A 42,358-nucleotide genomic window follows, 5' to 3' on the forward strand; every position below is an offset into this window, starting at 1 on the left:
CCGCCAGCCGCGTTGGGACGTCGAGGTTCCACAGCCGTACGGTCCCGTCGGTACTGCTGCTGGCCACCGTCCGGCCGTCGGGGGCGAAGGCGACGCCCCACACCGCGTTCGTATGGCCCGTCAGCGTGGCCGCCGCCCGGCGCGCGGCCACGTCCCACAGCCGCACCGTACGGTCGTTGCCGCTGCTGGCCAGCGTGCGGCCGTCGGGGGAGAAGGAGATGCCCCGGGCGGAGCCGGTGTGACCCGACAGCGCCGCCACGAGGACGCGGCGCCGGAGGTCCCACAGACGTACGGTCCCGTCGTTGCCGCTGCTCGCCAGTGCCAGCCCGTCCGGGCCGAAGTCCACTCCCCGTACGGCACCCGTATGGCCCCTCAGCGTGCCCAGCGGGCGGCGCGCGGCCACGTCCCACAGCCGTACGGTCAGATCATCACCGGCGCTCGCCAGGGTGTGCCCGTCCGGGCTGAACACGACATCGTTGACGAAGTCCGTGTGCCCGGTGAGCGTGGCCAGCGCGCGGCGCCCGGCGACGTCCCAGAGGCGGACCGTGCCGTCCGAGCCGGCCGAGGCCAGTGTCCGCCCGTCCGGGGAGAAGGCCACCGCGAAGACGGTGCCGCTCTGACCGGTGAGCGCGGCCTGCGGGCCGCCCGCGGACGTGTCCCAGAGGCGGACCGTGCCGTCTGAGCCGGCGGAGGCCAGTGTCCGCCCGTCCGGGGAGAAGGCCACCGCGAACACGGTCTCGCCGTGCCCCGAGAAGGTGGCCAGGACCCGGCGCCCCGCCACGTCCCACAGCCGCACCGCGTGATCGGCCTCCGCGGTCGCCAGGAGTTTTCCGTCCGGGCTGTAGGCGGCCTGCCAGACCTCGGTGAACGGACGCGGCGTCAGCACCGGACCGCGCAGGTCCCAGAGCACGACGGACTGGTCGAAGCCGGCGGTGGCCAGCACCGCGCCGTCGGAGTCGACGGCCACCCCGAGCACGTAGTCGGTGTGCCCGGCGAGCATGGCCGTCAGCCGGCCGCTGCGCACGTCCCACAACCGGGTGGCGCCCTCGCCGCCCGCGCTGACGACGGTCGTGCCGTCGGGCGTGTAGGCGACCGCGTTGACGTCGTCGCTGTGCCCGGTGAGCGTCGCGGTCGTCCGGCGTCCGGCCACGTCCCACAGGCGCAGGGTCCGGTCCATGCCCCCGGTGGCGACCGTCCGCCCGTCCGGGGCGAAGGCCGCCCCCAGCACCTCGTCGGTGTGTCCGGTGAGCACGGCCAGCGGACGGGCCTCCACCGCATCCCACAGCCGTACGGTCCGGTCGGCGCCGGCCGAGACCAGCGTCCGGCCGTCCGGGGCGTAGGCCAGGGCGTTGATCCTCCCGGTGTGGCCGGTGAGCGACGCGACGGCCCGGCGCTCCCCGCCGGTCTCCCACAGCCGGACCGTGCCGTCGGCGTCCGCCGAGGCCAGCGTCCGCCCGTCGGGAGCGAAGGCCACCGCCCGGGCGCCCGTCGTGCTCTCCCCGAGGACCGCCGCCTTCCGGTGGCCGGCGGTGTCCCACAGCTGTGCGGGCCCGTTCGTGGAGGTCGCCGCCAGAGTGCGGCCGTCGGGGCTGAAGGCGACCGAGCGGACCCGCCCCGGCAGGGTGAAGGTCGCGGTGGTCCGTCGGTCGCGCACCCGCCGCAGCCGCACCGTCCCGTCGGAGCTGGCCGTCGCCAGCGACTCGCTGCGCGGCGCGAAGGCCACCGCGTTGACCGGCCCGCCGTGCCCGCCGAGCCGGGCGATGAAGGGCCGTGACTGGGTGCTCAGGAGGGCCCCGCGCGCCTCGCTCGTCGCCTTGATGCGGTACGCCTCCCCGGCGAGCAGCATCGAGACCTCCGGCTGACCGGCCGCCAGGGACGTGGACTGCAGGGCGAGGGCCCGTGAGCGGGCGGCGCGTTCCTGGCCGAGCGCGTCCGCCCGCTGCTGGTAGGCCAGCCCTCCGGCGGTCAGGGCGACGACCAGCAGGCAGACCAGCGTGGCCAGCATCCGCTGCCTCAACCGGGCCTGGCGCCGGGCCTGCCTTGCACGGCTGTCCTCGCCGGCCTGGCCGGCCCGTAGGAAGGCCTCTTCCAGCGGCGCGAGCCGGCTCCGGCCGTCGAGTTCGTCGGCCCACGAGCGGACGGTCTCCAGCCGGGTCCCCCGGTAGAGGAGGGACGGATCACGGCCCTCGCGCTCCCATTCGGCGGCCGCTTGGGCCAGTTGCTGGTGGATCAGCAGTCCGGCCCGGTCTGCGTGGATCCACCCTCGCAGCCGCGGCCAGGCATGGAGGAGCGCCTCGTGGGTGATCTCCACGGTGTCGCTGCCCATGGTGATCAGCCGGGCCCGTACGAAGGCGTCGAGCGCGGCCACGGCCCGGTCCGCGTCGACCAGCTGCTCCATCAGGGCGGTCCGGCTCATCCGGCGCCGCGTGGCCCCCGTACCGTCGGCGACGTGGACCAGCCGCACCAGTACCCGGCGGATCGTCTTCTGCTCGGCCGGGTACAGGCGGGCGAACACGTCCTCGGCCGTACGTGCGATCGCCCCCTGGATGCCGCCGGAGTGCTCGTATCCGGCGACGGTCAGGGTGGACCCCTCGCGCCGTTGCCAGGTGGCCATCAGCGCGTGGGAGACCAGCGGCAGCGCACCGGACGGGGTGTGGCCGGGGAGGCCCGCCGGGCCGGCCGTCCCCGGGTCCTCCCGCAGCCCGGCGTCCCGCAGGAGCAGCGGGACCAGACCCGGTTCGAGGGTGACTCCGGCGAGCTCGGCGGGACGCGTGATCGATTCCCGCAGCTCCGCCACGGACATCGGGGGCAGCACGAACAGGCCCCCGGTGAAGACCGGGGCGAGTTCGGGAAGGTCCAGGCAGCTGCCGGAGAAGTCGGCCCGTACGCCGAGCACCACGACGGCGGGATCGAGTCCGGTCTTTGCCGGACAGGAGGTGGCCAGGGCCGAGAGGACCCGTACAAAGGCGCGTCGCTCGTCCTCCTCCGAACAGAGGGTGAACAGCTCCTCGAACTGATCGACGATCAGCACCGGGCGGACGGGCGGGGGCCGCCGGTCGCGCGGTCCCGCCGGAGTGTGGTCCGACAGTCGCCGGACGGCTTCGAGCAGGGCCTGCGGGCGCTCGCGCAACTCCCGTACGGTGATGCCCGGATCGCTTCCGAGAACCTTCGCGGTGCAGTCCAGCAGCTCTTCCAGCGGATGCGCGGTGGGAGTGAAGCCGACCACCGGCCATGCGTCGGCGCCCGGCATCGGGAAGCCGCCGCTGCGCCGCAGGGCCGGCCGGAGACCGGCGTTGAGCAGGGACGACTTGCCCGCGCCGGAGGGGGCGACCAGCATCAGCGGTCCGTTCCCGATCCGTTCGAAGACCCGCTCGACGAGCGCCGCCGTCGCATGCTCCCGGCCGAAGAACCACCGTGCGTCCCGCGGGGTGAAGGCCGGCAGGCCGCGGTAGGGGCATGAGCCCTCCGACTGCGCCCCGGGGGCGACGGAACCGGTACCGGCGCCGGCCCCCGGGGGGTCCGCCTCCCGGACCAGCCGCAGCAGTTCGCCGTCCGCCTGCAGCACCTCGTCGCAGCGGCGTGCTACGTCGACGGTCACGGGCTTCGCACCGGTCTCGATCTTGCTGAGGTAGCCCTTGCTGTAGTGAGTGCGGCGCGCCAGATCGGCCAGCGACAGGCCGCGTCGCACCCGCGTGTGCCGCAGCTGAGCGGAGAAGGAGACGGCTTCGTCGCCGGACGAATCGTGCTGGTGAGCGGTGTTCCGTCCGCGGTCCGGATCCCCCAAGACAACCCCCATGGCAAAGCGCGCCCAGGCTGTGAGATGGCAGTGCCCAGGCTACAGCGGGGGTGGGACGGGCGATGGGGTCTTTCGTCCGGTATGACGAAAAGACGAACTTCCGGAACCGCCGCCGGGCGGGTCCGGAAGCCGTCCCGAACGGGGAGGTGGCTACGGCCGGTTCAGGCGGATCGAGTTGATCGGCGTGAGGTCGGCGTAGACACCGGTGTGCGCGGCGATGGCGCCGCCGCAGCCGGCGCCGTTGGAGCCGGTGCACAGGTTCGCGGTCGCGCCGCCGGTCTGGTTGTTGAGGACCCAGTGGTTCCCGTGCTGGTTGACGAGGTTGTGCGCCCCGTACCTGTAGTAGATGTGACTCGGCTTGACGGCGGGGTTCTGATTCTGGGGGTAGATGCAGACCGCGCCGTCCGGGCAACCGGCCCAGGCGTCGGCCGGCTGGGCCCCTGCCGGGCCGCTGAGTGCGATCAGGGCGGCGGCCGCAGTGGCGAGTGCGGCGGCGCCGCGGGTCATCTTGCGCATGGTGTCCACCTTGTGGGTCTTGCTGGGTGCTGACGACTTCAGCCTGTCCACGGAGCGCACCGCGGTCGACGGGTTTCCCGTTGCCCGTCTGACGGGCGGTCGGGAAACGGCCCGTGACCAGCGCCGTCAGGGGGCGGTGGTCAACAGTCGTGGGAGGACTGTTGATCATTCGCTCCACCTCAGGTGATGCCTTCAGATCGAAGGGGTATGGAGGATCGCACCTGTTGAACATCTGTTAATGTGCCCGCTCCTGGATGTTCGTCCACCAATCCGTCTCCCCTTGAGCGCTGCGCGTTCGAGGGTGTTGCGAGGTGTCTTGTACGTGTACAGCACTCCGTTCTCCCCCGCCGAGGCCCGGGCGGCGCGAGCCCGCATGGGCTTGACCACGGCCCAGGTGGCCCACTCGATGGCGGCCTGTGGCACACCCGTCCACCCCGAGCTGATCACGGCGTGGGAGCAGGGCTCCCACGTGCCGTCGGACCGGCAACTCTTCGCACTGGCCGATGTGTTGTGGTGCGATGCCAAGACCCTGATGGGTACTCGGCCGCAGACCGTCGCGGAGTACCGACTGGCCCGCCAGCTCAGCGTGGAGCGGCTGGCCGCCCGCATAGGCATGGACGTGTCCGAGTACCGTGCGGCCGAGGCGGCGCGGCAATGGCACGGCGACACCTGGCAGACCAGGGCGCTGGTGGAGGCGCTGGGGCTGTCCTTGCGCCGGCTCGTCGAGATCCTGGGCCGGGCCGACGAGTTGGCCGGTCATCTGCGCGCGGCCGTCGACGGCCGGTGGAAGGCGCACATCGAACCGGTGGCGGAGCTCGTCATCGCCGACGCGACGAGTGTGGGCGATGCGCTGCGCACCATGCACGCGGAGTTCTCGGCCTTCTCGGAGCGGTACATGGGACACCTGGTCGCGCTGAACGACGATGCCCGGCTCAAGGAGATCGCAGCCGAGCGTGCCGCGTACCTGCGCCGCCTCGTCGACCACTTCTGGGAGTTGATCGGTGAAGCGGGCGAAACCGGTGAAACGCCGCCGTCCTCCCGGGGAGGCCGCTGAGCCGGCGCGCCCCACCGGCCGGGGCCGGGAAGAACGCGGGGCGTCCTTCCCGGCCGACGGCCGCGACCGGGTACGGCGGCCGGTTCCAGCGAGGCGGTTCAGCGGGGCGGTTCAGCGGGGCGGTGCAGTGGGGTGGTTCAGTGGGCGGCCGCGCCGAGCCTCGGATCCGCCGAGCCGCCGTCCCCGGTGTCGCCCATGTCGCCGACGTCGTCCCAGTCGATCTCCATCGTGGTGCGGCTCGTGAAGACGTTGAAGAGCAGGTTCAGCGTGATGGCCGTGAGGGCGCCCAGCGTGATCCCGCTGTCGAGCACCGCCCGGACGTCGTCCGGCAGCCGGTCGAAGAACGGCCCGACCGTGGCCGGCAGCAGCGCGGCGCCCAGACTGACCCCCAGGATCAGGGCGTTGCGCTCCTCGCGCAGATCGGCCTTCCCCAGGATCTGGATGCCGACCGCCGCGACCATGCCGAACATGGAGAGCGCCGCCCCGCCGAGCACCGGGTGCGGGATCGCGGCGACCAGGCTGCCGGCCTTCGGCAGCAGCCCAAGGATGATCATGAACACCCCGGCCGCGACGACCACGTACCGGCTCATGACCTTGGACATGCGCACCAGGCCGATGTTCTCCGCGAAGGCCACGTACGGGAACGAGTTGAGGATGCCGCCGAGCACGGTGGCCGCGCCGTCGGCGCGCAGCGCCCGTGCGACCGTGTCGGTGTCGACCCTCTTGCGGGTGATCTCCCCGATGGCGTAGACGTCCCCGGTGGTCTCCACCATGGTGATCAACATGACGACGAGCATGGCGATCACCGGAAGCAGCTCGAATCGCGGCATGCCGTAGTGGAACGGCGTGGTGACCCCGAACCAGGCGGTGTCCCCCACCGCGCCGAAGTCGGCATCGCCGAAGAGCCATGCGACGGCCGTGCCGACGGCGAGCCCGAGCAGGACGGCGAGGCTGCTGAGGAAGGGCTTGCCGATCCGGACCACGGCCAGGATGAACAGCAGCGTGCCGAGCGCGTAGGCGAGGTTCTTCGGATCGCCGTAGGCGGGACTGCCGATCAGATGCGCCCCGCCGGCCGCGTCGTGGAGGGCCACGGGGATCAGGGTGATGCCGATGATCGTCAGGATCGTGCCGATGACGACCGGCGGGAAGTACTTCACCAGCTTGCTGAAGACGGGGGCGAACAGGAAGGTGGCTATGCCCGCTGTGATCACGGCCCCGTAGACGACGAGCAGTCCGGCGGTACCGCCGCCCGCCCCCATGCCGATGGCGATCATCGGCGAGACGGCCGTGAAGGTGACGCCCTGGACCAGGGGGAGTCGGGCGCCGACCTTCCAGACGCCGAGAGCCTGGATGATCGAGGCGATGCCGCAGGTCAGGAGGTCCGCGTTGATGAGGTGGACGAGCTCTTCCGGGGAGAGCCCCAGGGCGTTTCCGAGGAGGACGGGAACGATGACGGCCGCCGCGTAGAAGGCCAGGACGTGCTGGAAACCGTAAAGGGCGAGCCGGGGGAGCGGGAGCAGCTCGTCGACAGGATGCGCCTGCTGTCGGGATGGCTGCCGGACGGACTGTCGTGCGGACTGTCGGGGGACGCGTCGCGTCATCTCTGCCTTGCCTTCGCGAGGTAGGTGAATGAGAGAAGACCGCCGCCCTCCAGTCCCGGGTGACAGGACGAGGGCAGGCCGGAGGTACCGGGCGGACGTCGGGCGGTGTTGCCACACCACGTCGCTCTGCGCTGCGATATGTGCCCTGGATTGGCAGGACTTCCTTCGATCGACGCATCGGACCCGTTCTTGTTCATGGGATCCGAAGGAGGACTCGATCGAGGGCGCTCACCATAGCCAACAGCGGTGTTTCCTCGCGAGTAACCGGAGCGGGCGTGGTGCTGCGCGGTCGCGGGGAGCGCGGCCGGGCGCCGTCAGGGGTAGCGGGCCCGGATGACCACGAGCTCCTCCCACTGCTCGTCGTCGTGGGCCAGCCCCTGGTGCTCCAGCCAGGCCCGCCGTGAGCGCAGGACCGGCCCCCACGGTACGGAGACCCGCGCCCTCACCTGCGCCGTCAGCCCGGCCCGGGCCAGCCGGTCCACCGTGGTCCCGGCTCCGCACATCCCGGAGTGCACCATCAGCAGGACACCGCCGCGGCGCAGCAGGGCGGGGGCGTTCGCGCAGATCCGGTCGATGACGGCCCGCCCGTCGGGGCCGGCGTCCCACGCCCGCTCCGCTCCGCGCGACGGCAGTTCCGCGCACGGCGAGGGTACGTAGGGAGGGTTGGCCAGAATCATGTCGTAGCGCCGCCCCCGGCCGCGGGCGGCGAAGTCTCCGTGGAGCACCCGCAGCGGCAGGCGCAGCCGCAGTGCGTTGAGGCGGGCGGAGACCACCGCGGGCCAGGAGACGTCCACCGCCGTGACCCGCGCTCCCGTGAGGGCTGCGTGCAGCGCGAGCGCGCCCGTCCCGGTGCCTATCTCCAGTACGTCGACACCCGGTCCCAGATGCTCCTGGGAGAGTGCCTCGGCGAGGAGGCGGGTGTCGGCCTGCGGGGAGTACACCCCGGGCAGCGCGATCAGTCTCTCGGGAGTGATTCCCGAGGTCAGGGCAGTGGACGGCACCAGACATACCTCCCGAACCGGCCGCACTCCGCAGGGCGGTGCACGGTTTTTGATCGACAAGGGGCGGCTGCCCCGAACAGCGGACTCCAACCCCGCCGCGTCAGCGGTATTCGTAGGATCGGACGATGTCCGGGTCAGGTCTCCAGCCGGCTGTTGGGCCCGTCCTGGCCGTCGGCCTGGTCGTCGTTGAACCAGTAATCGCCGGCGGCGAGGTAGCGGAAGGTGTGGGTGGCTTCGCGGGGGAGCGTGACGGACACGGCGCGCGTCCCGTCGGCTCTCGCCCGCAGGGGATGGGTGTCGGGGTGCCAGTCGTTGAAGTCGCCGACGACGCTGACCGGCCCGGCCGGGGCCTCGGCGGGGAGGATGAAGGTGACCTCGGTGTGGTCGTGGTCCTGTCTGCGCTCCAGCACGATGGACTCCGGCGTCGTCGGGAGAGGTGTGGACGCCCATCGTGCCTGCCGGCCGGAGAGAGCGCAGCGCGGTCGGTCCGTTGTGAGGAAGCGGGGTCCACCACTCGGGTGTACCTCGCGGTCTACACCTCAGGCCGACGGGGTCCGGGGCGAGACCACGGTGAAGAGCGCCCCCGCGGGGTCTCTGAGGGAGACCCGACGGCTGACCGTCGAGCTCTCGACGGGGGAGGCGGTCCTGCCGCCCAGCCGGGTGGCGGCTTCCACGGCCGCCTCCAGATCCGGGACCTGGAAGTGGACGTGCCAGCGCGGTCGGATCTGCGGGTCGGGAGCCGCTTCGACGGCGCCGCCGCTGATGCGCGCCACGGTGTCGTGGCCGTGGCGCAGTACGACGTGGTCCTCCTCGTACGAGACCTCGCAGCAGCCCGGCCGCCCGGAGGCCCAGTCGAGGACCTGCCCGTAGAAGATGGCCGCGGCGAAGGCGTCGCGCGTACGGAGCTCCACCAATGCGGGAGCCTCCCCCCGGCCGACCGACCAGTCGGGGATGACCTCGCCCTGCCAGAATCCGAAGACCGCCCCGTCGAGGTCGGCGGCGAGGGCGGCGCGGCCCGTGCCGAAGGCGAGCGGGCCGACCGCCATGGTGGCTCCGCGCTCGCGGATCCGGGCGGCGGTCACGTCCGCGTCGTCGACGGCGAAGTACGGGGTCCACGCCACCGGCACCGAGAGGCTCCGGGCCAGTGCGCCGATGCCCGCGACCGGTGCTCCGTCGCGCAGGGCGACGGTGAAACCCTCTCCGAGCCGGGTGCTGCGAAACTCCCAGCCCATCACGGCTCCGTAGAACCGCTGGGCGGAAGACAGGTCCTGGGTCATCAGACTGACCCAGCACGGCGCCCCGAACACCTCATGACTTGACGTCGACACAGCTGCCAACCTCATCTGCCGCTCACCTCGGACGGGACCGGATCACCGTATCCGCTGTGCCGCGATGCCTGCCGGATGGCGCAACACCGCGTGTCGGGCCGCGCGTGAACCTGCTCGGTGCGGCTCTTGAGCGCATGCTCTGCTCATGCGTCCGATCGTCGTACCGCTGTTGCTGGGCACGCTGTGCCTGTCCGCGTCGGGATGCGCCACGGTCGATGAACGGGCCACGGCGGCCAGGGCCGTCGCCACGGGGTTCCACGCCGCGCTCCTGGCCGCCGACAGCGGGCGGGCCTGTGCGGCTCTGGCGCCCGGTACCCGGGAGGAGCTGGAGCAGGACGGTCCGTGCACGGAGGCCCTGAACGCCCTGGACCTCACACCCGCCGCCGGCGGGGCGCAGCGGGTGGACGTCTACGGTGCGCAGGCTCGGGTCGTGCTCGAGCGGGACAGCGTCTTCCTCGCGTCTTTCCCCGACGGCTGGAAGGTCACGGCCGCGGGCTGCGCCGCCCGGCCCGGGCGCCCTTACCGGTGTGAGCTGAAGGGGGACTGAGATGCGCTCCCTGTTCGTCCTGTGCCTGGCCGTGGTGTTCGGCGGTCTGGTCTACGGCCTCACGGTGGGGCTGATGCACCGGTGAGCGGGCCCGCGCGGTACCTGCGTGAGAACGGGCTGACCCTGGCCTTCGGCACGGCCTTCCTGCTCAGCCTCGCGGGCCAGGCGCTCGCCGGGCACGCCGAGTTCAACAGTCTTCTGACCGCCCAGAGCCTGCGTCCGCTCTCGCTCCCGGAGTACCTCTTCACGTCCGACTTCCTGGTGGACGTCACCGAGAACTGGCAGTCGGAATTCCTCCAGTTCTTCCTGTACGTCATCGGCACGGTGTGGCTGCTGCAACGCGGTTCACCGGAGTCCAAGGAACTCGGCAAGGCCGGCACCGAGTCGGACGAGGAGCAGAAGGTCGGTGCCCACGCGACACCGGACTCGCCGCGGTGGGCGTCCGCGGGCGGACCGCGCCAGGCCCTCTACTCCTCTTCCCTCGGCACCGTGATGGGTCTGATCTTCCTGTCGTCATGGCTGGTCCAGTCCGTCACCGGCCGGGTGGCCTTCAACGAGGAGCAACTGCGGCAGTTGCAGGAACCGGTCGGCTGGGGCACGTACGTCAGCTCGGCCGAGTTCTGGAACCGCACCCTGCAGAACTGGCAGTCGGAGCTGCTGGCCGTGGCCTCGATGGCGATCCTCTCCGTCTATCTCCGTCAGCGCGGGTCCCCGGAGTCGAAGCCGGTGGGCGCGGCGCACTCCTCGACGGGTGTCGAAGGCTGAGGCTGCCGGGCGGTCCGGTCGGGCGGGGCTCAGGCCGGGGAAGCGATCCCGATCGGGTCGACATCCTCGGCGCTGTGGCGGGCGTTTCAGTGCCCGTGGTGGGGGTGATGCCGGGAGTCCGGTGTGCCGTGTCCGGCGGACGCCAGGGGGTCCGTTCTCGCCGCCGCGTGATCCCGCGCGTCCGGCTGCGTCGGCCCGTTGGCCAGGAGCGTCAGCAGATCGGTCACCTCGCGGTCGGCCTCGGCCGGGTGGCGGAACCTCGCGTGCTGGGCGATGTCGTACCGGTTGCGGCGTCCCGTGCGGGAGCGTGTGAGGTAACCCGCCTCCTCGAGGTCGGCCACGATGCTCTGGACCGACCGCTCGGTCAGCCCGCAGATGGCGGCGACATCCCGCAGACGGATACCGGGATCGCGCGCGATCGTGATCAGGACGCGGGCGTGGTTGGTCAGGAACGTCCACAGCGATCGACTCGATGGGTTATGGCCCATTTGGTCATTATCAGGGGAATTATTTACGCTGCACAAGTCAGGAAATGCATTTCGCGTAACCCTTGACGTGTGATGTCCGGCGGGGTCAGCATCAAGAGACACTTGGTTTGGCCAAGGGAGCGCGTCATGTCCCCCATCCCGGACCTCACCCCTGACAAGCCCGCGGGCCGCGCGGCCCCAGAACCGCAAACAGCGCAGGACGACACCAGGATGCGGACCAGCGTCAGCCAGGCGCCCGGCTGCCCCACGAAGGTCGTCGTGGCCGGGGAGATCGACTTCAACACCTCGGCCGAGGCTTTCCAGGTCATGGCCTCCGCCCTGAGCGCCTACCGCCGGGGCCTGGAAGTCGACCTCTCGCAGGTCACGTTCTGCGACTGTTCGGGCCTCAACGCCCTGCTGCGGGCCCGCCTCCTCGCCTTGAAGGGCGCACGTTCCTTCCGCATCACCGACGCGAGCCCCCCGGTCGAGCGGCTGCTGACGCTCACGGGGACCCGCACCCTGCTGACCGGGGGTGGGCCCGCCGACGCGGGCCCGCGCACCTGTGCGCTCTGCGGCGAACCGGCGTCGGCCGATCGCGGCGCGGTCGTCCCCGACTCCTCCTACATCGACTCCCGCGATCACCGACGGGACGGGAAACGGCCCGTGGCCGCCTGCTCCGAAGACCACCTGCGCCAACTCCTCTCCCACTACGGCGGACGTCCCTTCACCGAGGCGGAACTGTGGGCCGGAAGGGTCGCCCGCACGATCAACATCGAGACCCTCGCGGCCGAATCAGGCCTGGACGAGAAGCAACTCGCGGCCGCCGCCCTATGGCGCCGCCACGGCCACATCGCACCCCCCGAGGACGACCTCCGGGCCCCCTGACCCACCGCCCCCGTCGGCCCGTGCCTCCCCAGCAGCGGGCCTTCCCTCGCACCCGAGCGACCAATGCACGCACGCCCGGAGGGGGCGCCACGGACCCGCTGCCCGCCCCGCTCAGCGCGCGCGCCGCGGGACCACCGCCACCACCGACCGGCTCCGGAAGGACGACCCCCGGCAGGGCCCGCCGCGACCACGAACCGCACGGCTGCCCGCGGCCGCCTCGCCGCCATGGACTGACAGCCCCACCGCGACCGGAAGGCAGCCGAGTGAAACTGGACTTCCTCGCCCCCGTGTACGCACACCCCGGCCCCGTCGCCTCGGTCTACCTCGACACCTCCCGCGACGTCGAAGACCCGGACCGGGCCGTCGAGCTGCGCTGGCGCCACCTGCGGGAGAGCCTGCTCGCCCATGACGCGGACGAGGCCACCGTCGGCGCCGTCGAGGAGGTGCTCGGCGCCGGCCGGCAGATCGCGGGCCCCCATGGACAGGCGGTCTTCGCCGCCCGCGGGCAGCTGGTCCTGGCCGAGTGCCTGCCCGAACCGCCGTCGCGCGATGCCGCGCGCTTCGGCTCGGTGCCCGACGCCCTGCCGCTCGCGCTCCGGCACGCCCCTGACATCGCGTACGCCGCCATCGCGATGCATCGCGCACACCCGGCGGAGGGGAGCGGCACCGGGGACGAGCTGGAGGTCGCCTTCGACACCGGGCGGTGGCCGATGAGCCGGGTCGCCGCCGTTCACCGCCCCGACCGCAGGATCCCGGTGGACGGCTGGCCGAGGCAGGCCGAGGAACTCGTCGACGAGCTGACCCGGTTCGACGAGGCCTCCGCCCTGGAGGCGATCGTGCTGGCCGGCGACCCGTGGGCCGCCAACACCATCACCAGACTCGCCCCGAAGCGGCTGCGCGATCGTCTCTTGAAGATCAAGAGCGACGGCCCGCGGCACCGCGAGAGCGGCCGGGCCCTCTTGGAGGAGGAGCTGGCGGAACTCTTCGCCGGCCGGCGCTCCGACGCCGACCGGCAGCAACTCGACGCGTTCCACGCCCAGCGCGCCCGCGAGCCGCACGAGGTCGAAGGCATCACGGCCGCCGTCGCCGCTCTCCAGCAGGGCCGGGCGCAGGCCCTCATCCTCAGCCGTCCCCGGCTGTCCGACCCGAACCTGTGGGTCGGTACGGCGCCGACGCACCTCGCGCTGTCCGGGGCGGAGCTGAACAGCTTCGGCGTGGACTACTACTGGGAGGAGCAGGCGGGCAACGCCCTGATCCGGGCCGCGGCCGCGACGCAGGCGGAGCTGATCGTGGTCCACCGGGAGGAACTGCCGCTGGACGACGGCGTGGCCGTACTGCTGCGCTACACCAGCACCTGACCCCGTACCGCGGCCCGGGACCGTGAGGGCGGCACGGGTGAACGCACCCCGCCCGGGTAGGGGCGGGACGACTCACGTCGAGCCGGCCGCACCGCGCCGTCGGCGGTGGGCACCGAGAGGAGGCGGCTGTGCAAGACCACGGACTCTCCCGACGCGAGCAGGCGATCCTGGCCGACATCGAACGGGAACTGCGCTGCGACCGGCTGCTGGACCGCAGGATGCGCACCATGCGCCCCCATGACGGGCGCAGCACCGGTCTCCCGCACGGACACCGCCTGGCCGCCGTCACCTGGGCGGCGGCATGCCTCTCCATGGTCCTGCTCATCGCGGCGCTGTCGCGGCCCGGTTCCGGCCTCGTCGGCGCCTTCGCCCTGTCGTGGACGGCCACACTGACCTGTCTGCTGCTGCTGGTCTGCCGATGGTGCCGCACAGGGGCCGCGGCCACGGAACACCGGGACGACGGAGACGGACGGTAGGCGCCGGGCAGTGCGCGCGGCGTCGGAAGGAGGCGAGCAGGTGGAAGGCACGAGCGCCCCATTCGGGCAGACCGCGCAGGAGAAGACCTATCTGGTCACCCAGGCGGTATGGAACGGCCGGTGGCAGCTGTGCGCCGCCCTGCTGACGGTGTGGATCCTCGTGCGAGAGATGCGGAGACGGTGATGAGGGCATCGAAGGTCGTCTACAAACCCGTCGGTCTGGCGCTGGGCTCCCTGAGCGGCGTCGTGGCCGGGATGCTGTTCAAGCAGCTCTGGAAGAAGCTGCGGCACGAGGACGACGCGCCGAACGCCACCGACGAGGACCGCAGCTGGCGCGAGATCCTCATCGCCGCGGCGCTGCAGGGCGCCGTCTTCGCCGCCGTCAAAGCCGTCGTCGACCGCGGCGGAGCCGCCGCCACCAAGCGCCTCACCGGTGTCTGGCCCGGGTGAGAACGCAGCGGCGGTCCCGAAGCCGCGCCGGTCCGGCCGGCGTACGCGTGTCGCGGCGCCGAAGCCCAAGGGCGAGGGTCATGGACGCGCCCCACCGCACCTCCGTCTGGCGGGCGGCTGGAGGCAGTTGAGGCGAGAGGTACGCCAACTGTTCGGGAATGTGGCCATTTTGGCTGTGACTATGCTCAAGCCCTAAGTGATTGAGGCGTTTTATCGATCACTCATGGGCAGAGTGGGGCGGCCGATAAACACCCCCACGTGACCGCAGGACCGGAGAACCGATGGACAGCAACCTCGTCATCCAGCCCCCCACTGGTGGCCAGGCGTTCGATGAGAGCCAAGTGTCTCTCTACTACAGCCGCAAGACCGCGGACATCATCCACAAGTACGGGCCGGGACCCCGCGTCCACTTCCACATGGGACTCTTCGCCCCCGGCGCGGCACCGAACACCACGGTTTCCCAGCGCGTGCTCAAGCGCCGCATCATCGAGTCCCAGGAGGCGATAGTCGACCACGCCGCCCGGACCTGGGGCGCGTACGCCACCCCGCCCGCCCGGCTCCTCGACATCGGCTGCGGGGTCGGCGGCGGCTCGCTCTACTGGGCGCAGGAGCACGGCGCGGTGGTCACGGGTCTCACGGTCGCGGGCGAACACGTGCCGGTCATCCGGGACTTCGCCCGTCAGGCGGGGGTCGGCGACCGCGTGACCCCGCTGGTCGCCGATGTCCACGACTTCACCACCGAACAGAGATACGACGCCGCCTACGCCAACGAGAGCTCCGGCTACATGGACCGCGAGCGGCTCTTCCAGGTGGTCGCCAAGGCGCTTAAGCCGGGAGGCTGGTTCGGGATCCAGGAGCACTTCATCCGCCGTCCCGAGTGGACCGAGTTCATCGACGGCTACTACAAGACGCGCCTGGGCACCCTCACCGAGTACATCACCGCGGCCGAGGCCGCCGGCTTCGAGCTGGAGCAGGACGAGGACGTGACCGACCGGGTCGCCGAGTTCTGGGTGCAGTCCATGGCCTGGAACACGGCCGAGCTGGACCGGGTCGAGAGCTCCGGAGCCCCGTCCGCCTGGTCGCGCGAACGGCTCCAGGAGTCCACCATCACGCACGGCAAGCTGTTCCGGATCTGGCGCGACCACGCGCTGGAGACCCGGCTGCTGCTCTTCCGGCTGGGCGGGGGCAACTGACGATGCCACCCGTCTACGCAGAGGGCGCCGCACCCTCCCGCATCGGCTGGCGGCTGCCACCGGTCTACTGTCCGTTCGAGCCGAACCTGATCCACCCCAAGGCAGCCGAACTGGCACAGCGGGCCATCGCCTGGATCGACCGGTACGACCTCTACCCGGACGCCACCGAGCGCGCCTGGGGACTGGCCACCCACAGCGCCGACTTCACCAGCCGCATCATCCCGTACGGCGATGTGGAGGCGATGCTGCTGTTCACCGAGTGGAACTACTGGGCCTTCGCCACCGACGACGCGCAGGCCACGGGACCCGCCGCGCACCGCACGGCGCACTTCGCCGACCACAGCGCCCGGCTCATCCGTGCCGTCGAGGCACCCGGCTCGGGCCTGCTGCCGGCGACCCCGCACACGGCCGCGCTCGAGGATCTGGTGACCCGCACCCGGGCGATGCTGACGCCCTTCCAGCTGCGCCGGTTCACCGAGGGCATGCGGGACTGGATGTTCGGCGAGGGCTGGCAGACCTCCAACGCCGAGCGCGGGGTGATGCCGAGCCTCAACGATTGGGCCGCCATGCGCGTCTCCGTCAACGGCACCCGGTTCACGCTGACATGGTGCGACGTGGCGAACGACATCGCCCTGCCGGCCGATGTGCTGTACTCGGCGCCCGTACAGGCCCTGACCGACGCCGCCGGTTACGTGGTGAGCTGCGACAACGACCTGTTCTCCTACAACAAGGACGACGATCAGGAGCCCTGGGAGCCGAACCTGATCAACGTCCTCGCCCGGCAGAACGGCTGTACTCCCGTGGAGGCCCTGCCCGCCGCGGCCGCCGTGCGGGACCGCGCGCTCACGCTCTTCATCCGCCTGAGCGAGCGGCTCGCGCGGGACGCCGACGAGGAGCTCGGCCGGTATCTCGTCTCGCTGGAGCACTGGATCGCCGGCGACATCGCCTACCACAACCTGGCGCCGCGCTACGCCAGCCCGCGCAACCGCAATGAACTCCCGGTGGAGGGCGCGTCGTACGACATCACCTGGCGGGACACCCCCAGTGATCCGAGCGTCGAGCCGCTCCCCATACCGGCGATCGCCTGGTGGTGGGAGCAGCTCGACGACTGAATCACGCCCGGCTCAGAGGTGGCGGCCCGCGCCGAACAGCCGGCGCCACAACGACGGCCGCGCCGTCCGCCCCTCGCCCGCCGGCGCGGGGGCCGCCGGCGCGGCCGCCTCCGGCGGGGGCGCCGCCTCGGCGGGTACGGGTGAGGAGCCGGTGACCCCGCTGCCGCGCGGCGTGAACGCCACCGGAAGGGCCACCAGCTGGTGGGACATCAACGAGCTGTTGCGGCGCAACGCGCTCTCCGGGACGGCCAGTTCCAGGTCCGGCAGCCGGGTGAGCAGGGTGTCGATGCCGGTGTCCGCGATGGCCCGGCCGATGTCCTGGCCGGGGCACTCGTGCGGACCGCTGCTGAACGCCAGGTGCGAGCGGTTTCCATGCACGGACGCCGCAGGGTCGGGGCGGATCTCGGGGTCCGCGTTACCGGCGGCCAGGCCCAGCAGCAGCATGTCACCGCCCTTGATCTGCCGTCCGCCCAGAACGGTGTCACCGGTCGCCCAGCGGCCCAGGACGGTGGTGAGCGGCGGCTCGTCCCACAGCACCTGCTCCAGGGCGTCGGGCAGTGTCATGTGCCCGCCGGAGAGGTTCGCGCGGAAGCGGCGGTCGGTGAGGATCAGCCGCAGCGTGTTGGAGATGAGGTTGGCCGTCGTCTCGAAGGCCGCGACCAGCACGAGCCGCAGGTGCTCCACGATCTCCTCGTCCGAGAGGGACGAGGAGTGCTCCAGCAGCCAGGACGTGAAGTCCCGCCCCGGCGCGGCGTGTTTGCGTGCCACCAGCTCCCGCAGGGCCACCGAGACGTACTCGTTGCTGGCGACGGCCGTCTCGGTGCCCTTGATCATGTCGCGGGCGGCCTCGACGAGGCGCGGCCCGTACGAGTCGGGTGCCCCGACCAGCTGGGTCATCACGAGCATCGGCAGCGGTTCGGCGAAATCCGCTATCAGGTCCGCCTTCCCCGACGCCGCGAACTCGTCGATCAGCTGGTCGGCGAACCGCTTCACGTAGCGGCGCACACCGCGCCGGTCGAAGCGCTCCAGCGACTCGGTGACCGCGCCGCGCAGGCGCTCGTGCTCCACCCCGTCGACGAAGTGGCACACCGGCTGCCAGGCCGTCATCGGGGTCAGCGGATGGTCCGCGGCCACCCTTCCCTCCTGCTGGTCGCGCCAGCGGCGGGGGTCGCGGGAGAAGCGCGACGGAGTACGCGCCACATCCAGGTTCTCGCGGTGGCCGAGCACCAGCCAGGCCGGGAGATCACCGTGGACGAGGACGGGGGCCACGGCCCCGTGTTCGGCCCGCAGCTTCTCGTACAGGCCCGTCGGGTCGGCCTCGGCCTCGGGACCGTAGAGCCGGTGGGCGGGGCAGCCCGGGGGTGGGACGAGGGTGGGCTCGGGCGTGCTCATGATGCCTCCGGGGTGACGGCGAGCGAGTGCAGGTAGCGCATCAGCGTCATCAGGACGTCGCGGCTGGAGTCGCGCCGCCGGGCGTCGCAGAAGACGAGGGGGACGGTCGGGGGCAGATCGAGGGCGCTGCGCAGCTCCTCCGCAGGATGCTCGGGCGCCTCGGGGAAGGAATTGACGGCGACCACGAAGGGCACCCCGCGCTCCTCCAGCCGGCCGATCACATCGAAGCTGACCTCCAGCCTGCGCGTGTCGACCAGCACCACCGCGCCGAGCGCTCCCTCGAACAGGCCGTGCCAGAGGAACCAGAAGCGCTGCTGGCCGGGAGTGCCGAAGAGGTACAGCACCAACTCCTCGTTGATGCTGATCCGGCCGAAGTCCATGGCCACGGTGGTGGAACTCTTGCGCTCCACGCCCGCGGTGTCGTCGACGCCGACCCCGGCCTGGGTCATCGTCTCCTCGGTGGTCAGCGGCCGGATCTCGCTCACCGAGCCGACCAGAGTCGTCTTGCCCACGCCGAAGCCGCCGACGATCACCACCTTGACCGCGGCGGCGGCCGTGGCCGGCAGTACGTCCTCGCGCCGCGGCCCCGCCTGGGGATACCCCGTGGTGGTGGCCGGGGGAGGCTCAGAGCTTCTGAAGTCCATCGATCACTGCCTCAATCAATGCCAGGTCCGGGAGTTGTGCGAGGGCGACGGGTGCGCGTGAGAGCACCTGGCCCGCGGTGAGCAGATCGTCGATCAGTACGGTGACCACGCTCACCGGCAGGCCGAGATACGCGGAGATCTCGGCCACCGAGAGCGGCGACTGGCACAGTCGCATGATCGCCGCCTGTTCCGGCTGCATCCCCGGCCCGGGCCCCGACCTGGCCACGATCAGCGTGACCAGGTCGAGAGCGGTGGGTACTAACGGTCCGCTGCGGCCGCCCGTGATGACGTAGAGCCGTTCGGGAGCCCTGTCCTCCCAATCCCGGCCCGGGTTGCTCACGCGGTCGTCCCGTCGCTGCGCGGCGGGCTGCTGAGGTGCTCTCCGATCCGCGCCACCAGGTCACGCATGCGCTGGCCCATCAGTCCGGCGTCGACGCCCTCGTCGGCCAGCACCGCGAGATAGGCGCCGGTTCCGGCCGCCATGAGGTAGAAGAAGCCGCCGTCCATCTCGATCACGACCAGCCTCATCCGGCCCCTGCTGTTGGGGAGCTCGGAGGCGACCGCTCCGGCGAGGCTCTGCAGTCCGGCGCAGGCGGCCGCGAGCCGGTCGGCCGTGTCCGTCTCCGCGCCGTACTGGGCCATGCGCAGGCCGTCGGCGGAGAGCACGATGACATGGCGGGTCTGCGGAACGCTCTCGGCCAGGTCCTTGAGCATCCAGTCCATATTGGTCTGCAGCTGACTCATGGCTGTTCCCCCTTGCTCGCCGAGGCCGGCGAGGCGTCTGTGTTCTGACTTGCGCCGGTCCGGCTCTCGCCGGTCCGTCCTGCGGTGTTCTGGCCCGTGCCGGGCTGGCCGTCCCCGGATACTCCGCTCTGGAAGGCGGCCAGCCACATCCCCGGCTGTACCTGGGGCTCGGGCTCCGCTTCGGCCCGGTCCGGAGCCGGGGCAGTGGTCCAGCCGAGAGCGGGTTCGGCCGGCGCCGTGGCGCGGGCCTTGCGTCGCCGTTGCGGCAGTCCGTTCGACGTCCGCTCGGTCACGGCGGCAAACTCGTCGACGGCATCGCCGGGTATCGGGACGCGGGGATCGCCGGCCGGGCGCGTCGCCTGCGGCCCGGCGGCCGGACGGGTGGCCGGACGGGTGGCCGGCTGTGCCGCTGCCGGGGCCGGTGCCGCGGTCGGACCGGAGGGCTGCGCGGTCGCGGGCTCCAGGGCGCGGGGGCCCGAGGAGGTGCCGATGCCGTGGGCGACGCCGGTCGCGGCCGAGACGGTGGTGATCAGGTCCTGCGGGATGATCAGGACGGCGCGCACCCCGCCGTATGCCGAAGAGCGCAGCGAGACCCGGAAGTTGTAGGCCTGAGAGAGCCGGCCGACCACGGCGAGGCCCAGGCGCGGAGTCTCGCCCAAGTCGGTGAGGTCGATGCCCTGCTGCGCCTGGCGCAGCATGCGCTCGGCCCGCTTGCGGGCCTCCTCGCTCATGCTCAGCCCGCCGTCCTCGATCTCGACGGCGATGCCCGAGTTCACGTCGACGGCGGTCAGGTGGACCTTCGTCTGCGGCGGGGAGTAGCGGGTGGCGTTGTCCAGCAGCTCGGCCAGCGCGTGGATGAGCGGTTCGACGGCGGGGCCGACGACCGCGACCTGGGAGACCGAGTGGAGCTCCACGCGCTGGTAGTCGATGATCCGCGACATGGCGCCGCGCAGCACGCTGTACAGGGGCACGGCCTTGCTCCACTGGCGGCCGGGCCGCGCACCACCGAGTACGGCGATGGAGTCGGCGAGCCGGCCGATGAGCGCGGTGCCGTGGTCGAGCCGCAGCAGATCGCCGAAGACGGCCGGAGTCTGGCCGTGCCGGTCCTCCATGTCCCGCAGCTCGGTGGCCTGTTGGTGCACGATCGCCTGGACCCGGCGGGCGATGTTCACGAAGGCCCGCTGCGCCGAGTCGCGCAGGTCCTCCTCGGCGACGACGGCGTCGAGCACCGAGCGCAGCACTGCCTGGTGGGCCGCCTTGAACTCGGGGGTCAGGCCCGGCCCGTAGGCGTCGGGGTCTTCCAGGGAGGTGAGCACATCCTCGGGGAACTCCCCCTTGCGCAGCCGCGCCACGACGTCGGGCAGCAGCGTCTCGGCCAGTCGTACGGTCTCGGCCTGCTGCTGCGACAGAGCCGCCTCCTGCGCGGCGACCGTGGCGCGGAGCGCCGCCACCGCCTTGCCGCGCCGGGCGGCCTCACCACAGGAGAGTGCGACGGCGACGAAGGCCGCGACACCCACCCAGGCCACGGAGGTGCGGGCAGGTGCCGATACCAGCGCCAATGCCACCGCTGCGACTGCCGCGGTCAGCAGGGCGGGCAACGCCCAAACGGCGGGTGAGACGGGCCCTGGACTGCCGGGCGACGATCCCTCTCGAACCATCAGAACCCTCAAACGATCGAAAACGAAAGATCATAGGACAACAGCCCGGGATCTTATCGGTTCTTCGCACAGGTCTTGACAACAGGTCATGATGCGGACGTGACCGTTGAGTTGGCCTTGCTCGCGGTGACCGAAAAGAGGGGGCCCTGCGGTCCGGGCCGGCTTCTCGCAGGGCCTGCCGCCCGCGCCTCACGCCCCGCCGGACGCCCGGCCGAGGGTCGTACGGGCTTTGGGTAGGACGTGACGCGGAGCTCCTGTGAATCGGCCGATTCCTGTCGGCCTCATCCCACAGGCCTCATCCCCCGGGCCTCACCCGAGAGGCCTCACCCCGTCGAACTCACTCCACCGGGGCGGCGGGCGGGTGTTTCGAGTTCCATCCGTACGTCCACGACCCCTTCGACCGCGCGGACGGCGCGGGCGATGAGAGGTGCCAGGGCGCGGTTGCGCAGGCCGCCGCGGACGGTGACCACCCCCTCGTCGACCGTGCAGTCGAGATGCAGCGGGGAAGCCAGCTCCGCCAGGACCGCCTGGCGGACCTCGGCCTCGATCTCCTCGTCCGGCCGGAGGAACACCTTCAGGAGGTCACCGCGGCTGACGATGCCCTCCAGCAGGCCGATGTCGTTCACCACCGGCAGCCGTTTCACGCCCTTCGTGACCATGATGCGGGCCGCTTCGGCGAGGCTGGCGTCCGGGTGGACGGTGATGGCAGGGCTGGACATGAGCTCCTCCGCGAGGACCGCCGCGGCCTTCGACGCCTCGTCGAGCTGTTCCGGCAGTCTCGGCTCCTTCTGCCGGAACTCCTCCTTGGGCAGGAGGTCGGCCTCGGAGACCACGCCGACGACGCGGCCCTCGCCCTCCAGCACCGGCACGGCGCTGACCTTCCACTGGTGCATCAGCGCGACGATCTCCTTGTACGAGGCCTCACGTCCCACGGCGACGGCCGTGTCACTCATGACGTCGCTGACGGTGTACGGCTTCGTGGGCATGGCGCTCTCCGTTCGCTCCACTCCCAGTCTCCGACGGGGCGGCCGCCCCCGCGAGGGCCGCCCCCGCGAGGGCCGCCCCCGCGAGGGCCGCCCCCGCGAGGGCCGCCCCCGCGAGGGCCGCCCCCGCGAGGGCCGCCCCCGTGAGGGCCGGCCGGGCCGGGCCCGGGCTCCCGGGCCCGGCGCGCGATCGCGGTTCAGTACGGCCAGGACCAGTCCGCGACCTCGGGCAGGTCGGTGCCGTGGACGCGGATCCAGTCGTGGTGGCGCAGCCGCTGGTCGGACATGCTCTGGCGAAGGGCCGCGGCACGGCCGACGAGACCGGGTACGCGGTCCACGACGTCCATGACGAGCCGGTACCGGTCGAGGTCGTTGCGTACGACCATGTCGAAGGGCGTCGTCGTGGTCCCGGACTCCTTGTAGCCGCGGACGTGCGGCCGCGGGTGGCCGGTGCGCCGGTACGCGAGGCGGTGGAGCAGCCACGGATAGCCGTGGTAGGCGAAGATCACCGGCCTGTCGCGGGTGAACAGCGCCTCGTACTCGGTCCCCGTCATGCCGTGGGGGTGCTCGTCCCGCGGCATGAGCCGGGTGATGTCGACGACGTTCACCACCCGGACGGCCAGTGCGGGAAGGTGCTCGCGCAGCAGTGCCGAGGCGGCGAGCACCTCCAGGGTGGGCACGTCGCCGGCGCAGGCGAGCACCACGTCCGGCTCGCGGGAGCCGTCGTCCGTCCCCGCCCACTCCCAGATGCCGGCGCCGCGCTCGACGTGGGCGCGCGCCTCGTCCATCGGCAGCCAGTCGTGGCAGGGCTGCTTGCCGGCGACGATCACGTTCACCTGGTCCCGGCTGCGCAGTACGCGATCGGCCACGGCGAGCAGGGTGTTGGCGTCCGGCGGCAGGTAGACCCGTACGACGTCCGGGCTCTTGTTGAGGACGTGGTCGACGAAGCCGGGATCCTGATGGGAGAAGCCGTTGTTGTCCTGGCGCCAGACATGTGAGGTCAGCAGGTAGTTGAGGGAGGCCACGGGGGCGCGCCAGGGCAGTTCGCGGGCGGTCCTGAGCCACTTGACGTGCTGGCCGACCATGGAGTCGACGATGTGGGCGAAGGCCTCGTAGGTGGAGAACAGGCCGTGCCGGCCGGTGAGCAGATAGCCCTCCAGCCAGCCCTGGCAGACGTGTTCGGAGAGGATCTCCATGACCCGGCCGTCCCGCGAGAGGTTCCGGTCGGTGGGCTCCGTCATCCCCTGCCACGCCTTACCCGTGACCTCGTACAGGGCGTCGAGCCGGTTGGAGGCCGTCTCGTCCGGCCCGACGACCCGGAAGTCGCGACGTTCCCGCGTGTCCCGTATCACCTGCGCCAGCAGACGACCCAGCTCCCGGGTCGGTTCGTGGAGCGTGCCGCCCGGTTTCGCCACGGGGACGGCGTACGTGTCGGGCGCGGGCAGCGGCAGGGGACGCAGGAGTCGGCCGCCATTGGCACAGGGGCTCGCGCCCAGGCGCAGTTCGCCTTCCGGTACGCAGGCCAGTACCTGAGGTACGGGCCGCCCCTCGGCGTCGAAGAGCTCCTGCGGCCGGTACGAGCGCAGCCAGTCCTCCAGCTGCTTCAGGTGGGCGGGATGCTCGCGGACCGCGGCGAGCGGTACTTGGTGCGAGCGCCAGGTTCCCTCGACGGGTTCGCCGTCGACGCGCACCGGCCCGGTCCAGCCCTTGGGCGTGCGCAGGACGATCAGCGGCCAGTGCGCGTACTCCCGACCGCGTTCGCGCTCCGCGCCGTCCGCGCGGGCCTCCTGCTGGATGCGGGCGATGCGGTCCAGGGCCCGGTCCATCGCGCGGGCCATGGCCTGATGGACGACCGCCGGGTCGTTCCCGCCCACGTACAGCGGATCGTGTCCGTAGCCGCGCAGCAGCGCGTCGAGCTCTGCCTCGGGCAGGCGGGACAGCACGGTGGGGTTGGCGATCTTGTAGCCGTTGAGGTGGAGGACGGGCAGGACCGCGCCGTCGCGGACCGGGTCGAGAAACTTGTTCGAGTGCCAGGAGGCGGCGAGGGCTCCCGTCTCCGCTTCGCCGTCTCCGATGACGCAGGCGACCAGCAGGCGGGGGTGGTCGAACGCGGCGCCGTACGCGTGCGCCAGGCAGTATCCGAGCTCTCCGCCCTCGTGGATGGACCCCGGCGTCCCGGGTGCCACATGGCTCGGTACCCCGCCGGGGAAGGAGAACTGCCGGAACAGCTTGGCCATGCCGGCGGCGTCCCGTGTGACGTCGGGGTAGGTCTCGGTATAGGTGCCCTCCAGCCAGGAGTTGGCCAGCACGGCGGGACCGCCGTGCCCCGGGCCCCAGACGCACAGGGCGGAGAGCGAGCGCTCCTTGATCACGCGGTTGATGTGGGTGTACACGAGGTTGAGGCCGGGCGAGGTGCCCCAGTGGCCCAGCAGTCGGGGCTTGATGTGCTCGGGCCGCAGCGGCTGCGTCAGCAGCGGGTTGTCCATGAGATAGAGCTGGCAGGCTGCCAGGTAGTTGGCGGCGCGCCAGTGGGCGTCCAGTTCCCGGATCCGGTACTGCGTCATCTCCGCTCCTTCGCGAGGCGGGCGGGCGGGGGACGGTGCGTGCGTCGGCCGACGGTGCCGATACCGGCACGGTGGGACGCCCGGACGGTCGCCGGCAGGGAGCGCCGGCCCTCCCCGAGGGACCTTCGGCCCTTCTGCCGCGGGCAGGCGGGCGCAAGGGTCCCTCCAGGTGTCGCCTACCCGGTCGGCGCCGCCGCACCCGCCCCTGTGGCAGGAACCGACGGATCGCCGCGGCGCCCGGCCGCCGCCCAGCCGTCCCGGGGGTGGGCGGAGGGGCGTGGGTCGGTTGACATAGGTATGCAGTCATACCTATTGTGGATCGCATGCCCGCCTCCAGCGCGTCCGACCAGGACACCCGTCGCATCGCCTCCGGGCTCGCGGCCGTCCTGCCCGCGCTGCACCGGGCTGTCGACCGGCGGGTTTTCCAGGATTTCCCGCACCCCAAGCTCCCCGACGGCCAGCTGGCGGTGCTGCGGTTCGTCGCGGAACACGACGGCGTCACCGTGCGCGCAGCAGCCGACGCGCTGCTGATGAAGCCCAACAACGTGAGCGCCCTGGTCACCCAGCTGGCAGCTCAGGGGCTGTTGGAGCGCAGGCAGGACGAGGCCGACAAGCGGGTGGCGCACCTGCATCTGACGGCCGAGGCACGGCGCCGGCTCGACGAGTTCGGGAACCTCGTGGAGGGGTACCTCGTCGAGGCGCTCCACACCCTCACGGACGGGGACCTGGACGCCATCGGGTCCGCCCTCGGTGCCCTTCGGGGTCTGGCCCGGCGGATTCACCCCGCCGCGCGCTGACGTCCTCCCGCGGCCGGCCGCTGTCGCCGGCCGCACACCCCGTCCTTCGAAGAAGCAAGGCACCTCCATGTCCTCCACCGCCGTGGACCGCTCACCCCTGCCCGCACACTTGCCCGCACACTCTCCGCCGGAAGGCGCCCGTGACCGACGCGGCCATCCCTGGCTGACCCTGATCGCGGTCGCCTTCGGCCTGTTCATGGTCGGCCTCGACGGCTCGGTGGTCTCGATCGCGAACCCGGAGATCGGCCGGGACCTGAACGCTTCCACCGCCGACCTGCAATGGGTCACCAACTCCTACCTGCTGGCCCTGGCCGCCGCGCTGATCCTCGGCGGGAAGCTGGGCGACCGGTTCGGCCGGCGTACGTACTACCTGGTCGGCGTCGCGGGCTTCACCGTCGCCTCGGTCGCCATCGGCCTGGTGGGCTCCATCGAGGGGGTCATCGCCTTCCGCGCCGTACAGGGCTTCTTCGGCGCCCTGCTGATGCCCAACACGCTGGGCCTGCTGCGCGCGGTGTTCCCGCCCAAGAAGTTCGGCATGGCCGTGGGCATCTGGGCGATGGTGTCGTCCGTCTCCACGGCGCTCGGCCCCATCGTCGGCGGGCTGCTCGTCGAGCACGTCAGCTGGGAGTCCGTCTTCTACATCAACGCCCCGATCGGTGTCATCGCGTTGGCCTTCAGCGCCTTCGTACTGCCGCAGAGCAAGAACGCCTCCAGCGCCCATGACCGCTTCGACGTCCTGGGTGTCATCCTGCTGGCGCTCGGGCTGCTCCTCGTCGTCTTCGGCGTCGTCAAGGGCGAGACGTGGGGGTGGACTTCCGGCTCGACTCTGGGCGCGCTCGCCGCCGGAGTCATCGTCGTGTCGGTGTTCGGCTGGTACGAGACGCGCATCGGGCACCCCCTACTGCCGATGAGGCTGTTCCGCAGCCCGGCGCTGAGCATCGGCGCGGTCATCACGGCGGTCAACTTCTTCGTCCTGCTCGGTGTGATCTTCTTCGTCATGCTCTACCTGCAGAACGTCCGCGGTTTCACGCCCGTCGAAGCCGGCGTGCGCACCCTGCCGCTGAGCCTGGCTTCCGTGGTCGCCTCACCCCTGGGTGCGAAACTCACCGAGACGTTCAGCGCCCGTCTGACCATGCCGCTGGGCATGGTGCTGCAGGCAGGCGCCTCGTTCGGGATGCTCGGCTGGGGGGTGCACTCCTCGTACGCCGCCATGTGGCCGCCGTTCATCGCCCTGGGCCTCGGTGTCGGCATGGTCATGGCCGCCTCCTCCGACGCGATCGTCGGCAACGCGCCGGTCAAGGACGCGGGTGTGGCGGGCGGCCTGCAGGCCACCGCGCTGCAGATCGGCGGGGCTCTGGGCACTTCCGTACTCATGTCCCTGATCAGCGGCAGGGTCGGCGCCACGATGACCCGCGAGCTCACCTCGGCCGGGGTGCCCGCACCCGTGGCCGAGGGCCTGCACACGGCCAAGGACGCCGTCGCGATGGGGATGTCACCGGTGAGCGGCGACATGCCGGGGCAGCTGAAGGCAGCGGTCGTCGAGGGCGCCGGCCAGGCGTTCATCAACGGAGTGCACTCCGCGGCCCTGCTCACCGGGGTGCTGTGCGTGGCCGGCGCCGTCCTGGCGGCGGTCGGCGTCCGGCGCGCTCCCCAGGCGCCCGGCGGGCACTGAGAGCGCGAGGGACCGGCCCGGTCGGCGCGATGCGCGTACGTGAGGCGCGTACACCGGCCCGGACGGGCCGCGCCTGACACCACTCAGGTCGACGACGTGTGCCCGCTCGACGGAGCGGCGGCGGGCGGTCCGCAGCAGCCCGGTGCGGCGCAGGCCGAATGGCCCCGTATCCGGGCAGTACGGCCCGCTCCGGCCGCGCTCCGGGAGGCAGTTCCTCGGCCAGCGCGGCCACGGTCCAGCGCACCGCGTCGCCGACGTCGACGCGCACCCCACCGCGCCGGTGCGCCCGGGCCTCGTCCCGCCCGGCCGGCACCAAGGGGCCGGGGAACCAGCGGTCCAGGGTGGCCGACACGGTGGCGCCGACCGCCCCGTAGCCGCCGGCGACGAGGATCCGGCCGGTGGTGGCATCCGAGTTCGCTGTGGTCACACTCCAGTGAAATACACCAAACCGGTGGGGCGCCGGGGAGTTGCCGGACCGCTCCGAGGTCGTTCCTCACGGGTCGTGACGGAGGGGATTCGACAGGTAGTAATTAGATGAATCCCTGACTGAATTCACGTCAACAAGTCCGTAGCGATTATTTCGATTCGATAACGGCAGACCCTCGAAGGCCTGGACCATTGGAGTGGGTCAGAGGGCAACTCACTTGTAATTGAGGTGTATTGAGGGTTCATCAGATCCGTACGGGAAGGTAACAGAAGGATTTCACAAGGCGGGCTCCTCTTTGTCCGAATTCTGGACGCCATTCGTCTGGCAGGCTTCCGCGCACCCAGTCTTCCGATCAAGAGTTGAGGTGCCCATGACAGTCAGGCGCAGACGGCGGGACCACCGGCGCAAACCGCGGCGGTTGATACTCCTCACCGCCGCCATGGCCGCGGCGGCGGTGATAGCCACCGGAGTTGCTTACTCCGGATTCGGCGACGGCGCCCAGGCGGTGGCGCCCGTACAGGCCGCAGGACCCGGCGAACCTCCCGTACCGGCCGCGGCGCCCGCCCGGGACCACGAGCCGGAGCCCATCGCGGACGCGCCGGCCAACGAAACCGAGCGGGGCCTGATCTACGACGGCCTCAAGGCCGCGCCGAAGGGCGACCGTTGCACCGGCGTCTACCGCACCGAAGCCGGACACTGCACCCACGGCCCCGACGCCCCGCCCCCGGGCGTCGACATCAAGAAGGACGTCCCACCGGCCGTCAAGGAGACGGCTCCGGCAGCCGACCCGGCCCGGCCGGCGGCCGATGACCCGGCCACCGCCGAAGGAGGCGGGCGTTCTCAGGACGCGCCCGCCGCCGACGCGGCGGCCGCGACCGCCGACGCGCCGGCCCCCGCGGCCTCGGCCGGAAGCGAGGCCGTCGCCGCAGGACCCGCGGGCCAGACCGTCCAGTGCGACGGCGACGGCAGCACCGGAAACCGCGTACAGGTCGTGTACGTCCACGCTCCGGGCCGCGACCGCTACTCCGAGTACGTCGCCTCGTTCCGCAAGTGGGCGGCCGACGCCGACCTCATCTACGCGACGAGCGCCCAGGAGACCGGCGGAATACGCCACATCCGCTACGTGACGGCGGCCGACTGCACTCCGACCGTGCTCAACATCGAGCTCCCGGCCTCGGCGCTGGCAGAGTTCAGCGCGACCAACGCCGCCCTCGCGGGCAAGGGCCTGGACCGCCGGGACCGCAAGTACATGATCTTCGCCGACACCCAGGTCTACTGCGGCATCGGCACCTTCAACGGCGACGAGCGGCCCGGCCAGGCCAACCTGAGCAACTTCGGCCCCTCCTACGGCCGTACGGACTCCGGATGCTGGGGCGGCCACACCGCGGCCCACGAACTCGGCCACAACCTCGGGGCGGTCAACAACAGCGCCCCGAACACCAGCCGGGGCGCCCACTGCACCGACGAGTTCGACGTCATGTGCTACTCCGACACCCCGTACTACCCGACGATGCGCAACGTCTGCACCAATCGGGCGTCCGAGAACATCCTGGACTGCAACCACGACGACTACTTCCACACCAGCCCCCGGGCCGGCAGTTACCTGGCCACCCACTGGAACATCGCCGACAACCAGTTCCTGATGCGCACCAAGGGCGGCGGAACCGATCCCGGTCCCACGCCGACCCCCACGCCCAAGCCGACCGCGAAGCCGACGCCCACCCCGACGAAGAAGCCCACCGGAGGCCCGGCGGTGACCGCCGGCCAGGTGACCTCGGGCTCCGTCGTGGTGAGCTGGCCCAAGGTCGAGGGCGCCGCCTGGTACCAGGTCCTCCTGAACGGCAAGCACCTGACATGGGTCCAGTCCCAGGTGCTGCGCATCCACAACCTCCGGCCCGACACCCCGTACACGGTGGCCGTGTCCGTCCGCGACAGTGGCGGCCGTGACACCGGCCCCGGCAAGGCCGCGTCCTTCCGTACGTCCGCCGCGGGCGGCGGTGCCACCACCCCCGGCACCGCCTACCTGCTCGGCAACGGCAGCACCGGCATGTCCGCTGAGCTCTGGGGCGGCCGGACCGCCGACGGCACGGTGCTCGTCGGGGCCCGCTCCAACGGATACGCCCAGCAGCAGTGGTACTTCGACGACGCGGGCGGCGGCCAGGTCCGCATCCGGTCGTCGGTCTCCGGTAAGTGTCTGCAGCCCGGCGGCGCGCCGGCCGCGGGCATGTGGATCGCACAGCAGCCCTGCGGCAACGGCGGCGCGCAGGCGTGGCGGCTGTCCTCCCGCAATGGTGCCGTGACCGTCACGGACGCCAGCGGCGGCTACGCCCTCACCGTGAGCAACCGGCCGTACTACGGCAACCGGCTGCTCGAACTCCAGCGCGCGGACGGGCGCGCGACGCAGGTCTGGACCGTTCAGAAGGCCGGCTGACCGGCTCGTGAACTCCCCGGCAGCGTAATCCCCGGTGGGCGGCCGCCCCGCGCGGCCGTCCACCGGCTCCTCCCAGCCCACACGGAGCACCGCGACGATGCGCAGACGAATCGCCTCTTCAGCCGTACGGTCCGCACTGGCCGCACTGGCGGCCGCACTGGCCGTACTGGTCCTCATGTTCCTGATCCCCACCGCGGCGCACGCCCACGGCGACACCCTGAAAGTGGTGGTGACGGGGCACCGCGAAGGCCGTGTCACCGTGGACGTCACGTGGGAGAACGACGGTGACGCCGTCGACAGGGCCGTCGCCGCCACGGTCAACGCGGTCAGCCCCGATGGCGTCCGCTCCCTGGGGCCCTGGCGCCTGGTCCGCGACCCCGGCGCGTCACCCGCCGGCTGGATGACGGCCGAGGCCCTGCCACCGGGCACCTGGAAGGTCACCGTCGACGTGGCGTTCCCGGCCCTCGGGCACGGGGAACTCGTGGTCGGCGTACCCGTGGTCGATCCGGTCCAGCCCACCGGTGCCCCGCCTTCCCGTGCCCCGACGGGCGCTGCTCCGACCGCCGCTGTGCCGGTGCCGGTGCCGGTGCCGGTGCCGGTCACACCGTCCTCGTCTCCTACACCGGCGCGGACACCGGCCCCCGCCACCCCTGGCCACACCGCCTGGTGGACGACGGCAGGAGTGGCCGCGACCGCTCTGGCCGGCGCGGTCGTCGGACTCCTGATCCGTCGCAGGCGAGGGGGGCGCAGGTGATCGCCGGCCGAGGCAAGAGCGCCGCCCAGCAGAGCGGACATCATCCGCCGACGCACCGGTCGGGAAGGTCCGCACGGGCAAGGGCGGGGCCGCTTGAACGATCAACGGAGCAGGGGGTTAGCATATGAGCGCCGCCTAGCTCGAAAGATAAATCTGTGACTGTCAACGAGGACTCGTTCACCAACTGGAAGAACCGCGAGGAGATCGCGGAGTCGATGATCCCCATAGTGGGGAAGTTGCACCGGGAGCGGGACGTCACGATCCTGCTCCACAGCCGCTCCTTGGTGAACAAGTCGGTGGTGAGCATCCTCAAGACCCACCGGTTCGCCCGGCAGATCGCCGGTGAGGAACTCTCGGTCACCGAGACGCTGCCGTTCCTCCAGGCTCTCTCCACGCTCGATCTCGGTCCTTCCCAGATCGACATCGGCATGCTCGCCGCGACGTACAAGACCGACGACCGCGGTCTCTCGGTGCAGGAGTTCACCGCCGAGGCCGTCGCCGGCGCCACGGGCGCCGACAAGATCGAGCGCCGCGCGCCGCGCGACGTCGTCCTCTACGGGTTCGGCCGCATCGGCCGCCTCGTCGCCCGCCTGCTCATCGAGAAGGCCGGCTCCGGCAACGGTCTGCGGCTGCGCGCCATCGTCGTCCGCCAGGGCGGTGACCAGGACATCGTCAAGCGTGCCTCGCTGCTGCGCCGTGACTCCATTCACGGCCAGTTCCAGGGCACGATCACCGTCGACGAGGCGAACAGCACGATCATCGCCAACGGCAACGAGATCAAGGTGATCTACGCCAACGACCCGTCGGAGGTCGACTACACGGCGTACGGCATCAAGGACGCCATCCTCATCGACAACACCGGCAAGTGGCGCGACCGCGAGGGACTGTCGAAGCACCTGCGACCCGGTGTCGCCAAGGTCGTCCTGACCGCGCCGGGCAAGGGTGACGTCCCCAACATCGTGCACGGCGTCAACCACGACACGATCAAGCCGGACGAGCAGATCCTGTCCTGCGCCTCCTGCACCACCAACGCGATCGTCCCGCCGCTGAAGGCGATGGCGGACGAGTACGGCGTCCTGCGCGGGCACGTGGAGACCGTCCACTCGTTCACCAACGACCAGAACCTGCTGGACAACTACCACAGCTCCGACCGCCGCGGCCGCTCGGCGCCGCTCAACATGGTCATCACGGAGACGGGCGCCGCTTCCGCCGTCGCCAAGGCGCTGCCCGACCTCAAGGCGCCGATCACCGGTAGCTCGATCCGCGTCCCGGTGCCGGACGTCTCGATCGCGATCCTCAGCCTGCGGCTCGGGCGCGAGACCACCCGCGAGGAGGTCCTCGACTACCTCCGCGACGTGTCGCTGACCTCCCCGCTCAAGCGCCAGATCGATTTCACCACCGCCCCCGATGCGGTCTCCAGCGACTTCATCGGTTCGCGCCACGCCTCGATCGTCGACGCCGGCGCCACCAAGGTCGACGGCGACAACGCGATCCTCTACCTCTGGTACGACAACGAGTTCGGCTACTCCTGCCAGGTCATCCGCGTCGTCCAGCACGTCTCCGGGGTCGAGTACCCGACCTACCCGGTTCCGGGGGTCTGACCCCGCGGACCGTCCGGCCCGCGTCCCGGCCGGCGGGCAGGCAAGGGGGCGGCGACCGGTCCCGATCGGGACCGGTCGCTCTCCCACCGCCGGCGCCGCGGCCGCGCAAGGCCATGACCGAACTCGCCGTCATCAGCCGCACTACCAGGAAGCCCGGTGCTGCCTCGACGCCCTGACGGCTCTGGGCGGGGCCGGAGGTACCGCGTCGCCGCAGGAACTCGGCTTCCTGGGACTGCCGCTCTCCGACAGCCCCAACACCGGCGACTTCATCCACCACACCATCGGCCCGCTGCTCGACTACGACGCCCAGCAGCGCACGGAGCTCACGCGCACCCTGGAGGCGTACTTCGCCCAGGCGGGCAGCCCGACACGCGCCGCCGAAAGCCTGCACGTGCATCCGAACACGGTCTCCCGCCGTCTGGAGCGGATCTCCGAACTGCTGGGCGCCGACTGGCTTGAGCCGGCGCAGGCGCTCCAGGTCCAGCTGGCCCAGCGGATGCACCGCACCCGGCGGGCGCTGCGCAAGGGACACCGGGACCAGCCACGGTGGCCCGCCCGCTGAGGCGGGCCGCGGGCAGGGGACATGCCGCAGACGGCTCCCCTCAGCGCGGGTCGACCGGTGTGAGGACTCCGAGCCGGTCCTCGATCGCCTGGGCCGCGCCCGCCGGGTCCGCTCCATCGCCATCCCGATGTAGCGGTCCCCGCCCTTGCCGAGCAGCTTGCGCACCACCGGCCAGGTCGGGGCGAACTCGGTCACGGTGATGCGGCCGTACGCCTCCAGGGCCTCGTCCATCCGCGGTACGTCCTCCACCTCGCGCACGTCGTACCCGGCGTCGCGGAGCGCGTCCGCCGCGGTCGCGATGGCTCCGCGAACCGCGGGGTGGACGCCGTGGCCCCCCGGGTCCGCCACGACCGCGACCTTCACCGGCCCGGGGATCGCTTCTCCGTAGGCGGGCACCGGCACGGCCCGCGGGTCTCGCGGATCGGTCCCGGCCAGCACCTCGTACGCCAGCCGCAGGTCGCCCACGGTCCGTGCCAGCGGGCCGTCGGTGACCAGTAGCTGGGACGCCGGGCCGGGGTCGTCCGGGCCGAGAACGCGGTGGTCCGCGGGGAACCGGCCCGTGGACGGCTTCAGTCCGGCCACCCCGCAGAACTGGGCCGGGACGCGCACCGAGCCACCGGAGTCATTGCCGAGCCCGAGCGCCGCCATGCCCGTGGCGACGGCCACCGCGTCGCCCCCGCTGGTGCCGCCCGGGGTCCGGCTGCTGTCCCAAGGGTTGACCGTGTCGCCGAACAGTTCGCTGCGCGTGTGCATCCCCGCCAGGATCAGCGTGGGGATGTTGGCGTGCCCGATGGGGATGGCCCCGGCCGCGCGCAGCCGTGCCATCGGGGGCGCGTCGGCGGGCGCCACCAGATGACGGAAGCGCTCCGTGCCGAAGGTGGTCGGCACGCCTTCGACGGCGGTGCTCTCCTTCACTGTGAAGGGCACGCCCGCGAGCGGCCCCACACGTCTCATCGGCCACCTCACGCCGAAGGAGGCGCAGGACGTCCTCCACGCCCACCTGGCCGGCCTCTGGGAGGGGCTGGTCCGGCCGTGACCGGCTCCGGTCACGGCCGGGCGAAGCCCGGGACGGCCTCCATCGGCCGACGCGTCACCTGGGCCGCGGGAAGGCGCCCAGGTGCTCGGAGGGTCCGGCCGGCGCCGTTCCGAGCCCGGTGAAATAGTTCGCGTCCTTGGGGCGCCCGGCGTCATGGCCGGTGGGTCGGGGGGCCGGTTCCAGGTGGGGTATGTACTTGGAGCAGTGGATGTAGGCCTCTTCGACGCTCAGATGGACCCACATCTCGGGGCTGCGCCCCGGCGCGACGTCGGTGGGCAGGCCGGGAAGGGCGGCGCGGAGGTCGGCATCGCCGTAGAGCCGGGCCACGCCGTTGACGTGAAGGCCCACGTGGTGGTGGGTGAAGTCCACGAACAGCATGCCGAGGTGGGGGTTCTCCATCATGTTGCCGGCGCTGGCGAGGACACCGTTGCCGCGGAATTCCGGGTAGGCGAGCGTGTGCTCGTCGATCACGTGGACGAATCCCGGCGGCCCGGCGCGGAAACTGGAATCGCATTCTCCATGGGAGTCGGCGGTGGCCAGGAAGACCATCGACTGGCGGCCGATGAAGTCCCGCATCTCGGGCGTCAGGCAGGGGCGCACCTGCTGATCGTAGAAACGGGCGGCGCGGTCGGCGGTGCCCAGCTGCTGCTGCAGGCGGTGCTCGCCTGCTGATCCGAAGGGCGGCGGGGACAAGGTCACGGGGCGTTCTCCTGGCAGGACGGGCAAGCGCGTGGCTCAGGGAGTGGACAGGACGGGCGTCTCGAAGGGGTCGTGGTGGATGCGGTCGGGCATGGTGCCGTTGTGCGTGAGCGTTTCGCTGGCGGAGACGACCATCGCGGCAGGGCCGCTGAGGTAGACGTCGTGCTGGTACCACGGTCCGTACTCGGCAAGAACGTCCGGCAGTGACCCTCGGATGCCCGGGATGTACTCGTGCGAGACCGCGCCCCTGATGGTCAGCCAGTGGTACCGCTGGGCCATCCGCAGCATGTCGTCGACCCCGTACAGTTCGGCGCCGGTGCGGGCGCCGAGGAACAGGTCCACCTGGTGGCGCCCGCCGCGACGGGCCACCTCCTCGACGAGCGCGCGGATCGGCGCCAGTCCGGTGCCGCCGGCCACACACAGCAGGTCGCTGAAGACGGCGGCGTCCAGCACCATGTCCCCCATCGGGGGGCCCAGGTGGAGCACGTCGCCCACCGCGGCGTGGTGCACCAGCGCGGTGCTGACCGAGCCGCCGGGCACCGCGCGCACGTGAAAGGTGAGCGTGCCGTCCCCGCGAGGCGCGTTGGCGGGAGAGTAGTAGCGCCACTGCTTGGGCCACCAGGGAGTCTCCACACTGACGTACTGCCCGGCGGCATACTCGTAGGGCATGTGGGGACGTACGGTGATCTCGGCGATGCCGTGTCCGCGCGGGACGCGGTGCACCACCGTGGCGGGCCACACGGCGGGCCGTACCGCCTCGTCCTGCTCGGCAGCACTGATCATGACCTCGGCGACCGCGCCGTACGCCTTGGTCCAGGCGGCGGCGATGTCCGCGGTCCACGCCGGGCCGGCGTAGCGGGCCAGAGAGGCGAGGAGGCACTCGCCCACGGCCGGGAAGTGCGCGCTGAGCGTGCCGAATTTGCGGTGGTCGCGACCGAGGTGTCCACAGAAGCGGACCAGGCTCTCCGGGTCGTCGACGAGGTCCACGATGCGCAGCAGCGCGCGCAGCAGGCGGCCGCGCTGGGCGTCCATGCCCGGCGGGAACATCGGACGGACTTCGGGGTAGCGGGCGAAGAGGATCGCGTAGAAATAGACCGTCATCTCTCCGGCGAGTGGCTCGACCACCGAGACGGAAGCCCGAATGAGTTCTATCTCGTGGGGCGACAGAACTGCCTCGACGGGCCGCGGCTCACTGCTGATGACGGTCGGAGTGGGTGCCGAGTCCTCCGGGGAGGGGTGCGCGGATGAGTGGCGTGAGCGATTGATCCGGAATCTCAAGAGACCAACGCTCCTCCAACCGGTATTCGAGATGGCTTCCGTCCGGCGGACCGTGGGGCGACGCCGCTCGCGGGGCCGCGTCCCCGAAACGCGCCGCGGGCGGGGTCGTCATTGAACCGCCGTCTCAGGAGAGCAGTGGTCGTGGCGTCGAAGGTGGCGAGCATGATTCCTCGATGTGGGGCGAGAGGTTTAAACGGATCAGGCGGGTCCGGACGCTACATGATCGTGGCGGTGACTCAGAAGTAGGTAAGGGGTCTGACGGGCCCGGACCCATGCCGCCGAGGCCGGTATTTCCGTTAAGGGGCGCTTCGCGACCGCCCCGACCCCCACGGGAGTGCCGCGGAGGCGGCGGCGAGGACGTGAACGAGTCCGCTGCCAGGAGGAGCGGCCCGGCGTCCGGGAACGCGCGGACGCGGTGGCGCGTTGAGGGGGTAGTAGTCGACGACAGGAGGAGGTGTCCGCGGATGTCCACGAGCGGAAAGATCGCGGTTGCCGGAGTCGTGGCAGCCATCGTGTTGTTCTGGGCGGTCGGGTTCTGGGCGGGGCTCTTGGTCCTCATCGGGGTGCCGGCGGCTGCGTATCTGCTGCTCGACTCCTCCCAGCGCCGTCGCCTGCGGAGTAGGTCCAGGAAGCAGATCGGCCGCTGACGGCGGCAAGGGGGATGTTCATGAGTACCGCACAGCGCGCTCGGGTCGCGGCGGTCAGCAGCAACGGTGTGTACTCCTTCACCAAGCCCACGCGCGAGAGCATCACCCTGCTCGCCGGGCTCGGCGTCGAGGGAGACGTGCACTCCGGGGTGACGGTCAAGCACCGCTCCCGGGTGGCGCAGGACCCCACGCAGCCGAACCTCCGCCAGGTGCACCTCATACACCGGGAGCTGTTCGACGAGGTGGCCCGCTGCGGCTTCAGCCTGGAAGCCGGCCAGCTCGGGGAGAACGTGACCACCGAGGGCATAGACCTGCTCGGGCTCCCCACCGGCACCCTGCTGCGCCTCGGCGAGGAGGCGGTGGTGGAGGTGACCGGGCTGCGCAATCCGTGCCGTCAGATCGACGGCTTCCAGCACGGACTGCTCAAGCAGGTCCTGGGGCGGGACGAGGAGGGCCGGCTGATTCGCAAAGCCGGTGTCATGGGCGTGGTCCACCAGGGTGGAACGATCCGTCCCGGCGACCGGATCGCGGTGACGCTGCCTCCGGCCCCGCACACCCCGCTCGACCGGGTGTGACGTACAGCCCGGAAGCGAGTGCCGACCCGGCGGGCGCGCGCCCGCCGGACGGGGTCGCCCGGCATGCCGGTGAGGCGACCTCGGCGGTAGGCCGGCCGGGTGCCCGGAAGCAGGTCTCCGGGTACCTACAGGCTCCCGCGCGGGGCCGTCGTCGCACCGGCAGGGACGAGATCCGCTTCCAGGAGCATCCGGGCCGACTGGTCCACCAACTGCCGCAGCGCCGGCAGGTAGGCCTCGTCCCCACCCAGCTCACCCAGGATGCGGTGCGCCTCATCGCGAAATCCGTCAAGATCCTCGCGGTAGCGGCGCAGGACGGCAGGTGCCCGAAGAAGGCCGGCGAGTTCGGTTCGCGCCGGGTGAGAACTACCGGCGGCGGCACACAGGTTCAGGATGTGCTCGCGGGACCGGGTTGACGATTCCTCGACGGCGCACACCAGAAGATAGGTGACGGTGCCGTTCAGCAAGTCCTCGTTGCGACCGGACACGATGTCTTCCTGGTCGTTGAACATCTGCCACAAGATGCCGAAGACATAGCCGAACTCCCGCCACAGCTCGGTTCTCCCGCTGGCCGCACCCGCCAAGGTGGCGGCCAGCGTCGTTATCATGCCGAAGGGTGCGCCGGACTTGCCTCGGTACGTCGCGATGACCGAGTTCCGTGTCGCGCTGCCGACGTCTCCGCGCATGTCGTCGATCTGCCCGGTGAGCGCGAGGGTCCAGCTGTTCAGGACCTCGGTGATCAGAGCGCCGCGTACCGTCTCCGGCACCTGTGGGGACTGGATGATCTGCAGGGGAAGCACGTTGCCGACGACGACGGACGCCAGCAGCGCCTCGTTCTCGCTCAGCCCACCGGAAACGGCCGCACCGTGCCCGTCGGCCAGGTCGTCGAAGTAGCATGCCGACGTCCACCACAGCAAGTGGATCGCGGACACCGGAATGGCCGGCCCGGGAGTGCCCGTTTCGACCGCGTGCACGAGCAGGGGAAGCACCGACAGGGGATGTCTCAGTTTTCGGTGCTGCAAGAGTGTGGCGACTGCCTTCCTGGCGGCGCTCGACGGCGGGCCGAGCCGTTCCAGAGCGGCAGCGATTTCCGCGTCGATGTCCTTGGAGACTTGGCGATGCACATCTAAGTACGACATGGAATTCACGCAGTGACCTCCATCGTGAGAATGGGCAAAAGGGTGACGTGCTGTGCGCCCCATGTTGCGCTACGTCACCGATTCGATCATTCGGGATGGAGGGGAGCTAGAGCGATTTTCGGTCCTGGCCGGTTCCATCCGGCCCGTGGCCCGCCCCACCGGATCAGTAGTAGCCCTGCATCAAAGCCGTCGCCCACTGCGGCTGGCGCACCTCGCCACGGGGCCCGAACTCGGCCATGTACGGCTTGAGATCGAGTACCGGAGTGCCGTCCACCGCGTCGAGGCCCTCCACGTGGACGTCGAGGCCGTCCACCTTCACCACCCGGCACCGCGAGACGCCCAGCCGGTTCGGCCGGTTCTTGCCGCGCTGCGCGAAGATGCCGACCAGCGGCCAGTCCGGGTTGCCCCGGGGGCGCCGGGCGCCCGTCTCGGTCTTCTCCGCCGGCACCCGGTCGAAGTGGTAGACCACCTCGACGTGTGAGAAGTCCTCCAGCCCGTACAGCGCCTCCGGGCCGAACCGGGCGCCGTCCAGGCGGATCACCGCCGCCTCCCGCCCCCAATCGTCATCGACCACCTCCGCGCGGCCATCCACCACCACGCCCACTGGTTCGGACTCCACGGCCATGTCTTCTCCCTCGCTTCCGTTCGCTCTCAAGCCGGCCGCACCGCGACGCGGTCCAAGGCCGCCAGCAGTCGCGGCAGCTGCCCACCCGCGTCGTGCGGAACCGGCAGGACCTCGCTCGGCTCCTCGTCCAGCAGCACGAAGGCCGTGTCGTCGGTACGGGCCACCAGCGACCACCCGGGCCCGTCGGCCCGCAGGGTCCGCGACCCCTCACCCGCGAAGGAGGACCGTACCCGGCCGGGCGGCGGTGGTGTCCGCGTGTACTCCAGGGCCTCCTTGAGCGCCCGAGCGAGCCCGGGGTGGGCGGCGGCGGCCGCCCCGCCGTCCGTCGCCACACGCCCGCGCCAGTCCGCCCACTCCCGGGCGATCTGGTCCGCGCCCATCCGCCGCTGCACGGGACCCCAGACCTCGGCCGAGGGCGGCGCCAGGGGCACCCGCCCCGTGCCGTCCGCGCCCTGCTCCGGATCATGTGGTTCCGGAATCCCGGGTGCCGCCACGGAGAGGTCCAGCGGCCACCCCGCCAGGGAGACCACGATCGAGCGTTCGTCGGGGGAGAGGTCGTACTCCATCCCGCAGTCCCAGGAGGCGATCGCCGTGGCCACGAGCGAGACGTCGTCCACGACGACCGTCCAGCGCGCGCCCTCTTCGTCCTGGCCGAGCACCAGGCCGTACCCGCCCGCGGCGGGCTCCACACCCAGCAGCGCGCAGGCCTCCGGATAGTCGTCGCCCAGGATGCTCGGGAACTGCGCGGGGGTCAGCAGCACGGCGGTCAGCACGTACAGCGAGCCGTCACCCTCGTCGTCGGACACGTAGCCTCCCGTAGCTCTCTCGGCGCACCTTAACCAGCCGGTAACCCAGCAGTCGAGAGGCCGCGGGTGACGATTTCCAAGGGGGCTACCTGCACGTAGAGTTGGGCACCCGCCACAGAAAGGGACACCGGGTGCAGCGATACGACCGGCTGAGGGAGATCCTCCGTCTGGACCCCGACAAGGACTTCCTGGCCATCTACCGGCTGACCGCCACCTACGAGTTCCCCTGGGACTTCACCCGCGCCCTGGAGCTCGCCCTCTTCCGCACGTACGCCGTCCCCGGCATCGGCCGCCTGCTGGCCGAGACCGCCGAGTTCACCGACCGCAGCCAGAAGCGCTACGACGACACCGCGCTGCTCCTGGACGCGATCGTGGAGCACGGCTTCGAGAGCGACACGGCGCGCACCGCGATCCGCCGCGTCAATCAGATGCACCGCAGCTACGACATCTCCCAAGAGGAGATGCGCTACGTCCTGTGCACCTTCGTGGTGATTCCGGCGCGCTGGCTCGACGCCTACGGCTGGCGCCCGATGACGCACCACGAGCGCCGGGCCTCCGCGAACTACTACGCCACCTTGGGCCGGCACATGGGCATCAAGGACATCCCGGGCTCCTACGAGGAGTTCGAAACCACTCTGAACGCCTACGAAGAGGCCCACTTCGGCTGGGACGAGGGCGGCCGCAAGGTTGCCGACTCCACTCTCGACCTGATGGCCTCCTGGTACCCGGCGCCGCTCGCCCCGGCCGTGCGCGGCGCGAGCCTCGCCCTCCTCGACGAGCCGCTGCTGAGCGCCTTCCGGTACGAGCGCCCGCGCCCCGCGGTCCAGCGGCTGGTCCGGGGAGCCCTGCGGCTGCGCGGCCGCGCGGTGCGGCTGCTGCCCCCGCGCAGCGCCCCGCACTACGCACGCCAGAACCCGGAGATCAAGAGCTACCCCGGCGGCTATGACGTGGGCGAGCTCGGCACGTTTCCCCTGCCCGGCACAGGCGGCTGCCCCGTGCCGCATCCCCGCCGGCCCGCCGGAGCCGAGGCCCAGCCTCCGGCGTGATCCGGGCCCGGTCCGCGGGCCCCGGCCGCGGTGCCGACGTACAGGCGTATATCATGGGTGACGTACTGCCAGCGCCAGGAAGCGGGCGTCCTCGTCGGCGTACGAGGTCATCTCCCAGCCCGAACGCGCGAGCAGCGGACGGAGGTTGGGCTCGGCCCGCATGTCCTGCGGCGTGAGCTCGCGCCCGTGGCGTGCGGCGAGGGCCGCCCGGCCGATCGGGTGGAAGAGCGCGAGCCGGCCGCCGGGGCGCACCACGCGTGCCAGTTCGCGCAGATTCGCCGCCGGGTCGGGCAGATGCGCGATCAGCCCGGCGGCGAACACCGCGTCCAGCACCTGATCGCGCAGCGGCAGCCGGGCCACGTCCGCGAGGAGCAGCGCGCCCTCGGCGGCCCGCCCGGCCTCCCGCGCGACGGCCAGCATCTGCGGGGTGAGGTCCACGCCCAGCACGATCCCGGAGGGGCCGACGGCCGCCCGCAGCGCGGTGAGGGCCCGCCCGGTGCCGCAGCCCGCGTCGAGCACGCGGTCCCCGGGCCGCAGCCCGAACTCCGCCACGGCGGCCCTGAAAGCGGGCGCGTCCTGCGGGAACTTCCGGTCCCAGTCGGCGGCGCGCGCCCCGAAGAACTCCTGCACGTGTGTGTGGTCTTCGCTCATGCAGCCCATGATCCCTCACAGCCGCACGCCTGCGGTCCGTGTGCAAGGTGGTACGTGGCGCGGTCGAAGATGAACGTATCTCTGTCATATTCCGGCAGTTCCAGCGGCTTTCGAAATGCTCTCCGTGTTCGTGCCCTCACCCGGACTAGCGTCCGGTGGCCATGGGACACCTGGACCACGCCGCCTATGGCTGGCTGACACCCGCACTGTCATATGTGATGGCATCGATCGGCGCCGCCCTCGGGCTGCGCTGCACCGTCCGCGCGCTCGCCGCGACCGGATCCTCCCGCCGCAACTGGCTCCTCACCGCTGCCTCCGCCCTCGGCACCGGCATCTGGACGATGCACTTCGTCGCGATGCTCGGCTTCCACGTCACCGGCACCGAGATCCACTACAACGTGCCGCTGACCATCCTCAGCCTGCTCGTCGCCATGCTGGTCGTCGGCGCCGGAGTCTTCGCCGTCGGCTACGGCAAGGACCGCGGCCGGGCCCTCGTACTCGGCGGCCTCACCACCGGCCTCGGCGTCGCCAGCATGCACTACCTCGGCATGGCGGCCCTGCGGCTGCACGGTGACGTCACCTACGAGCCGCTCACCGTGGGACTCTCCCTCGCCATCGCCGTGGTCGCCGCCACCGCGGCCCTGTGGGCCGCCCTCAACATCAGGTCACCTGCCGCCGTCGCGGTCGCCTCGCTCGTCATGGGCGCCGCCGTCAGCAGCATGCACTACACCGGGATGGCGGCCGTCGCGGTCAGCGTCACCCCGTCGGACGCGGCCCTGCCCGGTGCCACTGCCATGCAGTTCATCTTCCCGCTCGCCGTCGGGCTCGGTTCCTACCTCTTCATCACCTCCGCCTTCGTCGCGCTCTCCCCGACCGCAGACGAGCGCGCTGCTTCCGCCTCAGCCTCCGCTTCCGCTTCTGGCTCCGGCTCCGCTTCTGGCTCCGGCTCCGCTTCCGCGCAGCACCCGGCGGAGCGGGCCGCCGCGGCGCCGTGGTGCATCTCGCTGATGATCGGAATGTGGTCGTTGACCCAGACGCAGCCCGCCTTGATCTCGCGGGTGGCGCGGTTGGCCCGGTAGAG

At 71.4% G+C, this 42,358-nt stretch carries 39 protein-coding genes and 2 pseudogenes (1 of these 41 running past the window's edge); 20 read left to right on the top strand and 21 right to left on the bottom strand.

Annotated elements, in window-relative coordinates:
* Together ABZX75_RS21840 and ABZX75_RS21845 are read right to left on the bottom strand one after the other, a co-directional pair.
* On the bottom strand, positions 1-3,796 hold the 5' portion of the coding sequence (locus tag ABZX75_RS21840; RefSeq protein WP_355412940.1) for a helix-turn-helix domain-containing protein. The gene continues 98 nt to the left of window position 1, outside the view; the window shows 3,796 of its 3,894 coding nt (coding positions 1-3,796); it begins with the start codon at positions 3,794-3,796; its stop codon lies off the left edge, out of view.
* Positions 3,797-3,946: 150 nt separating this feature from the next.
* Positions 3,947-4,312: a hypothetical protein gene (locus ABZX75_RS21845; protein ID WP_355412942.1), complete on the bottom strand. Its 366-nt coding sequence runs from the start codon at positions 4,310-4,312 to the stop codon at positions 3,947-3,949.
* 322 nt (positions 4,313-4,634) lie between these two features.
* Here ABZX75_RS21845 and ABZX75_RS21850 point away from each other — a divergent pair, with 322 nt between their 5' ends.
* On the top strand, positions 4,635-5,366 hold the full coding sequence (locus ABZX75_RS21850; protein ID WP_355412944.1) for a transcriptional regulator: 732 nt from the start codon (positions 4,635-4,637) through the stop codon (positions 5,364-5,366).
* Positions 5,367-5,503: 137 nt separating this feature from the next.
* Here ABZX75_RS21850 and ABZX75_RS21855 read toward each other — a convergent pair whose 3' ends face one another.
* The 4 genes from ABZX75_RS21855 to ABZX75_RS21870 form a co-directional block, all read right to left on the bottom strand.
* Complete coding sequence (locus ABZX75_RS21855) at positions 5,504-6,967, bottom strand: nucleobase:cation symporter-2 family protein (RefSeq protein ID WP_355412946.1); 1,464 nt, start codon at positions 6,965-6,967, stop codon at positions 5,504-5,506.
* Between the two features lie 314 nt (positions 6,968-7,281).
* Entirely contained in the window at positions 7,282-7,971 is a 690-nt protein-coding gene (locus ABZX75_RS21860; RefSeq protein ID WP_355413031.1) for a HemK2/MTQ2 family protein methyltransferase, read from the bottom strand.
* Between the two features lie 131 nt (positions 7,972-8,102).
* Positions 8,103-8,378 (bottom strand): isoamylase early set domain-containing protein, encoded by a 276-nt coding sequence (locus ABZX75_RS21865; protein ID WP_355412948.1) that lies wholly within the window; start codon positions 8,376-8,378, stop codon positions 8,103-8,105.
* 129 nt (positions 8,379-8,507) lie between these two features.
* Entirely contained in the window at positions 8,508-9,245 is a 738-nt protein-coding gene (locus ABZX75_RS21870) for a VOC family protein (RefSeq protein WP_355412950.1), read from the bottom strand.
* A gap of 196 nt (positions 9,246-9,441) precedes the next feature.
* Here ABZX75_RS21870 and ABZX75_RS21875 point away from each other — a divergent pair, with 196 nt between their 5' ends.
* A complete protein-coding gene (locus tag ABZX75_RS21875; RefSeq protein WP_355412952.1) occupies positions 9,442-9,843 on the top strand; it encodes a hypothetical protein in 402 nt (133 codons plus the stop codon).
* An 81-nt stretch (positions 9,844-9,924) separates the two neighbouring features.
* Positions 9,925-10,608, top strand: a complete 684-nt coding sequence (locus ABZX75_RS21880) for a DUF6766 family protein (protein WP_355412954.1) — start codon at positions 9,925-9,927, stop codon at positions 10,606-10,608.
* Positions 10,609-10,694: 86 nt separating this feature from the next.
* Here the strand turns inward: ABZX75_RS21880 and ABZX75_RS21885 are convergent, their stop codons facing one another.
* Positions 10,695-11,096 (bottom strand): helix-turn-helix domain-containing protein, encoded by a 402-nt coding sequence (locus tag ABZX75_RS21885; RefSeq protein ID WP_355412956.1) that lies wholly within the window; start codon positions 11,094-11,096, stop codon positions 10,695-10,697.
* A gap of 126 nt (positions 11,097-11,222) precedes the next feature.
* Between ABZX75_RS21885 and ABZX75_RS21890 the strand changes: the two genes are divergently transcribed.
* The 7 genes from ABZX75_RS21890 to ABZX75_RS21920 all read left to right on the top strand — a co-directional run bounded on the left by ABZX75_RS21890 (position 11,223) and on the right by ABZX75_RS21920 (position 16,549).
* Positions 11,223-11,960: an STAS domain-containing protein gene (locus ABZX75_RS21890; protein WP_355412958.1), complete on the top strand. Its 738-nt coding sequence runs from the start codon at positions 11,223-11,225 to the stop codon at positions 11,958-11,960.
* Positions 11,961-12,223: 263 nt separating this feature from the next.
* On the top strand, positions 12,224-13,318 hold the full coding sequence (locus ABZX75_RS21895; protein WP_355412961.1) for a hypothetical protein: 1,095 nt from the start codon (positions 12,224-12,226) through the stop codon (positions 13,316-13,318).
* Positions 13,319-13,446: 128 nt separating this feature from the next.
* A complete protein-coding gene (locus ABZX75_RS21900) occupies positions 13,447-13,794 on the top strand; it encodes a DUF3040 domain-containing protein (RefSeq protein WP_355412963.1) in 348 nt (115 codons plus the stop codon).
* Positions 13,795-13,834: 40 nt separating this feature from the next.
* Positions 13,835-13,978 carry a hypothetical protein gene (locus ABZX75_RS21905; RefSeq protein WP_355412965.1) on the top strand — a complete coding sequence of 48 codons (144 nt, stop codon included), beginning with the start codon at positions 13,835-13,837 and terminating at the stop codon, positions 13,976-13,978.
* Complete coding sequence (locus ABZX75_RS21910) at positions 13,978-14,244, top strand: DUF4235 domain-containing protein (protein ID WP_355412968.1); 267 nt, start codon at positions 13,978-13,980, stop codon at positions 14,242-14,244. Before ABZX75_RS21905 ends, ABZX75_RS21910 begins: the two co-directional genes overlap by 1 nt.
* 281 nt (positions 14,245-14,525) lie before the next feature.
* Positions 14,526-15,437 (top strand): methyltransferase domain-containing protein, encoded by a 912-nt coding sequence (locus ABZX75_RS21915; protein WP_355412970.1) that lies wholly within the window; start codon positions 14,526-14,528, stop codon positions 15,435-15,437.
* A 2-nt stretch (positions 15,438-15,439) separates the two neighbouring features.
* Entirely contained in the window at positions 15,440-16,549 is a 1,110-nt protein-coding gene (locus ABZX75_RS21920) for a hypothetical protein (RefSeq protein ID WP_355412972.1), read from the top strand.
* 12 nt (positions 16,550-16,561) lie between these two features.
* Here ABZX75_RS21920 and ABZX75_RS21925 read toward each other — a convergent pair whose 3' ends face one another.
* The 7 genes from ABZX75_RS21925 to ABZX75_RS21955 all read right to left on the bottom strand — a co-directional run bounded on the left by ABZX75_RS21925 (position 16,562) and on the right by ABZX75_RS21955 (position 24,534).
* On the bottom strand, positions 16,562-17,941 hold the full coding sequence (locus ABZX75_RS21925) for a cytochrome P450 (RefSeq protein ID WP_355412974.1): 1,380 nt from the start codon (positions 17,939-17,941) through the stop codon (positions 16,562-16,564).
* Positions 17,938-18,585 carry an ATP/GTP-binding protein gene (locus tag ABZX75_RS21930; protein WP_355412976.1) on the bottom strand — a complete coding sequence of 216 codons (648 nt, stop codon included), beginning with the start codon at positions 18,583-18,585 and terminating at the stop codon, positions 17,938-17,940. The genes ABZX75_RS21925 and ABZX75_RS21930 overlap by 4 nt, the downstream gene beginning before the upstream one ends.
* Positions 18,566-18,925, bottom strand: coding sequence for a DUF742 domain-containing protein (locus ABZX75_RS21935; RefSeq protein ID WP_355412978.1), 360 nt, complete (start codon positions 18,923-18,925; stop codon positions 18,566-18,568). The genes ABZX75_RS21930 and ABZX75_RS21935 overlap by 20 nt, the downstream gene beginning before the upstream one ends.
* Positions 18,922-19,329, bottom strand: coding sequence for a roadblock/LC7 domain-containing protein (locus tag ABZX75_RS21940; protein WP_355412980.1), 408 nt, complete (start codon positions 19,327-19,329; stop codon positions 18,922-18,924). The genes ABZX75_RS21935 and ABZX75_RS21940 overlap by 4 nt, the downstream gene beginning before the upstream one ends.
* Positions 19,326-20,987, bottom strand: a complete 1,662-nt coding sequence (locus ABZX75_RS21945; protein WP_355412982.1) for an ATP-binding protein — start codon at positions 20,985-20,987, stop codon at positions 19,326-19,328. Before ABZX75_RS21945 ends, ABZX75_RS21940 begins: the two co-directional genes overlap by 4 nt.
* Before the next feature lie 323 nt (positions 20,988-21,310).
* Positions 21,311-21,973: a CBS domain-containing protein gene (locus tag ABZX75_RS21950; protein ID WP_355412984.1), complete on the bottom strand. Its 663-nt coding sequence runs from the start codon at positions 21,971-21,973 to the stop codon at positions 21,311-21,313.
* Positions 21,974-22,167: 194 nt separating this feature from the next.
* On the bottom strand, positions 22,168-24,534 hold the full coding sequence (locus ABZX75_RS21955; RefSeq protein ID WP_355412986.1) for a phosphoketolase family protein: 2,367 nt from the start codon (positions 24,532-24,534) through the stop codon (positions 22,168-22,170).
* Positions 24,535-24,857: 323 nt separating this feature from the next.
* Between ABZX75_RS21955 and ABZX75_RS21960 the strand changes: the two genes are divergently transcribed.
* From ABZX75_RS21960 to ABZX75_RS21985, 6 genes are all read left to right on the top strand, one after another.
* Positions 24,858-25,331, top strand: a complete 474-nt coding sequence (locus tag ABZX75_RS21960; protein WP_355412989.1) for a MarR family transcriptional regulator — start codon at positions 24,858-24,860, stop codon at positions 25,329-25,331.
* Positions 25,332-25,398: 67 nt separating this feature from the next.
* Positions 25,399-27,003 (top strand): MFS transporter, encoded by a 1,605-nt coding sequence (locus ABZX75_RS21965; protein ID WP_355412991.1) that lies wholly within the window; start codon positions 25,399-25,401, stop codon positions 27,001-27,003.
* A 797-nt stretch (positions 27,004-27,800) separates the two neighbouring features.
* The gene (locus tag ABZX75_RS21970) at positions 27,801-29,861 is read left to right on the top strand and encodes an RICIN domain-containing protein (protein WP_355412993.1); all 2,061 of its coding nucleotides are present in this window, start codon (positions 27,801-27,803) and stop codon (positions 29,859-29,861) included.
* Positions 29,862-29,958: 97 nt separating this feature from the next.
* A complete protein-coding gene (locus ABZX75_RS21975) occupies positions 29,959-30,615 on the top strand; it encodes a hypothetical protein (RefSeq protein ID WP_355412995.1) in 657 nt (218 codons plus the stop codon).
* A 155-nt stretch (positions 30,616-30,770) separates the two neighbouring features.
* Positions 30,771-32,216 (top strand): glyceraldehyde-3-phosphate dehydrogenase, encoded by a 1,446-nt coding sequence (locus tag ABZX75_RS21980; RefSeq protein ID WP_355412997.1) that lies wholly within the window; start codon positions 30,771-30,773, stop codon positions 32,214-32,216.
* A 334-nt stretch (positions 32,217-32,550) separates the two neighbouring features.
* The gene (locus ABZX75_RS21985) at positions 32,551-32,778 is read left to right on the top strand and encodes a helix-turn-helix domain-containing protein (RefSeq protein ID WP_355413033.1); all 228 of its coding nucleotides are present in this window, start codon (positions 32,551-32,553) and stop codon (positions 32,776-32,778) included.
* Between the two features lie 105 nt (positions 32,779-32,883).
* Here the strand turns inward: ABZX75_RS21985 and ABZX75_RS21990 are convergent.
* The 3 genes and pseudogenes from ABZX75_RS21990 to ABZX75_RS22000 all read right to left on the bottom strand — a co-directional run.
* A pseudogene (locus tag ABZX75_RS21990) lies at positions 32,884-33,723 on the bottom strand (amidase family protein); the annotation flags it as partial.
* 145 nt (positions 33,724-33,868) lie between these two features.
* On the bottom strand, positions 33,869-34,513 hold the full coding sequence (locus ABZX75_RS21995) for a pyridoxamine 5'-phosphate oxidase family protein (protein WP_355412999.1): 645 nt from the start codon (positions 34,511-34,513) through the stop codon (positions 33,869-33,871).
* 36 nt (positions 34,514-34,549) lie between these two features.
* Positions 34,550-35,614, bottom strand: a complete 1,065-nt coding sequence (locus ABZX75_RS22000; RefSeq protein ID WP_355413001.1) for a globin domain-containing protein — start codon at positions 35,612-35,614, stop codon at positions 34,550-34,552.
* Positions 35,615-36,255: 641 nt separating this feature from the next.
* Between ABZX75_RS22000 and ABZX75_RS22005 the strand changes: the two genes are divergently transcribed.
* Positions 36,256-36,438 carry a hypothetical protein gene (locus tag ABZX75_RS22005; RefSeq protein WP_355413035.1) on the top strand — a complete coding sequence of 61 codons (183 nt, stop codon included), beginning with the start codon at positions 36,256-36,258 and terminating at the stop codon, positions 36,436-36,438.
* A gap of 20 nt (positions 36,439-36,458) precedes the next feature.
* Positions 36,459-37,013, top strand: coding sequence for an MOSC domain-containing protein (locus ABZX75_RS22010; protein WP_355413003.1), 555 nt, complete (start codon positions 36,459-36,461; stop codon positions 37,011-37,013).
* A 125-nt stretch (positions 37,014-37,138) separates the two neighbouring features.
* On the opposite strand, the gene ABZX75_RS22015 is transcribed toward ABZX75_RS22010, so the two are convergent.
* From ABZX75_RS22015 to ABZX75_RS22025, 3 genes are all read right to left on the bottom strand, one after another.
* Complete coding sequence (locus ABZX75_RS22015; protein ID WP_355413037.1) at positions 37,139-38,149, bottom strand: polyprenyl synthetase family protein; 1,011 nt, start codon at positions 38,147-38,149, stop codon at positions 37,139-37,141.
* A gap of 163 nt (positions 38,150-38,312) precedes the next feature.
* Positions 38,313-38,774, bottom strand: a complete 462-nt coding sequence (locus ABZX75_RS22020; RefSeq protein WP_355413005.1) for an SAM-dependent methyltransferase — start codon at positions 38,772-38,774, stop codon at positions 38,313-38,315.
* A gap of 26 nt (positions 38,775-38,800) precedes the next feature.
* On the bottom strand, positions 38,801-39,580 hold the full coding sequence (locus tag ABZX75_RS22025) for a hypothetical protein (protein WP_355413007.1): 780 nt from the start codon (positions 39,578-39,580) through the stop codon (positions 38,801-38,803).
* A 131-nt stretch (positions 39,581-39,711) separates the two neighbouring features.
* Between ABZX75_RS22025 and ABZX75_RS22030 the strand changes: the two genes are divergently transcribed.
* Positions 39,712-40,626 (top strand): oxygenase MpaB family protein, encoded by a 915-nt coding sequence (locus ABZX75_RS22030; RefSeq protein WP_355413009.1) that lies wholly within the window; start codon positions 39,712-39,714, stop codon positions 40,624-40,626.
* Between the two features lie 51 nt (positions 40,627-40,677).
* Here ABZX75_RS22030 and ABZX75_RS22035 read toward each other — a convergent pair whose 3' ends face one another.
* The gene (locus tag ABZX75_RS22035) at positions 40,678-41,277 is read right to left on the bottom strand and encodes a methyltransferase domain-containing protein (protein ID WP_355413011.1); all 600 of its coding nucleotides are present in this window, start codon (positions 41,275-41,277) and stop codon (positions 40,678-40,680) included.
* Between the two features lie 161 nt (positions 41,278-41,438).
* Here ABZX75_RS22035 and ABZX75_RS22040 point away from each other — a divergent pair.
* Positions 41,439-42,182: pseudogene (locus ABZX75_RS22040) on the top strand (MHYT domain-containing protein); the annotation flags it as partial.
* Positions 42,183-42,358: the final 176 nt, after the last annotated feature.

This window comes from Streptomyces sp. NPDC003038, assembly GCF_040611115.1.
In the GTDB taxonomy this organism is placed as follows: domain Bacteria; phylum Actinomycetota; class Actinomycetes; order Streptomycetales; family Streptomycetaceae; genus Streptomyces.

What these genes read in the sequence shown, in the direction of transcription:
- ABZX75_RS21845 (WP_355412942.1), bottom strand. Translation starts at nt 4,312, where the DNA reads ATGCGCAAGATGACCCGCGGCGCCGCCGCACTCGCCACTGCGGCCGCC.
- ABZX75_RS21855 (WP_355412946.1), bottom strand. Translation starts at nt 6,967, where the DNA reads ATGACGCGACGCGTCCCCCGACAGTCCGCACGACAGTCCGTCCGGCAG.
- ABZX75_RS21870 (WP_355412950.1), bottom strand. Translation starts at nt 9,245, where the DNA reads ATGACCCAGGACCTGTCTTCCGCCCAGCGGTTCTACGGAGCCGTGATG.
- ABZX75_RS21875 (WP_355412952.1), top strand. Translation starts at nt 9,442, where the DNA reads ATGCGTCCGATCGTCGTACCGCTGTTGCTGGGCACGCTGTGCCTGTCC.
- ABZX75_RS21885 (WP_355412956.1), bottom strand. Translation starts at nt 11,096, where the DNA reads ATGGGCCATAACCCATCGAGTCGATCGCTGTGGACGTTCCTGACCAAC.
- ABZX75_RS21890 (WP_355412958.1), top strand. Translation starts at nt 11,223, where the DNA reads ATGTCCCCCATCCCGGACCTCACCCCTGACAAGCCCGCGGGCCGCGCG.
- ABZX75_RS21910 (WP_355412968.1), top strand. Translation starts at nt 13,978, where the DNA reads ATGAGGGCATCGAAGGTCGTCTACAAACCCGTCGGTCTGGCGCTGGGC.
- ABZX75_RS21915 (WP_355412970.1), top strand. Translation starts at nt 14,526, where the DNA reads ATGGACAGCAACCTCGTCATCCAGCCCCCCACTGGTGGCCAGGCGTTC.
- ABZX75_RS21920 (WP_355412972.1), top strand. Translation starts at nt 15,440, where the DNA reads ATGCCACCCGTCTACGCAGAGGGCGCCGCACCCTCCCGCATCGGCTGG.
- ABZX75_RS21925 (WP_355412974.1), bottom strand. Translation starts at nt 17,941, where the DNA reads ATGAGCACGCCCGAGCCCACCCTCGTCCCACCCCCGGGCTGCCCCGCC.
- ABZX75_RS21930 (WP_355412976.1), bottom strand. Translation starts at nt 18,585, where the DNA reads ATGGACTTCAGAAGCTCTGAGCCTCCCCCGGCCACCACCACGGGGTAT.
- ABZX75_RS21940 (WP_355412980.1), bottom strand. Translation starts at nt 19,329, where the DNA reads ATGAGTCAGCTGCAGACCAATATGGACTGGATGCTCAAGGACCTGGCC.
- ABZX75_RS21945 (WP_355412982.1), bottom strand. Translation starts at nt 20,987, where the DNA reads ATGGTTCGAGAGGGATCGTCGCCCGGCAGTCCAGGGCCCGTCTCACCC.
- ABZX75_RS21950 (WP_355412984.1), bottom strand. Translation starts at nt 21,973, where the DNA reads ATGCCCACGAAGCCGTACACCGTCAGCGACGTCATGAGTGACACGGCC.
- ABZX75_RS21955 (WP_355412986.1), bottom strand. Translation starts at nt 24,534, where the DNA reads ATGACGCAGTACCGGATCCGGGAACTGGACGCCCACTGGCGCGCCGCC.
- ABZX75_RS21960 (WP_355412989.1), top strand. Translation starts at nt 24,858, where the DNA reads ATGCCCGCCTCCAGCGCGTCCGACCAGGACACCCGTCGCATCGCCTCC.
- ABZX75_RS21965 (WP_355412991.1), top strand. Translation starts at nt 25,399, where the DNA reads ATGTCCTCCACCGCCGTGGACCGCTCACCCCTGCCCGCACACTTGCCC.
- ABZX75_RS21970 (WP_355412993.1), top strand. Translation starts at nt 27,801, where the DNA reads ATGACAGTCAGGCGCAGACGGCGGGACCACCGGCGCAAACCGCGGCGG.
- ABZX75_RS21975 (WP_355412995.1), top strand. Translation starts at nt 29,959, where the DNA reads ATGCGCAGACGAATCGCCTCTTCAGCCGTACGGTCCGCACTGGCCGCA.
- ABZX75_RS22000 (WP_355413001.1), bottom strand. Translation starts at nt 35,614, where the DNA reads ATGACGGTCTATTTCTACGCGATCCTCTTCGCCCGCTACCCCGAAGTC.
- ABZX75_RS22005 (WP_355413035.1), top strand. Translation starts at nt 36,256, where the DNA reads ATGTCCACGAGCGGAAAGATCGCGGTTGCCGGAGTCGTGGCAGCCATC.
- ABZX75_RS22010 (WP_355413003.1), top strand. Translation starts at nt 36,459, where the DNA reads ATGAGTACCGCACAGCGCGCTCGGGTCGCGGCGGTCAGCAGCAACGGT.
- ABZX75_RS22015 (WP_355413037.1), bottom strand. Translation starts at nt 38,149, where the DNA reads ATGTCGTACTTAGATGTGCATCGCCAAGTCTCCAAGGACATCGACGCG.
- ABZX75_RS22020 (WP_355413005.1), bottom strand. Translation starts at nt 38,774, where the DNA reads ATGGCCGTGGAGTCCGAACCAGTGGGCGTGGTGGTGGATGGCCGCGCG.
- ABZX75_RS22035 (WP_355413011.1), bottom strand. Translation starts at nt 41,277, where the DNA reads ATGAGCGAAGACCACACACACGTGCAGGAGTTCTTCGGGGCGCGCGCC.